Raw genomic sequence first — 56,498 nt, 5'->3', positions numbered from 1 at the left:
TCGACAGCCGCGTCGACGCCTCGCGCCCGGCCGCCGAGGCGGCCCTGGACAAGGCGGGCCTGCCGCACGAGAGCTTCGTCGCCGACAACGCCGACCACGCCTTCTTCAACGACACCGGCCCGCGCTACCAGCCCGCCGCGGCCGCCGAGGCGTGGCGGCGCGTAATCGACTGGTACGGGCGCTATCTCGCCTGAGGCGCGTCACGTCACTCGCCCGAGAGCAGCCCGGCGGCGACCACCGCCGCCACCCGCTCGCACAGCTCGTCCGCGATCGACTGCTGGAATCCGAACAGCGAGTAGAACATCGGGCCCGCCATCAGCAGGTGCACGGCGGCCGGGTCCGGTAGTTCGGCCAATTCGCCACGCGCGACGGCCCGTTCGAGAATGGCCCGCACGTAGTCGACCTCCACGCCGAGCGCGCCCTCCCGCAATCGCGTGGCCAGGGCCGGATCCTTGCCCACTTCGGCGATCAGGGCGGGCCCGGACTGCCGGGACAGTGGATTGCCCATCGAGGCCCTGATCTTGTAGGCCAGCGCGCGCAGGTCGCCGCGCAGCGAACCGGTGTCGATGGGCTCGGGCAATTCGTTGTCGTGCACCGCGGCCCGGAAGGCCATCTCGGCCTTGGAGCCGAAGCGGCGGTAGATGGCGGCCTTGCTGACCCCGGCGGCGGCCGCCACCGCGTCCACGGTCAGGGCGGCATATCCCTTGTGCGCGAGCAGCTTCCGGGTGGCGTCCAGCACGCTGTGATCTATCCGATCCTCTCGGGGACGGCCGGGGCCTTGTCGCGGGGTGCTCACGGTGTCACTATATCGATACTAGAGTTTCGAAACTCGAGTATCGATATTCATGCAGAGGAGCAGACCATGACCACGGTCGAACCCATCCCCGCCCTCCGCCGCGATCCGGCCCGCACCCGCACCCTCTGGGCCGGGCGCTCCGTCATCGCCATCGGCCTGCTGCACACCGCGTACTTCATCCCCGTCACCCGGCCGAGCTGGGCCGAATGGTTCTCCGGCGGGCTGTCGCGCAATACCGACGACTCGTCGCACGCCCAGCCCCTGGCCGACTTCTGGGCCCTGCCCGGCAGTTTCGTCGTCCCGCTCATCGCGCTCGGCCTGATGATCACGAAATCAGCCCGCGAGGATCGGGAAGTCCCACGCGCGGTGGGCATTTCGCTGGGCGTGTGGTCGGCCGCCAACTTCGCCGTGCTCTTCCCCTCCGGATTCGTGCTGGGCCTGATCCCCGCCGGACTCTTGATCTCCGCCCGCCGCGCCCGGCACTGATGTGCCGCGCGCGTGCCGCTGATGTTTGGATGACCCGGTGGAATTGCGCCAGTTGCGGTACTTCGTGACCGTCGCCGAGGAACTGCATTTCGGGCGGGCGGCCGAGCGGCTGCACATCGCCCAGCCGGCGGTCAGCCAGCAGGTGCAACGGCTGGAACGCGAACTGCGCGTGCAACTGCTGGATCGTTCACCCCGGCGGGTGCGGCTGACCGAGGCCGGGCTGCGCTTCCTGCCCGCGGCCCGGGCCGTGCTCGCCGCCGCGGACCGGGCGCGGGCCTCGATCGCGGACCTGGCCGACGGCCGCGCCGAGGTGTTCCGGCTGGGCACGGTGACCGGGCTCGGCGAGCGGCTGGACGCGGTGCTCGACGCCTTCGCCGAGCAGGCCCCGCAGGTCCAGGTGGAACTGCTGACCCTGCCCGTGCGGGATCGCCTGGCGCAGGTGGCCACCGGCGATCTGGACGCCGCGTTCGTGCGCGCCCCGGAGCCCGGCGAGAGCCCGGAGTTGGACTTCCTGCCCGCCTGGGACGATCCACTGGTGGTGGCGCTGCCCGCCAGACACCCGCTGGCGCGACGGGAGTCGGTGCGGCTGCCCGATCTGGCCGAGGTGCCGCTGCGCCTCACCGAGCGGCGCAATCACCCCGCGCTGGTGGATCTGGTGCTGAACGCCTGCGCGCGTGCGGGATTCGAGCCGTCGCCCGCCCCCACCTCCACCACCCTGCAGGACACCCTGGCCGCCATCGGCGCGGGTTCGCCCATGTGGACGGTGGTCTACGAATCCAATGCCCGCCAGACCCGCAATCCCCGGGTCGCGTTCCGCCCGTTCGCCGACGGTGGCCTGAGCCTGCCCATCGCGCTGGCGGTGCGCGCCGACGCCGCCTCACCCAATCTGCGCCTGCTCGGCGCGCTGCTCGCCGCCGTGTAGCCGGGACGCGATAAGGATTCCTTATCGCTGTGCGCACGACCTGCCCATCGATCGGGGCGCGGAATTCCGGTGAACTGTTCTCGGGCCGCCGAACGGCCTGCATCCCAGCAGTTTTCGTGAAGGAGAACAGTCATGCCCATCGTCACCGTGCAGCAGGGTCCGCGCACCGTCGAGCTCAAGCGCGACCTGGTCCGCCGCATTACCGACGCCTTCGTCGACGCCTACCAGATCCCGGCCGAAGCGGTGCAGGTCTGGATCCACGAGACCCCCGCCGACAGCTGGGGCACCGCCGGGCGCCTCACCGCCGACGGCAAGTAGCCGAGCGCAGGCTGCCGACACCTCTAAGCCCGGACCGACCATCCGGTACCGAGAGGTGTCGGGGTCGTTCCAACCTGGTTTCGAGTAGACATGCACCCAGGTAGGGACCCATTTTAGTGATAAAACGGCACTATGACCGAGGTAGTCGGCAGCGACGCCGCACCCACTGCGGCGGGACGTTCGCTGGAATTCTGGGGCTATTGCATGTGGGGCCTCGCGGGGCTGGCGATCGCCGTGTCCGAACTGGCGTCGGTCTTCGGGCTGGCGAGTTGGCCCACCATCTCGAATACCATCGGGCACTTGGAGACCCAGCACAGCTGGGTGCGGCTGGTCGTGGTGTCGGTGATCGTGCTGCTGGCGTATTACGCCGTCCCCCAACTGGCCACGCCTCCCGAGCCGGTCGTGCAATCGATCGTCGGGCGCACCCTCACCGCGAACGGCCGTATGACCAAAACCGATTCACCGATCACCCTGCTGGGCGCGGGCTATCTGCTGGGCGCGGTCGGCACCTATGTCTTCGGCGTGCTGTTCGCCGCCGCCGACCGCGGCATGCACCCGCACTCGTACCTCGGTGCGTACGTGCTCTACGGGCTGATCGCCCTCATGTGGGTGATCGTGCCCAGCATCCTGGCCATGTTCTTCAGCCGGGATGTCCCCTTCCCCACGCTTTTTCGCACCGTCGGGTATCTGGAGCGACGCGCCCACCCGGTCGCCGCCATCCTGCTCGCCGGACTCGTGGTCCTGCTGATCCACCTGGCCTTCTATCCCTGGCCCGTGGTGGCGAACTGACGAACCACCGCGAAAAGCCTTGCCCCCAGGTCTATTTACGCCCGCGTAGCAGCAGGAAGGCCGCATAGGCCGCCCCCGCGACGCCGACGACCGCGACTACACCGATAGTTGTCAGGATTGCGTCCACGCCGCCGATTTTAGGCTCTCCACCGGCGGCCCGGGGCGTGCTCGGCGTGCCGCGCATGCCCGGTCCCGCCATCAGGCGTATGCAGGAGTCATGGGTCGCCGTTCCCCGCTGGAGTTCCCTCCGGGCAATTCTCCGCATGCCCGTAGCGATCAGCCCGAATCGGACATGTCACAAATATTGCATACATAGCGATTCGTGCATATGGTGTTTCGGGCACTACCGAAGGAGGGTTATGGGCGAGCACGGGCATTCCCACGCGCATGGACACGACCACGCCGGGCACTCGCACGGCGCGACCGCCGACAGCGACAAGCGCTGGCTGGCGGGCGCGCTCGCGGTCATCGTCGCGTTCCTGCTCGGCGAGGTCGTGGTCGGCCTGATCGCCAGGTCGCTGGCGCTGCTGTCGGACGCCGCGCACATGCTCACCGACGCCGCCTCGATCGTGCTGGCGCTGTGGGCCATCCGGCTGGCGGCCCGGCCCGCCCAGGGCCGCATGACCTACGGCTGGAAACGCGCCGAGATCCTCTCCGCCCAGGCCAACGGCCTGACCCTGCTCGGGCTGGCGGCCTGGCTCACCTACGAGGCGATCCGCCGGCTCATCGATCCGCCGGACGTGACCGGTGGGCTGGTGCTGGTCACCGCGCTGGTCGGCATCGTGGTGAACCTGCTGGCCAGCTGGATGATCAGCCGCGCCAACCGGACCAGTCTCAATGTCGAGGGCGCGTATCAGCACATCCTCAACGACCTGTTCGCCTTCATCGCCACCGCGATCGCCGGTCTGATCATCATGCTCACCGGCTTCACCCGCGCCGACGGCATCGCCACCCTGATCGTGGTGGTGCTCATGGTCAAGGCGGGCGTCGGCCTGGTCCGGGCCTCGGGCCGGATCTTCCTCGAGGCCGCGCCCAGCTATCTGGACCCGGTCGAGATCGGCCGCGAGATGGCCGACGTCGACGCGGTGGTCGAGGTGCACGACCTGCACATCTGGGAGATCACCTCCGGCGTGCCTTCACTGTCGGCGCACATTCTGGTCGCACCCGGCGCGGACAGCCACGCCGTGCGCGCGGCGGTGGCCCACATGCTGGCCGAGCACCACCACATCGACCACGCCGTCCTCCAAGTCGACTACACCGACCACGACGAGTGCCCGCCCGACGCCGACCACGACCACGAGCCGCACTGCGCCGAGCCGCACGGCCCGGTGCACCGCAAAACCATCGCCAGCAACTGAGAAGGCATGGCCGGCAACTGATATCCGCCGTCACACGGTGACGGCGTGCAGCTCGGCGAGCCGGGCCAGCGCCGCCGCGGCCGGGGAATCCGGCGCGGCGGTGTAGACCACCAGCAGCTGATCGGGATCGCCCGGCAGCACCAGGGTCTCGTAGCCGAGGTCGATCGGACCCACCTCGGGGTGGTGAATGAGCTTGGCCCCGAACGTCTTCTCCTTGACCGGGTGCGCCGCCCAATGCCTGCGGAAGGCCGGGCTGCGGGCCGAGAGCTCCTCGACCAGGGCGGTGAGCTTGCCGTCATCGGGGTGCAGGCCCGCGTCGCGGCGCAGGTAGGCGACGGTCTCGCCCGCCACCGTCTCCCAGTCGGGGTACATGGTCGGCGCGTGCGGCTCGAGGAACAGGTAGCGGGCCTGATTGCGTTCGGCGTCCGGCACCCGTGAGAACCCGGAGACCAAGTCGCCCATGGCATTCCAGGCCAGCACGTCCATGCGGCGGCCCAGCACGAAGGCCGGAGCGGTCAGCGCGTCGACGACCAGGCGGGTGCCCGGGCGGATCGCGTCGCGGTAGACGCCGGTGGCCGTGGTCGGGTGGGCATCGACCGTGCCGCCCGGGCGGGCCAGCGCGTACAGGTGTAGCCGTTCGGGATCGCTCAGGCGCAGCGCGCGGGCGACCGCGTCGAGCACGGCGTCCGAAACATGTTTGCCGCGGCCCTGTTCCAGCCGGATGTAGTAGTCGACGCTGACCCCCGCCAGCTGCGCCACCTCCTCCCGGCGCAGCCCCGGGACGCGGCGGCGGCCGTACTCGCGCAGGCCCGCCTCGGCGGGCTGGATGCGGGAGCGGCGGGAGCGCAGGAATTCGCCCAGGTCGTTCTGCATGCCTCCCAGACTACGACCTCATCCTGGTACCGGCAGACCCAGGAAAACCGCAACCCTCGTTGCCCGGCTCGCGCGCTCGCAGGATGAGTGCACACCGCAAACGCGAAGGAGCACGGAAAATGAGCTACGAGAACCTGACCGGCCGCACCGCCGTCATCGCCGGAGCCGCCAGCGGCATGGGCGAGGCCACCGCACTGCTGCTGGCCCGCAGCGGGGCCCGGGTGGCGCTGCTGGCGCGGCGCGCGGACCGGCTGGCCACCCTGGCCGCCAAGATCGAGGCCGAGGGCGGGACCGCGCTGGCGGTCACCGTCGACGTCACCGACGCGGCGAGCGTGAGCGCGGCCGCCGCGGCCGTGCACGCGGGGTTCGGACCGGTCGATCTGGTGGTGAACTCGGCGGGCGTCATGCTGCCCAATCCGATCACCGACGGCCGCGAGGACGAGTGGACCCGCATGCTGGAAACCAATGTGGGCGGGCGGCTCCGGATGATCCGCGCCTTTCTGCCGGACCTGCTGGCCGCCGCCGACGCGGGCCGCCCCGCCGATCTGGTCAATATCTCCTCGATCGGCGCACACGTAGCCTTCCCCAGCTACGCGGTCTACGGGGCCACCCAGGCCGCCATCACCCAGCTGTCGGCGAGCCTGCGCACCGAACTGGGTTCCCGCAGGGTGCGGGTCACCAATATCGAGCCCGGTCTCACCGACACCGAACTCGGCAACCACATCGACAATGCCGAACTGAGCGGTCAACTCGACGGCATGTTCCAGTTCATCGAGTCGCTGCGCCCGGACGACATCGCCGACCTGATCGCCTACACCACCAGCCGCCCGGCGCACGTGAACCTGCGCCAGCTCATCGTCCTGCCCACCCAACAGGCGTGAAAACCGCTGGGAGACAGGACCCCCTGTCAGAGCCGCGCCGCCGCCTCGCCGAGGACGGCGGCGTTGCCGTGGCCGACGAGCGCTCCGATCGGCGTGGAGCCGAGGCGGCCGTGGTGCTCGAGTTCGCCGTCGCCGCGCCAGCAGCCGAGCTCACCGGTGCGGTACATGCGATCGCCCGGGGCCCCGTAGGGATCGGCCACGAAACGAGTGCCGGTGAGACCGGCGCGGCGGCGGTAACCGCGCGCCAATCCGGCACCGGCGACATAGATTTCACCGATCACGCCGGGCGGCAGCTCGTTCATCTTCTCGTCCAGCACGTAGCAGCGACCGCCGACCACCGGGCCGCCGATGGGTACCGCGGCCTGCGACCCGACCGTGCCCAGGGGACGGCTCAGGGTGGCGCACATGCCCGCCTCGGCCCAGCCGTAGCCGCTCACGAACGACCTTCCGGCCGAACAGATCCCGGTCAGCTTGGGCGGGCAGGGCGCGCCCGCGGTGGCGAGCAGGCGCAGGTGCGGCAGCGGTTCCGCGCCGGGCAGGGTGGCCAGGATGTGCGGGGTCAGCACGGCGTGGGTGACCCGGGCCGCCACCATGAGCTCGTAGAGGTCCGCGCCCGCGTAGGGCCCGGGCGGGGCCGGCACCAGCGTCGCCCCGGAGGCCAAGGCCAGCAACAACTCCCACACCGCGGCGTCGCGGCCCGGCGCGGCCGCGGCCAGCACCCGGGCGTCCGGGTCGGTGTCGCAGCGCTGGGCCTGGGTCACCACGAGATTGGCCAGCCCGGCGTGGGTGATGGTCGCGCCGCGCACGATGCCGCTGGACTCGTACGGGTAGACGACGTAGGCCCGATGCTGCAGGCGCAGCGGCCGCACCCGCTCGGCATCGGTGATCGGCGCCGCGATGGGAGCCGAGCCCGTCCCGACGGGATCCATCGCAAGCCACCCGCCTGCCATGGCGGGCAGGTGTTCGCGCCGGTAATCGGTCGTAATCCCCGCGGTCGCACCGGAATCCGCGAGGATCGGGGCGATGCGCGCGGGCGGTGAGTCCGGGTCGACGGCCAGGAAGGCGGCCCCGGCGTGCGCGACCGCGCACACCGCCACCACCCACTCCGGCGACCGGGGTAGCGCGACGGCCACCACGTCCTCCGGTCCGATGCCCGCGCCGATCAGCCTGCGCGCCAAGCCGTTCGAATGCGCGGCGAGTTCGCGGTAGGTGAGGGTGAGGGGCCCGCACACCACAGCCGGGGCCTCGGGGTCGTAGGAGGCGGCCCTGGTGAGCAGCTGGGGTAGCGTCAGCGCGATTGCCGAGCTGGTGTCGTTCCACTTCCGTAGCTGCCGTTGCCATTCGAAGGCCCAGTCACCGGACCGGGCGGACCCGGCGCTGCGGCCGGAGGATGCCGGTGCGGTTTCGCAAACATCCGGAGAATCGGCGAGCATTGTCCCTCCCGAAGTCGAGACCTGCGGATTGCGCCGGAGCGCGGCGGTCTCGCGCTCCGACTGCGGACAGTACAGCACCGAGGCAGCAAGTCCACTGCTATTCGATTCGTGCCGCAGATGGACGAATGCTCAGGCGTTATGTGGACATGCGATCAAGCCGCGGCCGCACCCGCGCGTTCGCTCGCCTGCCGACGGCCGGAATCCGTGCCGCCCACGGGGATGCAGGCCGCGATCACCGCCGCGACCGCCGCCACCCCGCAGCCGATGAAAAGGCCGGTGCGGAAACCGCTTTCGCTCGGAATCGCGTGCCCGCCGAGGCGCACGCTCAGCTGCGAGAGCACCGCGCCGATCACCGCCGCGGAGAACGAGGTGCCGATGGACCGCATGAGCGTGTTGAAACTGTTGGCCGCCGCGGTCTCCGACAGCGGCACCGCGCTCATGATCAGCGCGGGCATCGCGCCGTAGGCCAGCGCCACCCCGCAGTTGCAGACGCAGACCGACACCAGCAGGCCCCAGGTCGACCCCATGAGCACGGTCGAGATCGCGTACCCCGCCGACAGCACCAGCGCCCCGGCGGTCAGCGTCACCTTCGGCCCGCGCGCCGCGGACAGTTTCGCGCCCAGCGGCGAGACCACCATCATCATCAATCCGCCCGGGGCCATCCACAGGCCCATGGCCAGCATGGACTGCCCGAGCCCGTAGCCGGTGGCCTTCGGCAGCTGCAACAGCTGCGGCACGATCAGCGAGGCCGAGTACATGCCGAAGCCCAGCACCATCGAAGAGGCATTGGTGAGCAGCACTTTCGGCCGCGCGGCCACCCGGAGGTCGACCAGCGGGTCGGCGATCCGCAGCTCCCACCAACCCCACAGCGCCAGGCTCAACACCGCCGCCGCGAACAGTCCCAGGATGGTGCCGCTCCCCCAGCCCCAGGTCGAGCCCTTGGACACGGCCAGCAGCAGGCAGACCAGTCCCGCGCCCAGCCCCAGCGCCCCGATCGCGTCGAAGCGGCCGGTGGCGCTCACCGGCACGGCGGGCACCACCGCGTAGATGAGAATCGCGATGAGCAGACTCAACCCGGCCGCGCCCCAGAACAGCACCCGACAATCCGCGTGCTGCGCAACGGCTGCCGCGATGGGCAGGCCGAGCGCGCCGCCGATTCCCATGGAGGCGCTCACCATGGCGATGGACGGACCCAGCCGCTCCGCGGGCAGCAGGTCCCGCAGCGCCGAAATGCCCAGCGGCAGAATGCCCATCCCCATGCCCTGCAACCCGCGGCCGATGATCATGGGCGCGACCGAGTCGGCCAGCGCGCACAGCACCGAGCCCGCGATCAGCGGCACGGTGGAGACCAGCAGCATGAGCCGCTTGCCGTAGAGGTCGCCGAGCCGCCCGGCGACCGGGGTGGTGACGGCCGCGGCCAGCAGGGTCGCGGTCACCACCCAGGAGGCATTGGAGGCGGAGGTGTGCAGCAGTTGCGGCAGTTCGCCCAGCAGCGGCACCACCAGGGTCTGCATGACGGCGGCGATGATGCCGGCCAGGGCCAGCACGCCGACGATGCCGCCCGGGTGGACGGTCAAGTCCGGGTCTTCGGGTCGCGGGGACATGCGTTTCTCCTCATCGGTCGAGATCAACGCATGTGTACGATACATACTGTGTGCATGATGCACATAGACGATGTGACGCGGGTCACCTGTGGTAGACAGATTCCGCAGCGCTCGACGAGAGGACGGCATGGATCAGCCCGCGGATGCGTCCGGAAAGCCCACGGCCCGAGTCGAATTCGAAACCATGCTGCTCGGCCGCTACACCATCAACGCCCGCTACCGCCGCGACGGCACCCGCCTGGACCGCAGCGCCTACGTGCTGCTGAGCCGCCTGGCCGTCACCGGCCCGATGTCCATCGGCCAGCTCACCGAGGCCTTCGGCCTCGACACCTCCACCGTCAACCGGCAGACCGCGGCACTGCTGCGCGGCGGGCTCGTGGACCGCATTCCCGACCCGGTCGGCGGCATCGCCCGCAAATTCCACCTCACCGCCGCGGGCGAGGCGGCCCTGGACGCGGAACGCCGCGCCAATACCGAGGGCCTCGATCGCGTCATGGAAACCTGGTCGGCCGACGATGTCGCGGCCTTCGCCAACCTGCTCGCGCGCTTCAACACCGATATCGAACGCCTCGACGGACGGCCCTGGCCCCGCCCCTGAGGAAACCGCCTCGCCCCCCGCGAAACCGGCCCGGTACGCGCAGGCGCATCGGGCCGATTCCGTCCGTCGGACCGGGCAGTGGCCGACGGTCCCCGAGGCGAAGAGGGGCCTCGGGGCGCGGGGCCGGGTGGTGAAGCCGACCCCGTGCACCAACGATAGGCGCGTTGCCCGCCGAACGAAATCGGTTACTCGACCTAATTTGTTGACGCGACGGCGGAACATCACGCGTTGTGCATCGCGGCGTCATGCCGTGTGCACCGCGATCCGGCCCAGATTGCGCCGGGTTTCGATGAGCTCGACCGCGGCCGCCATCTCCGCCAGCGGAAACACGGTCAGGCGCGGGCGAATTCGCCCCTGGGCCAGCAGCTGCCACAGTTCGGCCCGCCAGGTGTCGAGCAGGCCGGTGGCGGTGCGGGCGAGCAGGCCCATCGAGAAGCCGGTGACGGTCTCGAGCTCACCGAGCAGGGTGTCGACATCGACGCTGCCGCCGTACGCGCTGAAAGCGATCAGTCGGCCCTGTGGGGCAAGGGTTTCCACGCCGCGCTGGACCAGCTCGCCGCCGACGCCGTCGAGGACGATATCGACCCGCTCGGTCCAGGTGTCGCCGTAGGTGAGGACCTCGTTCGCGCCGCATTCACGCAGGAATTCGGCCTTTCCGGGGTCGCCGACCGCCGCGACGACCCGCGCGGCTCCCAGGGCCCCGGCGAGTTGCACGGCCGGGTGACCGACTCCGCTGGCGGCCCCGGTGACCAGCACCGATGCGCCGGGGACGAAGCGGGCGGTCCGCAGCAGGCCGAGCGCGATGACGCCACCGCGGACCAGCGCCAGCGCGTCGGCGGCATCGACGCCCTCCGGGATCTCCGTCATCAATTGCGCAGTGGCCAGGGCGTATTCGGCGTAGGCGTCGAGAAACACCACGCCCCCGACCCGCTTGCCGACTCACTCGGACAGGCCCGGCCCGGCGGCCACCACCGTGCCGACGATCTCGCCGCCGCCGGGGCAGTCGTCGCGCTGCATCCCGCGCACCAGTCCGACGTGGACACCCGCCAATTCGGTGCGCACCAGCAGCTGCCCGGGGCCGGGCACGAGTTCGGTGGCGGTGGTGACCAGAGCCAGGCGGCGGCCGGAGAACTGAATCCTGCGCATCGCTAATGCCTTCCGACCGAACCCGACGTCGCCGTCGGCACTTATTATGTCGGACATAAATTTAGGCTTGAGAATTTTCATGTGTCAAACATAAATTTATTCGATGCGAGACACCGCAGGTCACGGCACAAAAAAGCGCGGCGGCCGTCCGAGGACGACCGCCGCGCGTGGCGTACGGGAGGAACTAGCTGTCGACCGTCTCGCGCTCGAGCACCTCGTGGTGCTTCGAACCCCAGCCCACGTGCGCCTCCGCCCGCATGCGCTCGATCATGTGCGGGTAGTGCAGCTCGAACGCCGGACGCTCCGAACGGATGCGGGGCAGCTCGTAGAAGTTGTGCCGCGGCGGCGGGCACGAGGTCGCCCACTCCAGGGAGTTGCCGTAGCCCCACGGATCGTCCACGGTCACCGGCTCGCCGTAGCGGAAGGACTTGAAGACGTTCCACACGAACGGCAGCATCGACGCGCCCAGGATGAACGAGCCGATGGTGGAAACGGTGTTCAGCGTGGTGAATCCGTCGCTCGGCAGGTAGTCCGCGTAGCGGCGCGGCATGCCCGAGGCGCCCAGCCAGTGCTGCACCAGGAACGTGGTGTGGAAACCGAGGAAGGTGGTCCAGAAGTGCCACTTGCCCAGTCGCTCGTCGAGCATGCGGCCGGTCATCTTCGGGAACCAGAAATAGATGCCGGAGAAGGTGGCGAAGGCGATGGTGCCGAAGAGCACGTAGTGGAAGTGCGCGACCACGAAATACGTGTCGGAGACGTGGAAGTCGAGCGGCGGGCTGGCCAGGATGACACCCGACAGACCGCCGAACAGGAAGGTCACGATGAAGCCCGCCGCGAACAGCATCGGCGTCTCGAAGGTCAGCTGGCCCTTCCACATGGTGCCGATCCAGTTGAAGAACTTCACGCCGGTCGGGACCGCGATCAGGAAGGTCATGAACGAGAAGTACGGCAGCAGCACGGCTCCGGTGGCGTACATGTGGTGCGCCCACACCGCGATCGAGAGCGCCGCGATGGCGAAGGTCGCGTAGACCAGCGTGGTGTAACCGAAGATCGGCTTGCGCGCGAACACCGGAATGACCTCGGAGATGATGCCGAAGAACGGCAGCGCGATGATGTATACCTCGGGATGACCGAAGTACCAGAACAGGTGCTGGTACAGGAGTGCCCCGCCGTTCGCCGGATCGTAGATGTGCCCGCCCAGGTGCCGGTCGTAGGCCAGCGCGAACAGCGCGGCGGTCAGGATCGGGAAGGCCACCAGGATAAGGAAACTCGTCACGAAGATGGTCCAGACGAAGACCGGCATCCGGAACAGCGTCATGCCCGGGCAGCGCATGCAGACCACCGTGGTGATCATATTGACGCCGCCGAGGATGGTGCCCAGACCGGAGACCGCCAGACCCAGGATCCACAGGTCACCCCCGACGCCCGGCGAGTGCACGTAGTCCGACAGCGGCGTGTACGCGGTCCAGCCGAAGTCGGCCGCGCCGCCCGGCGTGAGGAAGCCGCCGGTGGCGATGAGCGCGCCGAAGAAGTACAGCCAGTAGCTGAAGGCGTTCAGGCGCGGGAAGGCCACGTCCGGCGCGCCGATCTGGATCGGCAGGATCACGTTGGCGAAGCCGAACACGATCGCGGTCGCGGTCGCGGTCGCATAGAACAGCAGCATGATGGTGCCGTGCATGGTGAACAGCTGGTTGAACTGCTCGGGTGAGAGGAACTGCATGCCCGGGCGCGCCAGCTCGGCGCGCATGAGCAGCGCCATGATGCCGCCGATCAGGAAGTACGTGATGGCGGTGGTCAGGTACATCATCCCGAGCATCTTGGGATCGGTCGTGGTGATGGCCTTGTAGATGAACGAGCCCTTGAGACCGCGGCGCGCCGGGAACGGGCGGGCGAAATCGAGATTCTGTTCGGGCTTTGGAGCAACTGCTGTCACCACATCCTCCTCGGGAGGGGTTCCGTCCAGCTCTACCAATCGGGGCACATAGAACGGCGCACAGCGTACCTACAGCAAATCGATCATCGTCGAAAACACTCCGGGCGGAGAGAATCGGGATCGAACTGCAAGATACTTCAGGGCTATCGTCACTTCGCGTGCGGGGCGGGTTGCCGCTAGGGTGTGGGTCGAGGGGCGGCTTCATACGCGGCGAAACACACCGGCGGGAAACAATTTTGGCGCGTTATTCAACGGCAGTTCACCCTGTGACGTCACGAAAACCTCATAAGTCGCGATTCACTATCAACGTCATGGCTCGATCACTGCGCACTCGCATCGCTACCGTCGCCGTGGTCGGCACCCTCGGCACCCTGCTCGCCGCGGGGGCGGCCACCGCCACGGACGAACCCAAGGCCGTCATTCACGACCGCGCCGCGGTGACCGCGCGCGTCACCGGCGAGAAGCCGGGCAACCGGTGTCAGATCGCGGGCGCCGATGTGAGCGGGCCGTGGGGGACGGTCGGATCCGACGGGACGGTCACCCTCACGCTGGGCACGGCCCACGGAAACGGCAAGAAGCTGCGGGTCATCTGCGATGATCCCAAGCGCGGCGACGCCAGCCTGCACACCGTCCGCTCGGACCGGGTCAGCTACGACGGCATCCTCTCCCCCATCCGCCAGATCATGCACAACCGCTTTTTCGGAGCGCGGTAGCGCGTCAATGTCCGGCGCGGGCGGCGGCCACCGCTGCGCGGACGGCCGGGACGGCCTCGGTGGCGAAGTGATGGGTGGCGGCTTCGCCGTCGGGGTCGACCGGGAGCAGGAATTCGCTGATGCCGTGGGACAGGGCCAGTTCGGTGAGCTGGGCGGGGGTCATGGTGGGGTCGATGACGTAGGCGCGGCGGATGAGGGCGGGGACGCGGCCGGCGGCGCGGGCGCCGGTGTCGATGGCCGACATGAGGGTGGGCAGGCGGTCGGGTGGGGCGTAGGCGGAGCTGCCGAGCCAGCCGTCGGCGAGTTCACCGGTCAGGCCGAGGGCGCGGGGGCCGTAGACGCCCAGCCAGATGCCGATCGAATGGGCCGGGGGCGGAACGGGTTTCGCGCCGCGCAGCGGGTAGAACTCGCCGGGCAGGTGGGAGCGCTCGCCCTCGCCCCAGAGCGCGCGCAGCACCCCGATGGCCTCGCGCAGGGCGGCGAGGGCCTGGCCGGGCGTGCGGCGGGTGCCGCCCATGGCCTCGATGGCGTCCCAGAACGCGCCCGCGCCCAGGCCGAGTTCGACCCGGCCCGCACTGAGCAGGTCGAGGCTGGCCGCGCTGCGGGCCAGCACGGCGGGCGGGCGCAGCGGGAGGTTCGCCACGGCGGGCATGAGGGTCAGGTTGCGGGTGACGGCGGCCAGGTAGGACAGCAGCGTCCAGGCGTCGAGGAAGGCGGGCTGGTACGGATGGTCCTGCACCGCCAGCACTTCCAGCCCGGATTCGTCGGCGTGGCGCACCAGGCGCAGCAGCGCACGCCCGCGCGCCGCCTCGGGCGGAACGAAGATCCCGAACCTCAGCTCATGCCCGTAATCCGCCATAGCGAATATCAAGCTACCGGCGTGCCCGGGGCGGCCGCGCGAATCCGCGTCGGCTCGGCGAGTCCGGTTGACCGTTCGCGTTTCAGATCGTGATCAACCGGCAACCGGATTCCATAGTCGTTGCCGGGCAACGAATTACAATCGTGAGAAGGGTCGTCCGGGGGCGCGGCCCGGTCTTTTCGGCGGTGAGGCCGTTCGCGAGACGGCCGGGTGAAAGGGCGTGCGCGGTGCAGGTTCACAGCACGGTCGACGTGGCGCAGAAGCACTTGCGGAAGGTGGATCCCTCCGCCCTCGCGCACGCGCGGAACCGGTTGGCGGAGACCGGAATAGCGCGGCTGAGCTTCCTGCTCCCGCACCGGGTCAAACGCACGCTGGCGGCCGAGGCGCTGGCCCTGCTCGACCATCACCGCCAGTGGGGCGAACTGCTGCCCGAGGGCGAGGGCGGCGAGCGCGGGCAGGTGGACCTGACCGAGCAGGAGGTGGCGGCGCACGCGTCCTGCATCCCGGGGCTCTACGACTGTGAACCCTTGCGGCACAGCCTGTCCATGATCACCGCGGAACCCGTGCTGCCCTGTCCGGACGCCCGCCGCTACACCGTCAGCCGCCTGCACCACGACGACTCGGTCGGCCAATGGCATTGGGACGACTATGCTTTCGCTCTCGTCCTGGTGGTCGAGTGCCCGCCCCTGTCCGACGGCGGCTTCGTCCAGACGGTGGCCCACACCCGCCGCGACTGGGACCACGCCGACATCTATCGAACCCTGACGCGCAACCCGATTCGGTCCTGGGAGCTGTATCCGGGCGACCTCTACCTGATGCGCGCCGACACCACCCTGCACCGGGTGCACCCCTTCGTGAACGGCCGCCGCACCACCGTCGCCATGGCCTTCACCGCGCGCCCGCTGCATCGGGTGATGCCAGGAGTTTGCTTATCCGGTGGGAGTGAGCCGAATCATATACAGTGATAGCCTGATTCATCGTTACGCAACGGGGGCAGCGTCGCCATTCCGTGTCCGCCCCGGGCAGTCTTGCCCACACGTCTGAGGCGACCCCCATGGACCTGCTCAATCCACTCGACGCGATCTTCCTCGCCATCGAATCCCGCGAACACCCCATGCACGTGGGTGGTCTGCAACTGTTCGAGCCGCCCGCCGACGCGGGCCCCGACTACACCCACGAGCTCTTCACGGCCATGGCCGCCGAGACCGAGGTGCGCACCCGCTTCCGCCGCAAGCCCAGCCGCCTGCTCGGCGGGTTCTCCAGTCTCGCCTGGTCCCATGCCGAGACCGTGGACATGGGCTACCACCTGCGCCGATCCGCCCTGCCCGGCCCGGGCGGCATGGCCGATCTGCTGGATCTCACCGAGCGCCTGCACGGCATCCTGCTGGACCGGCACCGCCCGCTGTGGGAGGGCCGGCTCATCGAGGGCCTGTCCGACGGCCGCTTCGCGATCTACATGAAGATGCACCACGCCCTCATCGACGGCGTCTCGGCCATGCGGCTGCTGCAGCGCACCCTCACCGACGACCCCTTCGACTCGCGGTTGAACGTCCCGTGGGGCACGCCGCCGGTGCTCCGCGACGACAGCGCCCGACCCGAAAGCCCTTGGACGCAAATGCGCGCCGCCGTGCCGCGCCTGCTGCGCGGGGCCGGTTCGATCGCCGCGCCGTTGCGGGGCGCCATCGACGGGCGGCTCACCCTGCCCATGACCGCGCCGCGCACGCTGTTCAACACCTCCATCGGCGGGGCGCGGCGGATCGCGGTGCGGTCGTGGCCGCTGGAGCGCATCAATGCCGTGCGGCCGGCCACCGGCGCGACGGTCAATGACGTGGTGCTGGCCATGAGCGCGGCGGCCCTGCGCGCCTACCTGCTCGAACGCGACGCGCTGCCGGACGAGCCGCTGATCGCCATGGTGCCGGTCAATATTCGCAGCGCCGGCGAATCCGATACCTCCGAGGGCAATATGGTCGCGGCCTGCCTGGCGAATCTCGGGACCCACATCGCGGATCCGGCCGAACGGCTCGAGACCATCCGCACCTCCATGCGCGACGCCAAGCAGGTGTTCACGCAATTGCCGAAGCTGGAGGCCATGCTGCTGTCGGCCGCGCTCATGACGCCGCTCGGGGTGTCACTGCTACCGGGCTTCGAAGCCTTGCCGCGCATGCCGTTCAACCTGGTGATCTCGAATGTGCCGGGGCCGCGCAAGCCGGTCTACATGCAGGGCGCGCGGCTGGACGCCAACTACCCGCTCTCGATTCCGTTCGAATCGCAGGCCATGAACATCACGCTGACCACCAATGGCGACAATCTCGATTTCGGCCTGGTCGGCTGCCGCCGCACCGTGCCGGATCTGGATCGCATGATCGACCATCTGGAGAACGGCCTGGCCGAGCTCGAAAAGGCCACCGCCTGACCCTTGACTAGTCTGGGCGCGGTGGAGACATCGTGGCCCGAACTGCGCGAACAGTGCCTGATCCTCGAGGATGCGGCGGTCTTGGCATTGAACAAGCCCGCCGGCATCTCGGTGACGGGCGAGCGCCACGACACCGACATCGTGGAAATGGCGGCGGCACAGGGCGAGACGCTCTACCCGGTGCATCGGATCGACAAGGTCACCTCGGGTCTGGTGCTGCTGGCCAAGGAATTGCCCGCGCACGGCGTGCTGACCCGGCAGTTCAACAAGCGCACCGCGGGCAAGGCGTACCTGGCCGTCACCGCCTCGACCGGCCTGCCCGACCGCGGCGTCATCGACCTGCCGCTGAGCGTCGGCCGCAAGAACCGGGTCCGCATCGCCGCACCCCGCGAGAGCATCCGCCGCGAGGGCGACACCTGGCTCGTCGACGCGCGGGATGTGCTCGCGGGCAAGAACTATCTGTCGATCACCGAGTTCGCGACCGTCGCCCGTACCGACGCGCACACCGTGCTGGCGCTGCGCCCCCTGACCGGCCGCCGCCATCAGATCCGCGTGCACCTGGCCTGGATCGGCCACCCCATCGTCGGCGACCCCCTCTTCGACAAGTCCGGCGCGTTCGCCCGCACCCATCTGCATTCGTGGCGTTTGACCCTGGACGCCCCCTGGCGTCCGAATGGTCTACTGGAACTCGAGGCCGACCCGGGAGCGGATTTCTGGCAACCCGGTCCGACGCCGATCACCGACGACCCGCGGCAACTATTGAGCAGCGCAAGCGAACTCATGACCGGCATCACCCCGACCTCGCATTGATATTGGTTCGCTATATTGGGTGGCGGGTCTCACCGGGTGTACATCGGGGCAGGTCAATTAGCCTGTTGGGGGTGACCGCGGTGCGGCGGCACGCCCGGGCGCAAAGATGCGGCCCTTCACAGAAAGCGAACGCCGATGGTTCTGCTGGCTCAGCTCAGTGACACCCACTTCAACATGGGTACGCGCAATGTCGAACGCGCCGAACGGGTCATGGCCTTCCTCGCCGAGCTGCCGCAGCGACCGGACGTCATCCTCGTCACCGGTGACATCACCGACGAGGGCGAGGTCGACGAGTACCGGCAGGCGCGCGCGGCCTTCGCCGCCGACGTTCCCGTGCTGGTGCTGCCCGGCAATCACGACGACCGCGGCAATATGCGGCAGGTGCTCTTCGGCCAGGACCCGAGCTACGAGCCCATCAACAATGTGCACCGCGGCGACGGCGTGACCCTGGCCCTGCTCGACTCCAGCATTCCCGGCAAGCCCGAGGGCCACCTCGACGAGGTCACCTACGCCTTCCTCGGGGACGTCCTGGAACAGACGCCCGCCGATGACGTGGTGCTGATCGCCATGCACCATCCGCCGCGGGCCGTGCAGTCCACCGTCTGCGACCCCATCCGGCTCACCAATCCCGAGCGCCTGGCCGAGATCGTGGCGGGTGACGCGCGCATCGCCGCCGTCCTCACCGGGCACGTGCACGCGGGGATCATGACCATGTTCGCGGGCAAGCCGCTGATCGTCGCGCCCAGCGTGTCCTCCACCATCGGCTGCGAATGGGAAACGGCCGCACCGGGACACGTGCCGATCGACTTCGCGCCGGATCCGTCGCTGGTGTTCCACTCCATTACCGACGCCGGACTGCTGTCCATGTTCCGTCCCGTCGGCATGGGCGGCTGGCTCAGCGAACCGGCTGAGTGAGCGCGCCGCGCCGGTAGACCGACGGGGTGGTCCCGGTCCACCGCTTGAAGGCGTGGATGAAGGTGGACGCCTCCGCGTAACCCAGCCGGATCGCCACATCGCTCACCGAAAGCGGTGTGGCGGTGAGCATTTCCTCCGCGAGCGCGCGGCGCACCTCGTCCAGCAGCTGCCGGTAGCTGGTGCCCGCGGCGTCCAGGTGGCGGCGCAGGGTGCGGGTGCTCATATTGAGATCCCTTGCCACGGAATCGATTCCGGGTGGCGCGGCGAATCCGTCCAGGCCGCCGCGCGGGACCAGCAGCCCCCGCACCTCGGCCGCGATGCCGGTGCGGGCGCGGCGGCGCTCGACCAGGTCCCGGCACTGGGCCAGGCACATGGCCCAGGTGTGCTCGTTGGCCTGCGGCAGCGGCTGCTCGAGCATCGCCGGATCCAGCCTGAAGGCGGTGTAGGGCTGGCCGAAATGCGGTTCCAGACCGTAGATTTCGGTGTAGAGGCCGAGATCGGACGGGGCCGGGAAATCGAAGTCGGCGCGCAGCAGCTCGACGCGGTGGCCGAGCAGGTCCGACAGCACCTGGTGCATGGCCGTCACATCGCGCTCCACCAGGAAGCGCCGCACATCGACGGGCACCCGCTCGTCGTGGATGCGGGCCACGAATTCGCCCGGCTGCCAACGGGCGGCCGGAATACAGAAGGTGAAACTCAGCTCCAGGAAGCGCAGCGCGAAGGAGATGGCCTCGCCGAGGGTGGGGCTGGAGACGCAGGCGAATCCGAAGATGCCGAAGGTGGAGATCCGATACCGCCGCCCCACCTCCAACCCCAGGTTCGGCCGGACGCCCAGCTCCCGCACCAGGTTCCGGATCACCGCGAGCTCGGTGTGCGCGTCGATCTGCGCGTCCGGGTCCGCCAGCTGTTTCTCGGTGAGGCCGCTGCCGTGCAGCATGCGGGCCGTCGGGACCCCGTACTCGCGGGCGAACCCCACCATGAGAACGACGCTCGCCACGCCGCGCGGGAAGTCCCAATCCCGGATTCCCGCCTCCGCCACCGTGCTCATAGCCTGATTATGGCCGAAATTCTCGATCAGGTCGCCCACTACTCGCTCCTACCCTGAGAAGGGACTTCGATGTGAGGAGCACCACATGCCGTCGGTCATCATCATCGGTGCGGGATTCGGCGGGCTCGGCATCGCGATCGAGTTGCAGCGCAATGGCTTCCGCGAGTTCACCATCCTGGAGAAGGCCGCTGACCTGGGCGGAGTCTGGCGGGAGAACACCTATCCCGGCGCGGCCTGCGATGTGCCGTCACCGCTGTACTCTTTCGCACACGAACCCAAACCCAAGTGGCGGCAGCGGTACTCGACGCGCGAGGACATCTGGGAATACATGCGCGGGGTGGCGCGGCGGCACGGGCTGTTCGATTCCATCGTGTTCGGGGCCGAGGTGACCGAGGCGGAATTCGACACCGGGACCGGGCGGTGGACGGTGCGCACCGCCGACGGGGTGGCCCGCACTGCCGACGTGCTGGTGCCCGCGGTCGGGCAGCTGTCGCGCCCGGCCATGCCGTCGATTCCCGGGATCGGGCTCTTCGCCGGGGAATCCTTCCACTCCGCGCAGTGGAATCACGAGGTCGAGCTGACCGGGAAGCGGGTGGCCTGCATCGGGACCGGGGCCAGCGCCATCCAGTACGTGCCCGAGATCCAGCCGAAGGCCGGGCATCTGACGGTGTTCCAGCGCACCGCGCCGTGGGTGCTGCCCAAATTCGACACCGACTACAAGCCGATCCATCAGCGGATCCTCATCGAGATTCCGGGAATGCCGGTGGCCGAACGGTTCTCGTGGTGGATCCTCGGCGAATTCGTGGCGCTGGGGCTGGTCGAATTCCCCGGCATCGTGCGCATGGTGTCCCGGATGGCCGAGAAACATCTGGAGGAACAGGTCACCGATCCGGTCCTGCGCGCCAAGCTCACCCCCGACTACCCCATCGGATGCAAACGCGGCCTGTTCTCCAGCGACTTCTATCCCGCGCTGTGCGAGCCGAATGTCTCGGTCGAGACCACCCCGATCACCGAGATCGTCCCCGAGGGCATCCGCACCGCCGACGGCGTCCTGCACGAAGCCGATGTCATCATCTACGGCACCGGCTTCAAGGGCACCGAATTCCTGTGGCCCATGAAGATTCGCGGCCGCGGCGGCCACAACCTGGGCGACGTCTGGTCCGACGGCGCGCACGCCTACCTCGGCATCAGCGTCCCCGAGTTCCCCAATATGTTCATGATCTACGGCCCCAACACCAATCTGGGCGTCGGCTCCATCATCTACATGATCGAATCCCAGGCCCGCTACATCCGTCACGCGGTGCAACTTCTGGCCGAGCGGCCCGGCACCTGCCTGGAAGTCCGCCCCGACATCGAACGTGATTTCAACGACGCCCTTCAGAAGCGCCTGGCCCGAACCCCCTGGAACTTCTGCACCAGCTGGTACCGCACCGCCTCCGGCCGCATCACCAACAACTGGCCCGGCATCACCCGCAGCTACCGCCGCCGCACCCGCAAACTCCGTCTCTCCGACTACCTCCGCACACCGGCGGCGACCCCGTGACCTGCCGCGGCGGCCGACCCGATCAGGGGACGGCCGCCGCGGTTCCAGGGCACCGGTGTTCGATCAGGACTTGCCCGCCGGCTCGACCGGCTTGCTCTCCACGGCGGGCTTGCTCTCCGCCGCGGGCCCGGTGGCATGCTGCGTCTTCAGCTCGGTCTGCCACTTCTCGAAATCGGCCCGCACCAGCCCGATCTGACGCTCCAGCGCCTCCCGGGTGTCGGCCCACCAGCTCTGCGCGGCCTCCCGCAGCTCCGCCGCGGTCTTCTCGATCTCTTTCCCCTCGTGTCCGAAGGTGGCCGCGAGATCCTCCTTCTTGGCCTGCAGCGCCGCCACATTCTTCTCCCGGGTCGCAGCCGACGACTCCTCGAACTGCTGCACCCGCGCCGCGAGATCCCGCAACGATTCCGACAACGGTTTCATCTTCTGATCCTCCCGAATCATCCATCCCGGCAAGGGATTCGGCATCCGCCTACCTCCAACCCTGCCGTTCCCCACACCCCCACCCCAAGAGCACAACGTCACCACCTCCCCTCCCACGACCCCACCTCACCGGTGCCCTTGGTCACGCGCCGCGCCCGGCAGCGGGCCGATTCAGCCCTCCCCGAGGAACTCTTCGTTCAGTTTGATCGCCCACGAGCTGGACCGAGGTGAGACCCAACTACCCCGGTTCATGTCCGAGGCTCTTTCACAACTGGGGATTCCCGCGATCCTCCGGGTCCAGTCCGCACCGGCCATGGAAGGCGAAAACCCCCCAGGTCAGTTCGGACAGCCAAAGGCCCGAGCATCCGGTTATGCCTGCGATTCCAGTGTGTTGGTCGACACGGCTGTTCGGTCGTTGATGGGTTGGCGTGTGGTCGATCGCGTCGGGCATCCGCTGACAATTGTCCGACTCGCCGCAGCGAGCTCGACGATGGCGATGGTGGATAAGTGCAGGCTGCGGTGTGGATTAGCATCCGCCTGTGCTCCGTCAGCGGAAAGCAACGAGGGATCTGGCGCAAGGGGCGACCGGCATTGTCCTGGCAGTGTTGTTGGCTGTCGGCGGGTGTTCATCCCGACCCCAGGGTGCGGATTCGCGCTTGTCTGCCGCGCAGGCGGCCGCTGTCGCGGACACCGTGTCGAGCACCCAGTGCGCGAGGCTGCTGTCGTCGTTTGCGGCAGCGCAATTGGGGTCTGCCCAATGGGCGGCGCATCCAGATCCTTCGCGCACCGTGCCCGTGTACGTGATCGCTCCCGCGTTCCTCGCGGGTGATGACGCGGTCGAGCATCTCGGGCGATTCTCATATTTCGCGGTCCCGGTTCGTTTCGACGACCGGGATGTCCCCGACACCCTGGAGATCACCGTGGGCCCGGATGGATCGCAGATCCCCGACGCGGTCGCTTCGGGCAACCAGGAGGGCGAGATGGCGACTCACCTCGGGCCCGGGGATCGGCTACTGCTGGATCATCACACCAACACCTGGTTCGCCTGGACCGCGACCGGAGCGCAGGCGATCGCATCACAGCTGCGGCGCGACCTGGTCGGCAAGTCGTTGACCCCCAGCCAATTACGGGCCGCACTCGCCAGCTGACGACCTCTGCTACACCGACTACGGAAGGGACGCCCTTGATCATGACCAAAGCGTTCTGTGTGGCTGCCATTGCGGCGTTCTCGGCGGCGAGTGGCGCAGCGGCAGCGGCGCAACCCCCTGCCGCACCCGTACCGCCGTCGCAGTCCATCGGCCATCGCCCGCAGGGTGTGAGGCCGACACTCGGCATTCCGCAGCCGCCGGAGGCGGGCTCGGAAATCCCGGGTGCGAGGACGCTGCCCTTCGGACAGCAAGTGCAGCAGCGGGACGAGTGGTGCTGGGCCGCGACCGGGGCATTTCTCGGAAACCCCATCAGCCAGAACGGTTTCTGCCTGGCCGCGCACAATATGCTGCCGGTCGGCGAGTGCCCGAACAACCCGGCCGACCTGGCGATGGTGGCGCACGGATACGCCCAGACAGGATTCGACGCTCAGATCTCGCGAGCATTCACCCAGCTGTCGAGCGTGCAGCAACAGATCGACGCCAACCAGCCGATCGAGACGAACATCCAGTGGACCGATGGCAACGGTGGCCACAATCACGTGATCTTCGGCTACGACACCGAAGCGCAGACCATCACCTACGGCGATCCGTGGCCGACCAGCGAGCGTTACGTCACCCGATCGTTCTCCAGCTATCAGCACAACGCCGAATTCAACTGGTTCGGCCAGGTTTACAACATCAAAAAGACCGCGCCCGCCGGAACGGGTTCCTAAGGATAGGGTTTCGAGTGCGGCGTGTCAGGCCGCCATCGATTCCGCGGCGGGCTCGGCCGCCGCCGCGGGCTTGTCACCGTGGAAGCCCGGCAGGAAGCGATCGACGTACGGGATCATGAGCTGGATCAACGGCCCGATGCCGAAGGCGTAGACGAGCGTCCCCACGCCCACACTGCCGCCGAGGATCCAGCCGACTGACAACACCGTCGCCTCCAGACCGGTGCGAATCAGCCAGACCGGTTTCCCGGTCCGGCGGACCAGGCCAGTCATCAGGCCATCGCGCGGCCCCGGACCCATGCCCGCGCCGATGTAGAGCACCGTCGCCACCGCGTTCAGCACCACCGCCGCGGCCATGGCCGCGATCCGCACCGGCACCGCCTGCAACTCCGGCAGCAGCCACAACCCGGCATCCACCGAGACGCCGATAACGATGACATTGCTGACCGTGCCCAGGCCGGGCCACTGCCGCAAGGGAATCCAGGCCAGCAACACCGCCGCACCGGTGATCGCGGTGATCGTGCCGAAGCTCAGCGGCACGTGGTCAGCCACGCCCTGATAAAACACATCCCACGGATCCAGGCCGAGCGCGGCGCGAATCATGACGGCCATGGAGAAGCCGTACAACCACAGTCCGACATACAGGGCGATGAGGCGGCGCAACAACATTGATCGAGCATCGAAGCAACTGGCATGCCATCGGTAGAGCCAGTTGCCAATTGCTGGACCTGTATCTGGATATATTGTTCGGTGCTAGAAACCGCGCAACGCCGTGCTTGCGACGCGCGCAGCATCGTTGACCGGCGGACACGCCCGCGGTTACCTTGGATCTCCGATGCGCCGGAGTTTCTTATCGGCGCGAAGTGCGAGTCCGTGGTCTGGAGCGTCGGGTGATACGACGCTGGAGGGCGTTATGCGGCGGGATGGCGCATGGTTCGGGGCACGCGCGCGGGCGACGGGGGAACACTCACAAGGATTTCGGCCCTGGCGGCGAGCCGGGCTGATCGGTGCCGTCACCCTGCTGGCGGCGGTGGTCGCGGTGCCCGGCACCCACGCCGACATTCCCTATCCCGACGATGATCCGTTCTACACGGCCCCGATCTCGTTGGGGGAGTTCGAGAATGGCGCGATCCTGAACTCCAGGCCGATCGCCGTGTTCGGACTCCCGCTGCCGGTCGCGGGCTGGCAGTTGCAATACCGGACCACCGACTCCGCCGGGGAGGCCGCAGCCGATGTGGCCACGGTGCTGGAGCCGCCCACCCCCTGGATCGGCCCCGGCGACCGGCCGCTGCTGTCGTATCAGATCGCCGAGGACAGCCTCGGAACCCGTTGCGCGCCATCGTTCGCGCTGCGCGGCGGGCGCGACTTCTCCATTGCCACCACTCTGCTCGACGTCCCGTTCCTGGCCGAGGCGATTCATCGCGGCTGGGCCGTGGTGGTGTCGGACTACGAGGGGGCGCAATCGCGCTTCTTCGACGGCGTGAACTCGGGCCGCGGCGTCCTGGACGGGGTGCGCGCCGCCAAATCCTTTGCGCCGCTCGGCATCACCGACGCCAGTCCGCTCGGCGCGTGGGGCTATTCGGGCGGGGCGTTCGCGACCCTGTGGGCCATGCAGCTGCGGGCAAGCTACGCGCCCGAGCTCTGGTTCGCGGGCGTGACCTCCGGCGGGGTGCCGACCGACCTGCCCGCCGTCGCGCGCGGCGTGGACGGCAGCTATCAGGCGGGTCTCGCCGTCCTGATCCTGATCACCTTGGCGCGCAACGATTCCGGCTCGGGCCTCGCGGACACCCTCAATGCCGCGGGACACGCGCTACTGGCCCGGGAAGCCGATTCCTGCGGCGGCGACCTGGTGGTGCATCACCTCTTCCGGCACCTGGACGACTACTCGACCGTCCCGGATCTGCTCGGCAGCCCGGCCTTCCGGACCGCCACCGGCCATCAGGAGCTGGGCGGCTGGGGACCCGACGTGCCGCTGTACCTGTACCACAGCAATTCCGACGACGTGATCCCGTCGGCGGGCTTCAGCGCCCTCGTCGACCGCTACTGCGAGCTGGGCACGACCCTCACCGCCGTGCACTCCACGATCCCCGGCCACAATCCCGCCGCGCTCGGAGAAGCGCTGGGCGCCATGAACTTTCTGTCCGACCGCTTCGCGGGCGTGCCGGTGGTTGCCGGGTGCACCGTGCGCTGAGTCAGCACGGTGCACCCGACGTCTGTGATCAGTGGTCGCCGGGCTCGGCCCACTTGGTGGTGCCGGGCGCGCCGACCAGGGTGCTGATCAGATCGACACCGGCGATGAGCAGCGTCGGGCCGCCGACCACCAGGGTGCCGATGATCGCGCCGACGGCCGCCGCGACCGGTACGGTCGCCAAACCGAAGGCGCCGCCGAAGAATCCGATGGCGCCGACCGCGGCGCCGATCGCCAGACCGACGAAACTGCCGATGGCGGTGGCGATTCCGAACTGGCTACTGAAAGCCTGCATGGCGCGGGTGTTCTCGTTCAACGAGGCCACCGGGTGCAGCACCGGCGTGGCCGCCGCGATGTCCTTGACCGCGGTCAGGCTCAGCGTGGCCCCGTCCTCGCTGACACCGGTGGGCAACCGGTAGCTCAGGCCGTCCTGTTCGAAGGACAGCGGCAGGCTGAGCACGGTGGCGCCCGAGGCGTCCTTGATATTCGCCGTCCCACCGGCCAGCTCGAAGCGGCCGTTGGTGAGGGTGGTGACGACGGTATTGCCGAGCAGCTGGGTCTGGTAGCCGATATCCGGCACCGCCGAATCGGCATGTGCCACACCGGCTCCGGCGATGGCGACGGCGGTGACGACCGGAGCGGCGACAGCCGTGATCTTGCGCAGCTTCATGAGAAGTCCAATCTTCATCAGGTGTTCGTGGCAACACGCGGCTCGTGAGCGGAATTCCCCCTTTGACATGTGCGAGCCCGGTTGCGGTCAGCAACGCGTTCTATCGGCTTCACGGTAGCGCGCGACACCGACACTCCGAATAATTTTCGGCTCGAGTGCCGTTAAAACAGCAGTTCGACACCGATCCCGATGGCGCACATCAAAGCCATCACCAGCAGTGCCGCCACATCTCCGCGGCCCGGTGCGCCCGGGCGGGCGGTGAGCTCGCCGGTGCCGCCGCGGGTGGTGATGGCCTCACCGAGTTCGCCCGCGCGGCGGCTGGATACGGCCATGCTCGCGGTCAGAATATCGACCAGCGGATTCTCCGAGGCGCGATGCAGCAGCGAATCCTTGGGCCGCAGTCTGCGGGCCGCGCGCAGCACCCGCATCTCCTCCAGCAACAGCGGCAGGCCGCGCAGGGTCAGCGCCACCACCACCGCCCACTCGTCGACCGGGACGCGGTGGCGTACACCGCGCCGGGCCCAGCCGATCCTCTTCAGCGGCGCACCGAGTTTGGCCAGCGCGGGCGCGATCTCACCCATCGGGGTGGTCCAGGCGACCAGGAAGGTCGCGCCGAGCAGCAGGAATCCGAACACGATGACCTGCGCATAGCGCACCATCGCGGCGCCGCCGACCGGCACGTTGATGGCCGCGCCGATCGCGATGCCGATCCAGATCCACCACGGGAACCGCGGCAGCGTGCCCAGCGGCAGCCTGGCCAGCACGAAGACCGCCACCAGGAACACCGCGGCGACACCGAGCAGCGCCCACGACGGAATGAACATCAGCAGCAGGCTGAAGACGAAGACGCCGATCATCTTGGTACCGGCCCAGAGCCGGTGCACCGGGCTGTCGACCGGCACCTCGCGCAGGACGACGCTGCTCATCGGACGCCTCCGCTGAAATCGTGGGACGGGAATCGCGCCGGGGCGGCATCGCCCTCGACGATGCGGCCGTCGCGGAGCTGGACGATGCGGTCGCAGACGGTGGCGGTGTCGGCCACGTCGTGCGAGATGACGATCAGGGTGAGTCCCGAATCCCGTAGTCGGGCAAGCAGATCCACCACGCCCGCGCGACCCTCGGGGTCCAGGCCGGCCAGCGGCTCGTCGAGCACCACCACCTGCGGGTGGCTCGCCACGATCGCGGCCAGCACCACGCGTTTGGCCTGGCCGCCACTGAGTTCCTCGACGGAGCGGGAGGCCAGCGCGCGGTCCAGGCCGACGGCGTCCAGGGCCTTGGCCACCGCGTAGGTGCCGCGGCCGCCCCAGTCCTCGATCTCCTCGCCGACGGTCTGGCGTTGCAGTTGCAGGCGGGAATGCTGAAAGGCCAGCTGCACCGCCCCGATTCGCTTGTGCACGGGGCGGGTCTTGGTGAATTCGCGCAGGTCGCAGCTGCCCGCGGTGGGCATGGTGAGCCCGGCCAGGATCCAGGCCAGGGTCGACTTGCCAGAACCGTTGCCGCCCACGATGAGCAGGGCCTCGCCGCGGCGGACAGTCAGGTCCACGTCGTGCAGCGCGGGGGCTTCCCACGGGGTGCCGCGGTTGTAGGTGTGCCCGACACCGCGCAATTCGAGAATGGGATCGCCCATCGGCCGCCGTCTCGGGTCGCCGACCGGACGCGGCCAGGCGGGGAGATGGTCGACCGAACGGCCGCCCGCCAGGTGGACGACGCGGTCGGCGGCGGCCGCGTCGGCCTCGTGATGGGTGACCAGGATAACCGCCATGGGATGGCGTCTGGGCAGTGCGGCCAGCAGGGCCACCAGATCACGGCGGCCCTCGGGGTCGATCATGGAGGTGGCCTCGTCGGCGATGAGCAGCGTGGGCTGCCGGGCCAGGGCGGCGGCCACGGCGAGCCGCTGCTGCTGGCCGCCGGACAGGGTCGCGGTCTCGCGGCCGCCCATGCCCGCCAATCCGACCTCGGCCAGCAGGGATTCGATATCCACGGTGGCGGCGTAGGCGGTGGGCAGGCCCCACACCACGTCGTCGGCGACGAGCACGCCGAGGGTCTGGCTTTCCGGGCGTTGCAGCACCATGGCGGTGCCGCCGCGCACGCCGAGGCCCGCCGCGCCGGGGCGGGTCACCGTTCCGCCGGTAGCTGGGCGGCCCGCGAGAAGCCTGGTGAGCGTGGACTTTCCGGATCCGTTGTGGCCGACGATGGCCACGAACTCGCCGACCGCGACCGTGAGATCGATGCCGGACAGCGCGTCGGTGCGCGCCCCTGGATAGCGGAAGGCGACGCCGCGCAGGGTGACCGGTAGCGGAGCAACCGGTCGGTCGTCGATGGGTGCGTCCAGCAGATCATTGCGCCCCGGCAGCCAGGTCAGCCGATCCAGCACCGAGCCCAGCACGAACCACGACACGATGCCGCTGACCACCATTGCCGCGATGATGCCGCCGCCGATGAACGCCCACCACCAGTGCAGCACCGTCTCGGTGAAGCTCGCGATCCAGCGGCCCACCGGCTCCAGCGAGGATTGCCGCGCCGCAAGGTTTTCCAGCCCCTCGGCGGTATTGCGGAGATTGTCGAACAGCAGATGCCGCGACCGCGACAGGGCCTGCAACATCCCCACCGCCATGGCCGCCATCACGAATCCGGCCAGCCCCGACAGCACCACCACCACGGGCAGCCCACCCCGCCGGCGCTTGACCGTCCCGATGATCCCGCCGATCACCGCCACCCCGACCAGGTTCTCCGCGGACAACAACCCCGCCGCCACGAACGTCACCAATGTCGCGGCGACCGTCGTAGCGAACTGCACCCGAAACCGATTCCGATGCGCCAGCAACCCCATCGGCACCGCCGCCACCAGTTGCAGCGCCGCCGCGAACGGCACCAGCGACCCCACGGTCACCAATGCCACGGTCGCCCCGCCCAACACGGCCCCGGCCGCCAGCTCAATCGGCCGCAAAGCCCCCGAGGGCAGCTCTACCTCGGATTTCCCGCCGCGAGCCGCGCCCACCTGCTCAGCCAGCCCACCGCGAATCCGGTACGAATCGGTCACGCCTACCAGTCTGCCGTGTCCCACCCCCACCCCACCGCGACCTCTCAACATCTCCACAGACTCCGGGCAATACCCCCACACCCGAGTCACCCCCATCTCCATACCGCGCCGACCGATTCGGTCAGCGCGATATGCAGCCATGTGCGGGTGCCAGGACCGTTCGGCCCCTGGCCACTCGTGCCGCGAGTATCCCCTTGCCGCAAGGATTTTCAAGGCTTACGGTTGGCAGCGGTCGCGAAGTAGCTCAGTTGGTAGAGCACCATTCGCTCAGACGGGAAGGCACGGGTTCGATTCCCGTCTTCGCGGCCGAATATTCAGCCGGGGGTGTCGGCCGATCGTCGGGAGTAGTTGTGCCGCACGGATTCGGCTGAGGGAGTTGGCGCGGGACCGATGAGTTCGGCGGGTGCCGCCGGTCATATCGAGTGCAACGGGCCTACGGAAGGGTGATCTCATGACCGAGCCGAACAGCGAACGCACCCGGCGGGCGATCGTCGAACACACTCGGCGTCTCGCGGAGTCCGCCGCCGCGGCCGGGCCGGACGCAACCGTGCCGACCGCGCCGAAATGGACGATCACCGATCTGGTCGAACACGTGGGCCAAAGCCAGCACTGGGTTGCGCAGATCATCGAGCAGCGCATCACCGAACCCGCGCAGCTGCCCATGGAGATGGCCGAGGTCCCCGCCGATCCCGGCGCATGGCAAGCGTGGCTGGCGGAGTCCGCGCGGCGGGTCGCGAACGCGTGTTCCGATGACGCGCTCGACGCGCCGGTGTTCAACCCCGCCGCCGACGGGCGGTCCGGGACTCGGTTCTGGCTGTCCAGCATGCTCAACGAGGCCGTGATCCACGGCTTCGACGCCGCCAACGCCGCGGACCGGCCTGCTGCCATCGATGCCGAGATCGCCGCCGCGCTCATCACCAACCACCTCGCGATGCTCACCTCCCCCACCTGGGAGATGCGGCGGCCGGAGTCCGCCCACGCTCTCCGGGGCAGCGGGCAGCGGCTGCAGTGGCTGGCCACCGACATCGCCGACGACACGGGCGCGTGGTTCGTCGAACGGCGGCCCGACGCGGCGACGTGGCGGCCCGGAACCCAGCCCGCCGACGTGACGGTGAGTGGCCCGGCGGAATCGCTGCTGCTGACCTTGACCCGACGACTCCCCCTTGCCGACCACACGGCCACCGGCATCAGCGTCGACGGCGACATCGCTCTCGCCCGGCAGTGGCTCGACAACACCGCCCACGTCAGCGGCTGATCGGCGCCGCGGGGACACGCTCGCCGACGACCCCGGATTTCGATGTGCGCGGGCGGCCCTAGTCGGTCGCTCCCCGGCCGTCGATGAGGTCGGCGAAGATTCGGGTGATGCGGGTGGCGAGGGCCTGGGGCGTGGTGCCGGATTGGGTTGCGCGGAGGGCGAATTTGCCGTCGACGGTGAGCGAGGCCATGCCGTGGGCGAGGGACCACCAGGCCAGGGCCATGGTTTCGGCGTCGGCGGCGGGGAGGAAGCCGGAGGCGACGGCATCGGCGACGGTGGCTTCGAGGACGGCGAAGGCGGCATCGCCTGCGGCCTCGGTGTCGGGGTGCTTGTCGGGCTGGGAAAGCTCGGGGCGGAACATGATTCGGAAGTAGGCGGAGTGGTCGCGGGCGAAGTCGACGTAGCCGGTGGCCATGGCGATCAGGGCGGCGCGGGGGTCGGGGGCGGTTTCACGGGCGGAAGTCATTGCCGCGCCGAGGATTTCGAAGCCACGGGCGGCGAGCGCGGACATCAGGGCGGCCCGGTCGGCGAAGTGGTGGTACGGCGCGCCGGGGCTGACGCCGGCCTCGCGGGCGACCTTGCGCAGGCTCACCGCGGCCAGACCCTCGGACTCGATCAGCTGCAGGGAGGCGCGCAGTAGTTCCTCGCGGAGGTCTCCGTGGTGATAGCGGTCCTTGGTCGGCGGCATGGGATGAGCGTAAGGGCTTGACGCTCTGCGGCCTCGCAATCTATACATTGTTTAGATTCTAAACACTGCTCAGATTGGGGTTCGACCATGTCCGATCTCGTTCTCGTCACCGGCGCGTCCGGCTACGTCGCGGGCCATGTCATCCAGGAACTACTCGGCCGCGGGTACCGGGTGCGCGGTACCGTGCGGTCCGTCCAACGCGCCGCGGCGGTGGCCGGAATCCTGCCCGGCGTCGAACTGGTCGAGGCCGACCTGGGCTCGGACACCGGCTGGGCGGAGGCGGTCGCGGGCTGCCGCTACGTCGTGCACACCGCCTCACCGTTCCCCTCGGCCGAGCCGCAGCACGAGGACGAGCTGGTGCGCCCGGCAGTGGACGGCACCCGGCGCGTGCTGCGCGCCGCCGCCGCGAGCGGGGTCGAGCGCGTGGTCCTCACCTCCTCGGTCGCGGCGATCCACGCCGGCCATCAGGGCCGCGTGCTCACCGAGGCCGACTGGTCCGACCTTGCGGCGTGCGACGCCTACCAGAAGAGCAAGACCCTGGCCGAGCGCGCCGCCTGGGATTTCGTCGCCGAACACCCGGAAATCGAACTGGCCGTGATCAATCCGGCCATGATCATCGGGCCGATCCTGCGCCCCGAGATCGGCACCTCCGTCGACGGCATCCGCGCGCTGCTGGCCGGTGGCATGCCGGGGGTGCCGCGCCTCAACTTCGCGACCGTGGACGTCCGCGACCTGGCCGTCGCCCACCGCCTCGCCATGGAATCCCCGAAGGCCGCGGGCAACCGCTACATCTGCGCGGGCGACCAGATCTCGTTCCCGGACATGGCGCACATCCTCGCCCGCCGCTACCGCGTCTCGACCCGCGTCCTACCCGATTGGCTCGTCCGCCTGAGCGCCCCCTTCAATGCCGACGCCCGCACCGCGCTGCGCTACCTGGGCCGCGAGGAACACCTGAGCGCCGCGAGGATCGAATCCGAACTCGGCTGGCGTCAGCGCCCCGTCGCCGACTCCCTGCTCGACACCGCCGCCTCCCTCATCGAATTCGGCCTCGTCACCGACCCCGGCACCGCCAAGCGCGCCGTCGCGTGAGGCTCGGGATCAGGGAGCTCCGGGCGCGGCGGATCGTCCGATTTCCCGCGCTGAGAGCTCCCTGATCATGCTCGGGTGAGGCGTAGGGTGGCGAAAGAGGGTGGGACAGAGGGAGATTGCGGAGGGCTTATGCGGCGCGGGAACGGGCTGGAGATTCCGGAGACACTCGAGGATGTGTGCTCGCCGGAGAAGATGGCGCTGATCGTTTATGACATGCAGGTCGGGGTGCTCGGGCAGCTGGAGGATGGGGCGCGGATCACCGAGCGGGTCGCGAAGGTGGTCGAGGCGGCTCGGCGCGGCGGGTATCCGGTGATCTTTCTGCGGCACTTCTTCCTGCCCAAGCGGCTGATGGGCACGTTCGCGCTGCGGATGGCGATGAGCTGGCAGGGGGTGGGCTCGGTCGACGAGATCGTGCCGATCCTGCAACGGGATACGCCGGGGTTCCAGCTGGTTCCGGAGTTGGCGCCGCAGCCCGGCGAGGTGGTGTTCGACAAGACGACGATGTCGGCCTTCGAGGGCACGCCGCTGGCCTCCACCCTGCGTGACCTCGGCATCGGCGCGTACGCCATTGTCGGCGTGGCCCTCGAGATCGGGATCGCGCCGACCGTCACCCATTCCACCGATCTGGGCTTCCTGCCGATCGTCGTCAACGACGCGGTCGGCGGGCGCGACGAACCCGGAAAACGGCGCGCCTGGGAGGAATTCGAGTTCCAGGGGCACGCCATCGTCACCGACGTGGACACCGTCGTGCCGCTGCTGGAGAAGACGAGCTAGCCGAAAACGTCAGTCGGAGCTGGGAATCCAGGCCGGATGCCACAGGCGTCCGGTCTCGGTCCAGTTCATGAAGCGGACCGTGCCGGTGAGTCTCGGGGTCACCCAGACCGCGTCCTTGCGCTCATCGGCGGTGAGCTCGTTGCCGAAGGGGCTGGTCTTGCGTTCGGTGCGCCGCATGCGGTCGGCGAGCTCGCTCATCTCCTGCTCGCTGAATCCGGTGCCGACCCGGCCCAGGTAGTACAGCTCCCCCTCGTGCGGCACCCCCACCAGCAGCGAGGCGAACTGCCGCACCTCCGAACGCCGATACCCGCCGACCACCACCGACAGCGTGCGCCAGTTCCGGGTCTTGATCCAGGACTGGCCGCGCCGCCCGGGTAGGTAGACGGAGTCGCGCCGCTTGGCGACCACCCCCTCCATCCCGTGATCCTGGCTGTAGCGCAGGGCCTCCGCGCCGGAACCCTTCAGCTGCTGCGGCACGATCAGCGAACGCGCCTGCGCGGCAAGCGCTTCCAGCACACTTCGCCGGTCGTCGTAGCGCTTGCGGACCAGCGAGGTGCCGTCCAGGTACAGCAGATCGAAGGCCAGGAAGACCGCCCGCTTCGAATCCTCGCGTAGCAGGCCGAGATTCGCGCCGCCGTGATCGTCGAAAACCACCGCCTCACCGTCGAGAACCGCACTGTGCCCGGCCAATTCGGAGCCCAGCGCCGCGACCCCGGGATATCTGCCGGTGACCACGTGCCCGGCGCGGCTGCGCAAGGTGACAGCGCCGTCCTCGATCTCGGCGATCAACCGGAACCCGTCCCACTTGGTCTCGAACGCCCAGTGCTCGGCATCGAGCGTCGTCACATCACCCGGTGTGGCCAGCATGGGCGTCAATCCGTGCGGCATGGGCGCGGGCGACCGCTTGGATGTAACCTGCTGCGCCCCATTGCCTTCCGGCAGTGGCTGATCCTTCATCAGGTGCATGAGCCACTGATTCGCATTGGTCTGGATCAGCGCGTAGCGCCCGTCGAGCCGTTCCCCGCGCAGCCGCACGATGACCTCGTCGTCGCGCCACTTCTCGGTCTCGTAGGTGCCGGTATCCCAGATGGTCATCTCCCCGCCGCCGTACTCACCCTTGGGAATCGACCCGTGAAAGGTGAGGTACTCCATCGGATGGTCCTCGGTGTGCACGGCCAGCCGGTTCTCGCCGGTATCGGTGGGCGGCCCCTTGGGCACGGCCCACGAAACCAGCACCCCGTCACGTTCCAATCGCAGATCCCAGTGCAGCCGCCGCGCGTGATGCTCCTGCACCACGAACCGGTTTCCCGGCCCGGCCGTGGGCGGATCCGGCGGCACCGGCTCGGGCGTACGCGCCGGGTCGCGCATGGATCGATAGGTGTCGAGGCGGTCCGGAACCGGTTCCGCCAGCGGCTCGTCCAACCCCGCGAGCAGGTCCCCCTGCTCCTCCCAGCGCCGCAGCACCTGCTCGAACAGCAAGTGCCGCAACCTCTTCGGCTGCTCGATCTCCTCCCACGTGCGCGGTGCGGCCACCCACGGCTCGGCCCGTCCGCGCAGCGAATACGGTGCGATGGTGGTCTTGGCCGGATTGTTCTGACTCCAGTCCAGGAACACCTTGCGATCCCGCATCGCCTTGGACATATTCGCCGTCACCAGTTCCGGTCGCAGCTGTTGCAGGTTGGTTGCCACCTGCTTGGCCACCGCCGACGCCCCGTTCGGCCCGAGCCGGCGATCCAGCGGCACGTACACGTGAATCCCCTTGGAGCCGCTGGTCACCGGATACGCCTTCAGCCCCACCTCGCGCACCACGTCCCGCAGCATCAAGGCCACCTCGGCGCACTGCGCCAGCCCCGCCCCCGGCCCGGGATCCAGATCGAACACCAGCCGCGTGATGTCCCCGACCTCGGCCCCGTCGAAACGCCACTGCGGCACATGCAGTTCCAGCGCCGCCTGCTGCCCCAGCCACGCCATCCCCGCCACATTGTCGATGAGCGGATAAGTCACCGGCCGATCGGAATGCTGAACGGTCCTGCGCTCCAACCACTTCGGCGCGTGCTCGGCCAGATTCTTCTCGAAGAACGACTGCTCCTCGACCCCATTGGGCCACCGCTTGCGCGTCACCGGGCGCTCCGCGATATGCGGCAGCAATGCGGGCGCGATCGCGGTGAAATAGTCGATGACCTCCCCCTTGGTGGTCCCGGTGGCCGGGTACAGCACCTTATCGAGGTTGGTCAGCCCAACCTCGATACCCCCGAAATCCCTGCGGGACCCCATAAAAGCAGTTTATGTCCCACCACCGACAACGGCTCCATAGACCTGCGCCTTCTGCGGAACCCGATGGGGCCGCACCGGAATCGGGACACGAAACGCCAACGGGCCGTTCGGGTCAGCGACGCCTGTGCGCCACTTCCGAACGGCCCGTGGAACGACCGGTACGACTACTCCGCGGGCTTGTCGCCCTCGGGAGCGGGTTCCGCCGCCGGGGCCGGTTCGGCCGCCGCCTCGGCGGGCGCGGGCTCGGCGGCCGGTTCGGCGGGAGCTTCCGCCGGAGCCTCGGCTGCCGCCTCGGTCGGAATGGCGTTCTTGACCGCCTCCGCGCCCTTGTCGATCTGGGACGAGAACTTGCCACCGGTCTTCTCATCGATGGCGTGCCCGGCCTTGTCGACGCCTTCCTTGATCTTTTCGGCGTTCTTGCCGACCAGTCCCTTGAGCGTATCCACAAAACCCACAGCCCTGCTCCTTCACTCTCGGTCTTCGGTCACTGGCGAACATCTTCCCACCACGTATCCCGTGGTGGGACGCCAATCGGGTCGATCCGCTGTCCCGGCTTCGGCACGGCGATTCGTGTCTGCGCGGACTGCGCCGCGGCCACCAGCCGGCGCACCGGCTCGGACCAGCCGTGGAAGGCCAGATTGAAGGTGGCCCAGTGAATCGGCACCAGTAACCCGTGACCTGCGTCACCGACACACAGATCGGCGTGGGCGCGCACCGCCTCCTCGGGGTTCATGTGCACGTCCGGCCAGTGCCGGTCGTAGGCCCCGATGGGCAGCAGCGTCAGATCGAACGGGCCCAGCCGGGCACCCGCCTCCGCGAACGCCTTGGTGTAGCCGGTGTCGCCGCCGAAGTAGACCCGCCGGGTCGGGCCGGAGATGGACCAGGACGCCCACAGCGTGGTGTTGCGGACCAGACCCCGCCCGGAGAAGTGCCGCGCCTCCGAGCAGGTGATCACCAGATCGGTGCCGTCACCGCGATCGCGCTCCAGCTCCGACAGCGAAACCGAAGCGGCCCAATCCAATTCGACGATGCGCTGCTCGGGCACGTCCCAGTGCCGCAGGTGCGCGCCGATGCCGATCGGCACGATGAACACGCAGTCCTGGCTGTCCACCAGGCCCATCACCGTCTCGCGATCGAGGTGGTCGTAGTGGTCGTGCGAGATGCGCACCGCGTCCAGCGGCGGCAGCGCCGACAGCGGCGAGGGCACCGGATGCAGGCGGGCCGGACCCACCAGCGGCGACGGCGACACCCGTTCGCTCCACACCGGATCGGCCAGCACCCGGTACCCGTCCACCTCCACCAGGCAGGTGGCGTGCCCGTACCAGGTGACCGCCAGATCCCCGGCCTGCTGCGGCAACTCCGGCGTCACCAGCGGGATCTCACCCGGTGGGCGGCCGTTATTGCGTTGAGTGACCAGCTGATACATCAGCTCGACCGGCGACCCGGTGAGCTGACTGCTCGGCTCGGTGTTGTGAAACTGCCTATCGCGATACGCGCTCGTCCCGTGCGCGGTCGGCGCGATCGCGGAAATGGACGCGCCCATGGCGGTGGGGATTCCCCACGCCGCCCGGAACAACCAGGAAATACCGAAAGCACCCGCAGCCATACCCACCAGTTTCCGCGTATTCGCGGCCGCGCGCTGCCCGTTCATCGGCCCTCGAACTTCGCGGGCCGTTTCTCCTGGCGTGCCGTACGCGCCTCCCGCGCGTCGCCGCTCTGCCAGGCCGCGTCCAGGGCCGCGCTCTGCTCGGCGGTGTCGGGCCCGCGGGTGTCGTCGTCATTGAAGACCAGCTTCAGGTGCCGCAGCGACAGCGGCGCGAGCTCGGCGATCTGCTTGGCCCAGGCCTGGGCGTCGGCCAGCGTGCCGATCTTGTTGGCGAAGCCGAAGTTGTAGGCGTCCGCGGCCTGGACCCGCTCCGCGCCCAGCAGGATGGTGCGCGCCGGACCGGGGCCGATCAGGTTCGATAGTCGACGCACCGTCCAACGGTCAACGGAGATACCGAGTTTCGCGGCGGGCACGGCGATGAACGAGTCCGGCGTCATGACCCGCAGGTCCGACGCCAGCGCCAGCTGCACGCCCGCGCCCAGCGCGCCACCGTTGATGGCGGCGATGACCGGCACCGGAATCGTCTCGATGGTGCGCAGCATGCCGAGCAGTTCCCCGAGGAAGCTGTCCGAATACACCCCGTCCAGATCCGCGCCCGCGCTGAAGATCGGCCCCTGACCGGTCAACACGATCACCCGCGCCGACTTCGCGGCCTCCTCGAGCGCCGCGCGCAGGCGGGCGATGAGCTCCCCGTTCAGGGCGTTCCGGCGTTCCGGACGCTGCAGTTCGATGGTCACAACCTCGCCATCGCGGCTGACTCCGAGCATCTGTCCCTTCCCCACTGTCCAACTCACCTGCGCTACCTAGCCATGATCGGCTTTCACTCTAAGTGGGCGTACCGTCGGGTCCGTGACCGCAACACCCGATGTCGACATCCTTGTGATCGGTGCCGGACAGGCCGGATTGTCGGTCGGCTACCACCTGCACCGCCTCGGCTTGCGGCCGGAACGGGACTTCCTCATTGTCGACCATTCCCCCGCGCCGGGCGGGGCGTGGCAATTCCGATGGCCCTCACTGACATTGGGCAACGTCAATCGGGTCCACGATCTTCCCGGGATGTCGTTCGACGAGACGCTGCCGCCGGGATCGGAGCAGGTGCAGGCCGCCACGGCCGTGCCGCGCTACTTCGACCTGTACGAGCAGCGCTTCGATCTGCGGGTGCACCGGCCGGTGTCGGTGACCGTGGTGTGCGACCGCGCCACCGCCGCGACCTGCCCGAACCAGGAGGTCGACGGGCTGCTGCACGCGGAGCTGAAGCCAGCGCGGACGCTCAAGGTGCGCGGGCTGGTCAATGCCACCGGCACCTGGGACAAGCCGTTCATTCCCTATTACCGGGGTGCGGAGACCGTCGCGGGCCGCCAGCTGCACGCCCACGATTACCGCACCGCAGGCGAATTCGAGGGCAGGCACGTGGTCGTGGTGGGCGGCGGGATCACCGCCATCCAACTGCTGGACGAGATTTCGCAGGTGACCACCACCACCTGGGTGACCCGGCGCGAACCAATCTTCCGCCGTGGGCAATTCGCGCCCGAGGACGGGCGCGCGGCCGTGGCCATGGTGGAAGACCGGGTGCGGCGCGGACTTCCGCCCGGCTCGGTGGTGTCGGTGACCGGGCTGCGTGAGGACGCGCGGGTCAAGGCCATGGAGGCGCGCGGCGTACTCGCGCGCAAGCCCATGTTCGACCACCTCGAGCCGGACGGAATCCGTTGGGCCGACGGCGATTTCCAGCGCGCCGATGTCATCCTGTGGGCCACCGGATTCCGCAGCGCACTCGACCATCTGGCCCCGCTGCGACTACGCGGGCCGGGCGGCGGCATCAAGATGGCCGGTCGTCTGGCCACCCAGGTCGACGCCGATCCGCGCATCCATCTGATCGGGTACGGCCCGTCGGCCAGCACCATCGGCGCGAATCGCGCGGGCCGGGCGGCCGCCGTCGAATTGACTTCCTACCTGGGCATTCCCGCCCGCACCGCGGCCTGATCTCAGACCGGCGCGTCCATATCCATGGTTTCGGGGTCCGCGCCTTGGCGCGCGCCCTTGTCGATCCCGGCGATCTGGGTCATCTCGCGCCCGGTCAGCTCGAAATCGAAGACGGCCAGGTTCTCGGCCATCCGCGCGGGCGTCATGGACTTCGGGATCGCCACATTCCCGAGCTGCATGTGCCAGCGCAGGATGATCTGCGCCGGGGTCCGGCCGAGCCGGTCCGCCAGCGCGATGACCACCGAATCGTTGAACTCCGCGCCACGGCCCAGCGGGCTCCACGCCTCGGTCACGATGCCGTGCGCGGCGTGGAAGGCCCGCAGCTCGGACTGCGCGTAATACGGGTGCAGCTCAACCTGATTGATGGCCGGGACCTCGCCGGTCTCGGCGATCACCCGCTCCAGCTGCGCCCGGGTGAAGTTGGAGACACCGATCGAGACCACCCGGCCCTGCCGCTTGAGCGCCTGCAGCGCGCGGAAGGTGTCGACGTAGAGATCGGCCGACGGCAGCGGCCAGTGGATCAGGTAGAGATCGATGGTGTCCAGGCCCAGTCGCTCCAGGCTGGCGTCGAAGGCGCGCATGGCGGCGTCGTAGCCGTGGTCGGCGTTCCACAGCTTGGTGGTGACGAAGACCTCATCGCGGGGCAGGCCCGATTCCCGGACCGCGCGGCCCACGGCGTCCTCGTTGCCGTAGAAGGAAGCGGTGTCGATACTGCGGTAGCCGAGTTCCAGGGCGGTCGAGATGGTCCCGGCGGCCTCGTCCCCGGCAACCTTGTACACGCCGAACCCGAGCTTCGGCATGACCTGGCCGTCACCCAGGACGATCGCGGGGATTGCGCTGGTCTCACTGCGGTACGTCACCATTCCGACCGTAGCAAATGGGACAGGTCAGTTAACTCTCAGCGTGCAATGTTTTTCGGCTGATCAGGATGGGAGACCCAGTCGGCGGTAACGCCGGTGTCGCTGCGCGGCTAGCTTCGCCATGGGCTGAGCGGTCAACCCCGCCAGCTCCTCGGCGATCGCCTCGACCATGCGCAGCGCGAAGTCCACCGGTTCCTCGGCGGCATCCGGGAATTCGTGGACGATGCGGTCGACGATGCCGTCGGCCTCCAAGTCCACCGCGCGAATGCGCTGGGCCGCGGCCAATCTCGGGGCATGGCCGGTGTCGCGATGAACGATGGCGCTGGCGCCCTCCGGCGGCAGCGGAGCCAGCCAGCCATTGGCCGCCGCCAGCACCCGGTCGGCGGGCAGCAGAGCCAGCGCGCCGCCGCCGCTGCCCTGCCCGAGCAACACCGATACGGTCGGCGTGTCCAGGGTGACGAGATCGGACAGGCAGCGGGCGATCTCGGGAGCCAGGCCGCGTTCCTCCGCCTCGCGGGACAGCGACGCACCCGCGGTATCGATCACCAGCACCAGCGGGACCCGGAGTTCCGCGGCCAGATGCATGCTGCGGCGCGCTTCCCGCAGGGCCGCCGGGCCCATGGTGTGTTCGGGCGACGCACCGGCCCGATCGTGCCCGAAGACCACGCAGGGCTGACCGCGGAAGCGAGCCAGCGCGTGCACGACCGTGCGATCCAGCTCGCCCTGTCCAGTGCCGGACAACGGAACTCGGTCGCTGACGTGGCGCAGCAATTCGCGAATGCCCGGGCGGTCCCCACGCCGGGAGATCAGCACCGTCTGCCAGGCAATCACCTCGGTGGTGTCACGCACGGCCGGGCCGCCGCGTTCCTGGGGACCCGCCAGGAACGAACCCCGGCCGGACGCGGGAGGCGTTGGGCCACCGCGGTTCTCGGGTAGCGGCACCGGGTTGTCACAGAACACGGTCAGCGCCCGGTGCACGATGCGGCGGAAGACCGGCACCGGCACCACGCCGTCGATAACACCATTGCGGTAAAGGTTTTCGGCGGTCTGCACGCCCTCGGGGAATCGTTTTCCATAGAGCGCCTTGTACACTCGCGGCCCCAAGAAACCGACCAGTGCGCCCGGTTCGGCGAAAGTCATGTGCCCCAACGACCCCCACGACGCGAACACCCCGCCCATGGTCGGATCGCGCAGATACACCAGATAGGGATGCCCCGCCGCCTTGTGCGCCGCGATCGCCCCGGCAACCTTCACCATCTGCACGAAAGCGACTGTGCCCTCTTGCATTCGGGTGCCACCGGAGGTCGGCGAGGCGAGCAGCGGCAACCCCAGCTCGGTCGCCCGCTCCACCGCCGTCACAATGCGCTCGGCCGCGGCCACACCGATCGACCCCGCGAGAAACGCGAATTCGCACGCGATCACGGCAACCCGCCGTCCGCGCAGCAACCCCTCCCCGGTGAGCACCGCTTCATCGGTGCCCGCCGTTGCCGCAGCAGTCAGCAACTCACGTTGATACTCGAGCGATGCCGCCACCACGACCGGTGGCCGATCCCAGCTCACAAAGGAACCGGGATCCAGCAATTCGCCGAGCAATTCCCGCGCTGTGCCCAATTTGCCCTCCGCTTCGCTCCGGGCGGGTTCGCGGCGCTGGAGGTCTCGTTCTTCCCTCCCTCCGCTCCCCCGCTCCGCTCAGTCCAGAACGAGACGCGCCGCGAACCAGAGGGTGGGTCTGGGCCGAGCATATCGATAGTCGGCGTCGCTACAGTCGACGCCGATTACCGCGTGTGTCAGTAGCCTTGTACGACCTTGCGGAGTGCGTACTCGGTGACCGCGACCAGCGCGCCCTTCACCGGCTCCCGGCGGCGGGCGTCGATCGAGAGGATCGGCACGTCCGCGGGCACCGCCAGGGCCTGGCGGATGTCCTCGACCGGATACCGTGGCGCATCATCGAATTCGTTGATGGCCACCAGGAAGGGTAGGTTGCGCGCCTCGAAGTAGTCGACGGCGGCGAAACTGTCCTCCAGCCGGCGGGTGTCGACCAGCACCACCGCGCCGATGGCGCCCTTGATCAGGTCGTCCCACATGAACCAGAAGCGGTACTGGCCCGGCGTGCCGAACAGGTACAGCACCAGGTCGTCGGCCAGGCTGATGCGGCCGAAGTCCATGGCCACCGTGGTGGTGGCCTTCGACGGGACCCCGGTCAGGGAGTCCACGCCCACACTGGCATTGGTCACCAAAGCCTCGGTGCGCAGCGGAACGATCTCCGACACGGCACCGACCAGGGTGGTCTTGCCGACACCGAAACCACCGGCCACGACGATCTTGGCCGACGTAGGCTTGCTGGTGCGCGTGTCGACCTGTGTCGTCGAATCAAATACGCCGGAGTCCACTGAGAACCCTTTCGATCAGCTCGCGACGTTCATCGTCGCTGGAATCGTCTTTCAATGTCGCCGATACCCGCACATGGCCTGCATCGATGAGGTCGGCAACCAGCACCCGCGCCACCCCGAGCGGAATGCCCAGGCGCGCGGCTACTTCGGCAACCGACGGCGATTCTCTGCACAACTCCACGATTGACGTCTCGATATTGGTGAGTTCGAACTGCCGCTCTAGGGCGACCGGATGCGATGCGACGAGCGCCTCCAGGGCAAGCTCCACCTTCGGCCGGGTGCGACCGGCCGTCAGTGAATAGGGGCGAACCAGGCTCGGCTCGGCGCTCCCAACGCGTTCGTTGTCTATGTCCATCCCGCCATCAGGAACCCATCGTGACGCGAGGTGTGGCCTGAACTGTCTGGCCCACGCGCTCGACCAACAACGCCATTTCGTAGCCCACCTGGCCGATGTCGCACGACGTATTCGTCAGTACCGCCAGGTAAGAGCCGTCACCGACCGCCATGAGCAGCAGGTAGCCGTGTTCCATCTCGACCACCGACTGCAACACGGTGCCGCCCTCGAACAAGTTCGACACACCCACCGAGAGGCTCGCGAGCCCCGCGGTCACCGCGGACAGCTGTTCGGCACGGTCCACGGGCAGCTGCGCACTCGCGGCCATCAGCAGGCCGTCAGCGGATACCAGGACCGCGTGCGCAACGCCGGGAACCTCATTGGCGAAGTTCGAAACCAGCCAATCCAGCTGACGCTTCGTACCACCTAGATCGGGGTTCATCGGTCTCCTTTATCTCCGGTTAGGTTCATAGCTTTCATAGCGCGGCCATCCCGGACGCCCTGCTGGTGACGACTCAGACTTGACCTGATGGATTCTGGGTCCCGATGGGCCGCCTTGTCAGCGTTTCCGTTGACACCGCCCGGCACCAGACGGTTACCCGGATCGCGTTGCGGCAGACCGGCTGCCGTGCGCTTGTCCGGCGTGGACTCGATGGCGCGCCGTGCGGCCTGCCAGCCCTCGTCGCCCGGGGATTCGAAGGAAGCGGCGACCTGGGACCGATCCGCGTTCGGATCCGAAAGCCACGCCGACATCATCTCAGCGAAAATCGGCGTGCCGCCCATGATGGCGTCGCCGGGCGCATCGGCCGGCTGCAACCGCGTCTGGAAGAACGAAGCCGCCTTCTGCGGGTTGGAACGGAAGCTGTGGCGTCCTGGCTCCTTGACGTCATCGACGCCATTCTGCGTCGCTCCACCACCCTGCGCCAGACCGACACCCGGAATCGGCGACGGACGCTGCGGGAGCACCGAACCAGGATCGCGCTGCGGCAGACCGGTCGAGCCGCGCTGCGGCAACACCGGCGCACCACCCAGCGGATCGCGCTGCGAGAGCGGGCCACTCAGCGGATCCCGCTGCGGCAAGCCACCTCCCAGCGGTATCGGATCCGACAGCGGATCCGGCTTGGGCGCACCGCGCTGCGGCAAGCCACCGGCGGAGTCCCGCTGCGGCAGACCGATACCCGCGTCACGCTGCGGCAGACCACTACCCGCATCACGCTGGGGCAGGCCACCGGCGGCACCGCGCTGGGGCAGACCTCCGGCCAGCGGGTCACGCTGGGTCAGGCCACCCGACAACGGATCCGCGCCCGTGGAACCCGCTGCGCCTCCCCGCGCTTGCTGCGTCAGTCCATTACTCGCGTCCCGGTGCGCCCCTCCGCCACCCAGCGCGTGACCGCCCGCGGCGGCACCACGCTGCGTCGCTCCGCCACTCCGCGCTTGGCCGTCGCGCGGCGGAATCGCGTCCCGCTGCGGCAGACCCGGCTTGTCCGAATCCTGCGGCCCGGCGGCACCACGCTGCGCCGCTCCGCCACCCCGCGCCGACTGCTGCGGAGCGCCATTGGTTCCCGGCTGACGGGTCGGCAGCCCACCGGCACCCGGCTCCGCTCCGCCTCCCCGCACCTGCGGCGGCAAACCACCCGCGGCCGAATCCCGCTGCGGCAAACCACCGGCCGCGGGCTCCCGACGAGTCGCGCCCGAGTCCCGCTGCGGTGCACCGTTGGTGCCCGGGGCGGGCCGCTGCGGCTGCCCCAGGCCGGACTCCCGGCCCGGTGCGCCATTGGTTCCCGGCTGACGGGTCGGCAGACCACCGGCACCCGGCTCACGCAGAGCACCCGGCGGCAGACCACCGGCGGCCGAATCCCACTGCGTCGCTCCACCACCCAGCGCTTGACCACCGGCCGCGCCATCCGCTCCGCCTCCCCGCGCCTGCGGGGGCAAACCGACCGAGGGGTTGCGCTGCGGCATCGCACCGGACTGACCCGGCTGCGGCAATCCCCCCTGCGCTCCGCCTCCCCGCGCTTCCGGACCGCGCTGCGCGGCCCCCGGCTCCCCCGGGGCGCCCGGTCGCGGCGGCATGCCGCCCGGAGCACCCTGTCGCTTGAGCATATTGGCGGCGAGGCCACCTCGCGGCTGTGCCGGAGCCTCGCCCGGACCGCGCTGCGGGAGATTCGCACCCGGCTGGGCCGAGGGCGCGGCCGGACCGTGCGCGCCCGGATCCCGCTGGGGTAGTCCGCCGGGTCTCGCCCCACCCGGGGCGGACACGGTGTGCTTGATGGTCGGGCCGTTCACGCCCGGCTGGCGGGTCGGCAGCCCACCGGGCACCGGCGCACCCGGCTGCCTGGTGGGCAGACCGGTGGCAGCACTGGCCGCGGCCGGGGTCGGGGCGGCACCGCCTGTCGTGCCCGCCGGAATCGGCCCGCTCACACCGGGATCCACGGTGACCATGACATTGCCGGTCGCCGTGCGGGTGACCGCGCGCATCTGCATGGAGGACGGCGTACCGGCCTGGTTGCCAGCACCCTGCGCGGCCGGAGCCGGCTGCGGGCGCTGCGGCGCGTCCTGCGGCTGCGGCGGCACCGAGATGGCCCCGCCCGCCGACACGATCAGCGGCTTGGGCACGTGCACGGTGACGGTCACGCCCGGATCCCGGGCGGTGTCGACGGTCGGGCGCAGGCGCACGGTCAGGCCGTGGCGCTCGGCCAGGCGGCCGACCACGAACAGACCCATGTGGCGCGCGGTGTCCGGGCCGACCTCGGCCACGGCCTCCAGTCGCCGGTTGATCTCGGCCATTTCGGCCGGGGGCATACCGATGCCGCGGTCGGCGACCTCGATCAGCAGACCCTGATCGTGGGCCTGGGCGAAGGTGAACTTGACGTCGGTCTCCGGCGGAGAGGCGCGCAGCGCGTTGTCGAGGAGCTCGGCGAACAGGTGCGCGAGGTCGGAGGCGGCCGGTTCCACGAGCGAACCACGCGGGGTGGCACCCAGTTTGACGCGTTCGTAGTCCTCCACCTCGGAGATGGCGGCGCGCAGCACGTCGGCGATCTCGACCGGCGCGGACTTGGTCCGGCGCTGCTTGGTGCCGGCCAGAATCAGCAGGTTGTCGCCGTTTCGCCGCATACGGGCGGCGAGGTGGTCGAGGCGGAAGAGGTTCTCGAGCAGGCGCGGGTCCTTCTCGTCGTACTCCATCGCCTCGATGAGCGAGAGCTGATGGTCGACAAGGGACTTGGAGCGCCGGGCCAGGGTCTCGAACATGTCGTTGACCTGGGTACGCATGGCAGCCTGGTCGGCGGCCAGGCGCAGCGCCTGACCGTGGATGTCGTCGACGGCGCGGGCCAGCTGGCCGATCTCCTCGTCGGTGTGCACCGGCATCGGTTCCAGCGGAACGTCTTCGGGGTCGGCGCCCTCACGCAGCGAGGAAACTTCCTGGCCGAGGTCGTATTCGGCGACGCGCAGGGCGGCCAGGCGCAGACGGCGCAGCGGGACAATCATCGCGCGCGCGATCAGCACGGCCAGCGCCATGGCGCCGAGGATGGTGGCGATGACGATGATCGAGTACTGGATGGCGTCCTTGCGGGCGGTGGCAGCCAGATCATCGACTCGGGACACGATGTCCTTGGTCGCGTTGGTGGCGATGGTCTGATAGCTGTTGATGCTCGCGACCAGCGAGTCCTTCAGCTCCGCGATCGGCAGCTGACCGGCCTGCGCCTGCGGTCCGTTGACCAGCTGCACCCGGGTGTCGGCGCCGCGTTGTAGGTCGGCGATGATCGGGTCGCCGTCGGCGAAGCGATGCGCGAGCACGGCCAGCATCTGCCGCTCGGTATTGACGCCGATCTGGATGTCCTTGAGGCCCTCCTTGGGATTGTTGCGTAGGGCCTCGGCCATGCCGGCGACCTCGTTGAACAGCATCCAGCGCGAGTTCAGCGAGTCGACCAGGCGCAGCTTGGACTGGTCCACGTTCTTGTCCGCGATCGTCGAGACGATGTTCTCGACGGTCTTGACGCTGTTGCCACGGATCCGCTCGACCTGAGCGACGCTGTCGGGAATCGACTTGGACGGGGCCAGGCCCTGCGACCGGATGGCCTTGGCGCCCACGATCATCTCGTCCAGCGCCTGGCGGGCGCTGGGGATGTCACTGAGCCGCGAGGCGGCCCGCTCGGCGAAGGAGATCGCCGTATCCAACTGCGCGAGTTCGGGGTCGGAGGTCAGCGACTGGGTCGGGCCCAGCATGACCATCTGTCCACCCGCGACCTGCGCCGCGTCAGCACTGAGACCGGTGATGGCCGGGATCACCCCGACGTGGTCGGTCGCCGTCGAGAGTCGGCTCGAATCGGCGAATTCCGCCGAGATCCTGGACGCTCCCAGCACAACGGCGACCAACAGCGGCACGGCGAGGACCGCCGTAACCTTCCATCGCAGGTCCCAGTTGCTCAGCGCCCAGCGCTTATTGCTGCCGGACCTAGCGGCGTCACGCATCTCCCACTCACTTTCCAAACTGGCCCCAGCCACGCGCCATCAGCGAGCCTCCGCGATCGCACGCTGGGCTCGACAGGCAGAGCTGACCGAGAACTGCGGCTGGCCGAGAAATTGCGTCCATGACGGCCGAAATATGTGACATGCGATTCTAACGGATCAATAACTTCTTGTGTGACCTCTTGGCAACCACCGGTCCCTGACCTGCCGTTTGCAGGCAAAATCAAAGGTCGCGGCGTCCGCCCGGACGTCGCGTGAAGTCTGCCACAATCAGGTCGATCTATCGAGGCGGGCATCTCAGCGCATCTCAAGGACACATGGCGGAGCTAGGGAGTCACCGGGTTGAACGCGAAGCAGGAGTACCGACCGGCTTATCAACTGAGCCTGGTCGACCCCTCGGAGTTCTGGCGTAGCGCGGCCGAATCCATCAGCTGGGATGTGCCTCCCACCCAGATTCTCGATACCGCGGCCCGTCCGACGGCGCGCTGGTTTCCCGACGCTCGCCTCAACACCTCCTACAACGCGCTGGATCGTCATGTGCGCGAGATCACAACCCCGGACGGCTCTTCCGGCGGTCAGGAGGGGGGTCGCGCCGATCAACCGGCCCTAATATACGACTCCGCTATGACCGGGTCCAGGCGGATCTACACATATCGGGAGTTGCTGGATGAAGTAGCCCGATTTGCCGGATCCATGCTGCGATTGGGCGTCAAGACCGGTGATCGAGTCGTCATTTATATGCCGATGATCCCGGAAGCCGTTGTGGCCATGCTCGCCTGCGCCCGCATCGGCGCTGTGCACTCGGTGGTCTTCGGCGGGTTCGCCGCGCACGAACTGGCCGCGCGCATCGACGATGCCGAACCTGTGCTGATCATCACGGCCTCGGGCGGACTGGAACCCGGCCGCCGCATCGAATACCCGCCGATCGTGCTGGCCGCCCTCGATATCGCGCAGACCACCGCGCCCCGCACGGTGCTGGTCAAGCAGCGCGACGGCTTCCCCACCATCCGCTTTCCCGCCGAGCAGGCCGCCACCGAGCACCTGCCCGCCTCCGCCGAGACCGTCGCCGCCCACTGGGTCGACTGGGACGAGGCCATGGCCGGAGCGCAACCGGCCGAACCGGTTTCGCTGGCCGCGACCGATCCGCTCTACATCCTCTATACGTCCGGCACCACCGGGAAGCCCAAGGGCGTGGTGCGCGACAACGGCGGGCACGCGGTCGCGCTGGCCTGGTCCATGCGCAATATCTACGAGGTCGGCCCGGGCCAGACCATGCTCACCACCTCCGATATCGGCTGGGTGGTGGGGCATTCGTACATCGTTTACGCGCCGCTGCTGGTCGGGGCGACCACCATCCTCTACGAGGGCAAGCCGATCGGGACCCCGGACGCCGGGACCTTCTGGCGCCTGGTGGACGACTACAAGGTGGACGTGATGTTCACCGCACCAACCGCTTTGCGGGCCATCCGCCGCGCCGATCCGGACGCCGCCGCCGCGCACCGCCACGACCTGTCCACGCTGCGGGCGCTGTTCTGCGCGGGCGAGCGGCTGGACCCGGCCACCTACGAGTGGGCGGTGGACACCCTGCTCGCCGATCGGCCCGACTGCCCGGTGGTGGATCACTGGTGGCAGACCGAGACCGGCTGGCCGATCTGTGCCAATCCGCTCGGGCTCCAGCAGCTTCCGATCAAGCCCGGTTCCGCCTCGGTGCCGGTGCCCGGCTTCCGGCTGCGGGTGCTGGACTCCGAAGGCAATGCGGTCGCCCCCAATACAGAAGGAAACATCGTCATCGGGCTGCCGCTGCCGCCCGGGACGCTGACCACGCTGTGGCGCGACGACGCCCGCTTCGAGCGCTCCTATCTGTCCGCCTATCCCGGCCACTCTCTGACCGGGGACTCCGGCTTTTTCGACGAGGACGGCTATCTCTTCGTCCTGGGCCGCAGCGACGATGTCATCAATATGGCGGGTCACCGGCTTTCGGCGGGCGGCATCGAGGCGGCCATCGCCGGGCATCCGGTGGTGGCCGAGACCGCGGTGGTCGGCATCCCCGACGAGCTGAAGGGCCAGCGTCCCATCGGCTACGTGGTGCTCAAGACCGGCGTCGACATCGAGCCGGAACGGTTGCGGGCCGAGGTCATCGAGCGGGTGCGCGAACGGGTCGGCGCCATCGCCACCCTCTACGACGTGGTCGCGGTCACCAGCCTGCCCAAGACCCGCTCGGGGAAGATCCTGCGCCGCACCATGCGTCAGATCGCGGCGGGCGACGCCTACGAGGTGCCGCCCACCATCGACGACGCCGCCATGCTCCCCACCCTGGAGAAGCAGATCCGCGACGCGGTCACCCTGATGGAGGACAAGGAGCGAATCGCCGCCGCCGAGGCTGCCACCGCGGCCACCATGCCGATCCAGCGCATCGACCCGGCCCTGCTGGACCGGGGTGCGGATCCGGCCGCGCCGAGCGGGGATTCGGCCGTTTCGAGCTAGCCTCAGAGTCTTTTCAGAAAGCGCTCATCGCGGTCCCAACCGGGTGGTTTAGCGTCGAGCGGGCGCGGGCCGATCAGGCCCGCCGCCGAACTCCGGAAGGCTGATGAATGAGCTTCGTCCGTAATCGCCGCGCTGGTGTGCTCTTCGGGGCCGGCGCGGTCGCCGCGGTGGCCCTGGCCCTCGCACCCGCCACCGCCTCCGCCGCCCCGGCGGATCTGGTTGCGCCGCTGCTGAACTCGACCTGCAGCTTCGCCCAGGTCGACGCCGCCCTGCACGACAAGGCCCCGGCCCTGGCCTCGTTCCTGGACGCGAACCCCGACACCAAGGCCGAACTGAAGGCCAAGTTCGACCTCTCCCCCGCCCAGCGCCAGGCCGAACTCGACCAGTACCTGAAGGACAATCCGGACGCCGCCAACCAGGCCGCCGCCGACCCGCGCGCCGGTGGAATCGCCGCCGCGATCCAGCAGGTCGCCGACTCCTGCCACAACTACTGAGCTCAGAGCCGCGATACTGGGAGAGCAACACTCCCCGGTTCGCGGCCCGTCTCGTTCTGGACTGACGGAGCGGGGGGAGCGAAGCGGAGGAGCGGAGGAGGGAAGAACGAGACCTTCAGGGCCGCGAACCCGCCCGGAGCGAAGCGGAGGGCAAATTGGACACAGCGGTACCTACAGTCCTGGTCGTCGACGACGACGAGGACGTGCTCGCATCGGTTGAGCGCGGGCTCCGGCTGTCGGGTTTCCGGGTGGTGATCGCCCGGGACGGCGCTGCGGCGCTGCGCAGCGTCAATGAATCCGCGCCCGACGCGGTGGTGCTCGATATGAACATGCCCGTGCTGGACGGCGCGGGCGTGGTCACGGCGCTGCGCGCGATGGGCAACGAGGTGCCGATCTGCGTGCTGTCGGCGCGCAGTTCGGTCGACGACCGGATCGCGGGCCTGGAATCGGGGGCCGACGACTATCTGGTGAAGCCGTTCGTGCTGGCCGAACTGGTGGCCCGCATCAAGGCGCTGCTACGGCGGCGCACCGACCACCCGGCCTCGGCCATCCCGGGCGCGATCACGGTGGGCCCCTTGGAAGTCGACGTGGCCGGGTATCGCGCCCTGTTGAACGGCACCGAAATCGAGCTCACCAAGCGGGAATTCGAGCTGCTGTCCACGCTGGCCCGCAGCGCCGGGGTGGTGCTGAGCCGCGAACGCCTGCTGGAACTGGTGTGGGGCTACGATTTCGCGGCCGACACCAATGTGGTCGACGTCTTCGTCGGCTATCTGCGACGCAAACTCGAGGTCGACGGCACCCCGCGCCTGCTGCACACGATTCGCGGCGTGGGATTCATCCTGCGCGCACCCAAATAGCCGTGCGCCCGGTGATTCCCGAGCCCGCGCCCGGGCTGCGTCCGCGCCGCTGGTCCTACACGCTGCGCCTGCGCGTCGCCGCCGCGGCCGCGTTGGGCGCGACCATCATCGTGGCGATTCTGAGCTGGATCACCATCTACGCGATCGGCCGCAGCAATCTGGCGCAGGCCGATCAGCAGCTGTCGATGGTGTCGCGGCTGGTGCTCATCCAGCCGATCTTCGCCGTCGACGTGGTCGATCTGCTCGCGCCCAACAAGGAAATGGCGCTGACGGTCCGCAATGCGGACGGCTCCCTGGCCAGCACCCCGGTGCGACTGCCGCCGCTGCCGGTCGGCAATGCCACCGTCATCGTGGACGGCAATACCTACCGGGTGCTCACCACCACCGAAGCACAGCCGACGGGACGCGTTGTGTCCCTCGGCATTCCGACCAACCAGACCGAGAAGACCATCAACGAGCAGCGGCGCTGGGTGTACCTGGCCGCGGGGCTGGCGGTGACGGCCTCGGCCGGACTGGGCTGGCTGCTCGGCGGGCGTGCGGTGCGACCCATCGTGAAACTCCCCCGGGCCCTCGACGAGCGCGGTCCCAATGGCGAGACCGGCACGCTGACGGTGGACGGTTCGGGCGTGAAGGAGGCCGACAAGCTCGCCGAGGCGGTCAATACCCTGCTGGAGCGGGTGGATCGGGCGCAGATCGAGACGGCCGCCGCCCTGGAGACCGCCCGCGACTTCGCCGCGGTCTCCGCGCACGAGCTGCGCACCCCGCTCACCGCCATGCGCACCGATCTCGAGGTGCTCAGCACCCTCGATCTGAGCGAGCAACAGCGCCGGGAGATCCTCACCGATCTGCAGCGCGGGCAGAACCGGGTGGAGACCACCCTCGCGGCGCTGGAGCGGCTGGCCGCGGGCGACCTCACCAATGAACGCGATCACGTGAGCACCGATGTGGCCGAGCTCTGCGACGCCGCCGCCCACGACGCCATGCGGCACTTCCCGCAGCTGAAGGTGCACATCGACTCCGACACCGAACTGGTCACCCGGGGCCTGCCCACCGGGCTGCGGCTGGCGATCGACAATGCGCTCACCAATTCGGTCAAACACGGCGGGGCCACCGAGGCCGTCCTGTCCGCGCACCGCCGCGGCGACGGGTTCATCGTGATCGCCGTGGACGACAATGGCCGCGGACTGCCCGCCGACGAGCGCGAGGCGGTGTTCGAGCGCTTCGTCCGGGGTAGCAGGGCGGCCAAGGGCGGATCCGGTCTGGGCCTGGCACTGGTCGCGCAGCAGGCCCAATTGCACGGCGGACGCGCCTATTTCGAGGACAGCGGGCTGGGTGGCGTGCGGCTGGTGCTGGAGCTTCCGGATCGACCGGTCTTTACCGCACTCTCAGACAACCATCAGAGGTAGCGCCAATCAGGGCCTCTACGGTCTTTATGGTGTTCGGAAAACGCACCCGCTGGGTCCTGATCGTCCTGCTGCTCGCCGCCGCGGTCACCGCGGGCACCCTCAGTGTCCTGCGGCTGCGCTCCGCGCCCACCGCGGTGGCCCTGGTCAACGACGACAGCGGGCCGCTCGGGGCGCGCATCGCGAAGGAGCTGCAGGACAGCGGAACCCGGCGCTGGGACGTGGTGGCCGAGGCCGACACCAAGGACTACGCCGCCGTCGTCACCCTGCCCGCCGACCTCACCGCCGACATCAAGTCGCTGGCCACCGCCAAGCCGGTCAAGGCGCAGGTCACCGTGGACACCCACCGGCGCGCCGACGCGAACCTGGTCAATGACGCGGTGAACGAGGTGACCAAGAAGATCAGCGCCGCCGGGCTGGACACCATGTTCGCGACCATGAACACCGCACGCCTGCAGGTCTCCCAGATCGCGGGCACCTCGCAGCTGCTCAGCGCGGGCGTGCAGGCCGCCGCGGACGGCGCGTCGCAGTTCTCCGGCGGCGCGGATCAGATGATGGGCTTCCTGAACCAGGCCAAAGCCGGTGCGGGACAGCTGACCTCCGGCATCGACGCGTTGAATTCGACGCTGTCCGCGGCCACCACGCAGGCGAATCAGCTTGCCACGGCGCTGGATTCGACCGGCGTCACCATGGGACAGGTGACGCAGTCGGCGGACACGCTGGCGGGCGGGCTCAATCTCGTCGTTCCGCTGCTGCAAGCGCTACCGTTCGCGAATGATCCGCAGCTGGCCAGCGTTATCACCCAGCTGCGGGCGCTACAGAACATCGCCAACCAGGCCGATGCCCAGCTGAGCGGCTTCGCCAATCTGACCGGAACGCAAGTCACTCCGGATGCCAAGGTCGGGCAGCTGCTGCGCGACGCCGCCACCAAGCTGAATGACGCCAGCGCGCAGTTGAATCAGGGCGCGTCGCTGGCGCAGCAGATTCCGGCCATCGCCGATCAGGCCGGCACCCAGCTGACCGCGGCCCTGCAGGCTCTCACCGGTGGTGTCACGCAGTTGCAGGCGGTCACCAAAACCCTGGGCAATCAGACAAATCAGGCATTGGGGTCGCTGCCGCAGTTCGGAGTTCCACAGCAAGTGACCATTTCGGCGGCCCTGACCGACCCCGTCGACATCATTCGCAAATAACGTTCGCAAACAATCAGCAACGATCGGCGATTCACCCGGTTAGACTGTGCCCGAATTGCTCTAATCGACCCGTTTCGAAAGCTCGTCCGCTCTAACCGCTCCCTGGCTCCACCCAGCGCCCCGGTACCGGAGAGGAAACGATCGTGAGCATGCTGATGGCCGCGCACGACATGTACGGCACGGTTCTCGCCCAGATTGGCAATCCCACCGCGGAAACCCCGCCCATGGCGGACAAGATGATGAAGATGTTCCACTACTTCACCTGGTTCGTGCAGATGTCCGGCATCGCGGCCATCACCTACGGCGGCGGACGCTTCGCCTGGGAGAAGTGGGGCGGCGGCTCGGCCTCACCCAAGATGATCGCCAACGCCATGATGGGCGGCGCCACCGCGACCAGCGCGGGAACCATCATGAATGCCGTCGTGGGTTCGTAATTCAGGAGACAATGCGGGGGCAATACCCCCGCATCCCCCAGGGGAGGATCCGATGACGTACGGCAACGATCCCTACTCGCAGCAACCGCAACAGCCCGGCTACGGTCAGCAGCCACCCCCCGGCTACGGACAGCCGCCCCCGCCCGGCGGCTATCCCGGACAGCCGGTCGACTACGGCTATCAGCCCGCACCCGGTTACGGGGCGTATCCCCAACCGCCCTATGCCAGTTGGGGCGCCCGGGTCGGGGCCTACATCGTCGACTTCCTGATCGCGAGCCTGCCCGTGCTCATCCTCTACGGCATCGGCTTCGCCATCGGCTTCAAGGACGCGGACTGCGTCACCGAACATACCGACACCTCCTACAGCACCTCGTGTTCGGGCGGCCTGTCCGGCGCGGGCATCGCGCTCATCGCGCTGGGCGTGCTCTACGGCCTGGTCGTGGGGTTCTACCTCATCTATCTGGAGGGCAAGACCGGCCAGACCCCGGGCAAGAAGATGCTGGGCATCAGGCTGGTTCGCGAGGCCGACGGACAGCCGCTGGGCTTCGGCATGGCCTTCGTCCGCCGCATCTGCCACGTCGTCGACGCCCTGCCCTGCTACATCGGATTCCTCTGGCCGCTCTGGGACGCCAAACGCCAGACCTTCGCCGACAAGATCCTGAGCACCATCGTCGTCAAGGTCTGACCCCACCGCGAAAAAACGTGCCCGCCAGCGCTTTTCAGCGCGGGCGGGCACGTTGCTCGCAACCGACTCGGCGTCGGTCAGTTCAGGACGTCCAGCAGGTCGATGACGAAGACCAGGGTCTTGCCCGACAGGTGGTGGCCGCCGGACTCGCCGTAGGCCAGCTTCGGCGGGATGGTGAGCTGGCGGCGGCCGCCGACCTTCATGCCGGGAATGCCGTCCTGCCAGCCCTGGATCAGGCCGCGCAGCGGGAAGGTGATGGACTCGCCGCGGTCCCAGGAGGCGTCGAACTGCTCGCCGCTGTCGAACTCGACACCCACGTAGTGGACATCGACGGTGTCGCCCGGCTTGGCCTCGGCGCCATCGCCCACGACGAGGTCCTTGATCACGAGCTCGACGGGGGCGGGGCCATCCTGGAACTCGATTTCCGGCTTGCTGCTCATGGGCTGTCCTCTTCGATTATCGGGATCGGGTCCCGATCACCCTATGCCCCGCGCCACATCGAATTGCCACCAGCCCGAGCCCCGACATTCGAATCCAATACCGTGAAGGTTCGCGGCCCGTCTCGTTCTGGACTGAGCGGAGCGGGGGAGCGAAGCGGAGGAGCGGAGGGAGGGAAGAACGAGACCCCCAGGGCCGCGAACCCGCCCGGAGCGAAGCGGAGGGCAAATTGAGCACAGTAATCCTGATCGATGACCCGGAGGACCCGCGGGTCGCCGATTTCCGCGACCTCAATAATGCCGACCGGCGGCCCGACCTGCCCGGAGGCAAGGGTTTGGTGATCGCCGAGGGGGTCGTGGTCGTCCAGCGGATGCTGGCTTCGCGATTCACGCCGTTCGCACTTCTGGGGGTGGAACGCCGATATGAACAGCTCGCCGAAGATCTGGCCGGGGTCGATATTCCGTATTACCAGGCCAGCGCGGAGGTAATGGCGCGAGTCGTCGGATTCCATTTGAATCGCGGCGTACTCGCGGGGGCTTATCGGCCGCGGGAACTCACCGCCGACGAGGTGCTCGCCGACGCGCGTACGGTGGCCGTGCTCGAGGGCGTGAACGACCACGAGAACATCGGGTCGATCTTCCGCAATGCCGCCGGGCTGGGCGCGGACGCGGTGCTGTTCGGCGACCGCTGCTCGGATCCGCTCTACCGGCGTGCGGTGCGCGTCTCCATGGGGCACGTGCTGCGGGTGCCGTTCGCCCAGCTGCCGCCGTTCCCGGAGGGGCTGGACGTGCTGCGCGACAGCGGCTTCCAGATCATCGCCCTGACCCCGAACCCGAAGGCCGACACCCTGGCCACCGCCATGACCGGCGACAGGGTGGCGCTGCTGCTGGGCGCGGAGGGCCCCGGCCTCACCGAGGAGACCATGCGGGCCAGCGATATTCGCGCCCGCATCCCCATGACGCCGGGCACGGATTCGCTTAATGTTGCCACCGCCGCCGCTATGGCCTTCTACGAGAGAGTGCGAGCCCAGTGACCCATCCGCCCGACGGACCGTACGGATACGGGATTTCCGAGCCGACCCCGTGGGCGGCAGGCATCACCGCGGCGGCGCTGGTGGCCGCGCTGACGGCCGTCGGCGTCTACGCCTTCGGAGCGGCGCTGGCCCAGATCCATCCGCTGGTG

At 68.8% G+C, this 56,498-nt stretch carries 56 protein-coding genes and 1 tRNA gene (2 of these 57 cut by a window edge); 31 read left to right on the top strand and 26 right to left on the bottom strand.

Annotated features, from left to right (window positions below; translation table 11 throughout):
- Positions 1-194 carry the end of a dienelactone hydrolase family protein gene (locus NS2_RS03350; RefSeq protein WP_033085569.1) on the top strand. Its footprint begins 730 nt before the window's first position, so the window shows 194 of its 924 coding nt (coding positions 731-924); its start codon lies off the left edge, out of view; it ends in the stop codon at positions 192-194.
- A gap of 11 nt (positions 195-205) precedes the next feature.
- On the opposite strand, the gene NS2_RS35785 is transcribed toward NS2_RS03350, so the two are convergent.
- Positions 206-796, bottom strand: a complete 591-nt coding sequence (locus NS2_RS35785; protein WP_045435842.1) for a TetR-like C-terminal domain-containing protein — start codon at positions 794-796, stop codon at positions 206-208.
- A gap of 66 nt (positions 797-862) precedes the next feature.
- On the opposite strand from NS2_RS35785, the gene NS2_RS03340 reads away from it, so the two are divergent.
- From NS2_RS03340 to NS2_RS03320, 5 genes are all read left to right on the top strand, one after another.
- Positions 863-1,282, top strand: a complete 420-nt coding sequence (locus NS2_RS03340) for a DUF6463 family protein (protein ID WP_052085966.1) — start codon at positions 863-865, stop codon at positions 1,280-1,282.
- Between the two features lie 37 nt (positions 1,283-1,319).
- A complete protein-coding gene (locus NS2_RS03335; protein ID WP_033085566.1) occupies positions 1,320-2,204 on the top strand; it encodes a LysR family transcriptional regulator in 885 nt (294 codons plus the stop codon).
- A 132-nt stretch (positions 2,205-2,336) separates the two neighbouring features.
- Complete coding sequence (dmpI, locus tag NS2_RS03330; RefSeq protein ID WP_036545806.1) at positions 2,337-2,522, top strand: 4-oxalocrotonate tautomerase DmpI; 186 nt, start codon at positions 2,337-2,339, stop codon at positions 2,520-2,522.
- 132 nt (positions 2,523-2,654) lie between these two features.
- On the top strand, positions 2,655-3,311 hold the full coding sequence (locus NS2_RS03325) for a hypothetical protein (RefSeq protein ID WP_033085530.1): 657 nt from the start codon (positions 2,655-2,657) through the stop codon (positions 3,309-3,311).
- A gap of 359 nt (positions 3,312-3,670) precedes the next feature.
- Positions 3,671-4,669, top strand: coding sequence for a cation diffusion facilitator family transporter (locus NS2_RS03320; RefSeq protein WP_033085528.1), 999 nt, complete (start codon positions 3,671-3,673; stop codon positions 4,667-4,669).
- A gap of 30 nt (positions 4,670-4,699) precedes the next feature.
- Here the strand turns inward: NS2_RS03320 and NS2_RS03315 are convergent, their stop codons facing one another.
- Positions 4,700-5,542: a helix-turn-helix transcriptional regulator gene (locus NS2_RS03315; protein ID WP_033085527.1), complete on the bottom strand. Its 843-nt coding sequence runs from the start codon at positions 5,540-5,542 to the stop codon at positions 4,700-4,702.
- Positions 5,543-5,661: 119 nt separating this feature from the next.
- Between NS2_RS03315 and NS2_RS03310 the strand changes: the two genes are divergently transcribed.
- A complete protein-coding gene (locus NS2_RS03310; RefSeq protein WP_033085526.1) occupies positions 5,662-6,423 on the top strand; it encodes an SDR family oxidoreductase in 762 nt (253 codons plus the stop codon).
- A gap of 26 nt (positions 6,424-6,449) precedes the next feature.
- On the opposite strand, the gene NS2_RS03305 is transcribed toward NS2_RS03310, so the two are convergent.
- Both NS2_RS03305 and NS2_RS03300 read right to left on the bottom strand, forming a co-directional pair.
- Complete coding sequence (locus tag NS2_RS03305; protein WP_143161471.1) at positions 6,450-7,856, bottom strand: AMP-binding protein; 1,407 nt, start codon at positions 7,854-7,856, stop codon at positions 6,450-6,452.
- A gap of 152 nt (positions 7,857-8,008) precedes the next feature.
- Complete coding sequence (locus NS2_RS03300; protein ID WP_147207072.1) at positions 8,009-9,460, bottom strand: MFS transporter; 1,452 nt, start codon at positions 9,458-9,460, stop codon at positions 8,009-8,011.
- A gap of 127 nt (positions 9,461-9,587) precedes the next feature.
- Between NS2_RS03300 and NS2_RS03295 the strand changes: the two genes are divergently transcribed.
- Entirely contained in the window at positions 9,588-10,058 is a 471-nt protein-coding gene (locus NS2_RS03295) for a MarR family winged helix-turn-helix transcriptional regulator (protein ID WP_033085524.1), read from the top strand.
- A gap of 243 nt (positions 10,059-10,301) precedes the next feature.
- Here the strand turns inward: NS2_RS03295 and NS2_RS03290 are convergent, their stop codons facing one another.
- The 3 genes from NS2_RS03290 to ctaD all read right to left on the bottom strand — a co-directional run bounded on the left by NS2_RS03290 (position 10,302) and on the right by ctaD (position 13,137).
- The gene (locus NS2_RS03290) at positions 10,302-10,976 is read right to left on the bottom strand and encodes a quinone oxidoreductase family protein (RefSeq protein WP_052085965.1); all 675 of its coding nucleotides are present in this window, start codon (positions 10,974-10,976) and stop codon (positions 10,302-10,304) included.
- A gap of 21 nt (positions 10,977-10,997) precedes the next feature.
- The gene (locus NS2_RS03285) at positions 10,998-11,204 is read right to left on the bottom strand and encodes a hypothetical protein (protein WP_052085964.1); all 207 of its coding nucleotides are present in this window, start codon (positions 11,202-11,204) and stop codon (positions 10,998-11,000) included.
- 184 nt (positions 11,205-11,388) lie between these two features.
- A complete protein-coding gene (gene ctaD / locus NS2_RS03280; RefSeq protein ID WP_033085564.1) occupies positions 11,389-13,137 on the bottom strand; it encodes an aa3-type cytochrome oxidase subunit I in 1,749 nt (582 codons plus the stop codon).
- A 311-nt stretch (positions 13,138-13,448) separates the two neighbouring features.
- Here ctaD and NS2_RS03275 point away from each other — a divergent pair, with 311 nt between their 5' ends.
- Positions 13,449-13,850 carry a hypothetical protein gene (locus tag NS2_RS03275; protein ID WP_033085523.1) on the top strand — a complete coding sequence of 134 codons (402 nt, stop codon included), beginning with the start codon at positions 13,449-13,451 and terminating at the stop codon, positions 13,848-13,850.
- A gap of 4 nt (positions 13,851-13,854) precedes the next feature.
- On the opposite strand, the gene NS2_RS03270 is transcribed toward NS2_RS03275, so the two are convergent.
- The gene (locus NS2_RS03270) at positions 13,855-14,709 is read right to left on the bottom strand and encodes an LLM class flavin-dependent oxidoreductase (protein WP_033085522.1); all 855 of its coding nucleotides are present in this window, start codon (positions 14,707-14,709) and stop codon (positions 13,855-13,857) included.
- A 227-nt stretch (positions 14,710-14,936) separates the two neighbouring features.
- Between NS2_RS03270 and NS2_RS03265 the strand changes: the two genes are divergently transcribed.
- The 4 genes from NS2_RS03265 to NS2_RS03250 all read left to right on the top strand — a co-directional run bounded on the left by NS2_RS03265 (position 14,937) and on the right by NS2_RS03250 (position 18,847).
- Complete coding sequence (locus NS2_RS03265; protein ID WP_052085963.1) at positions 14,937-15,674, top strand: HalD/BesD family halogenase; 738 nt, start codon at positions 14,937-14,939, stop codon at positions 15,672-15,674.
- Positions 15,675-15,763: 89 nt separating this feature from the next.
- Positions 15,764-17,122, top strand: a complete 1,359-nt coding sequence (locus tag NS2_RS03260) for a WS/DGAT/MGAT family O-acyltransferase (protein WP_033085521.1) — start codon at positions 15,764-15,766, stop codon at positions 17,120-17,122.
- Positions 17,123-17,143: 21 nt separating this feature from the next.
- Positions 17,144-17,932: an RluA family pseudouridine synthase gene (locus NS2_RS03255; protein WP_033085520.1), complete on the top strand. Its 789-nt coding sequence runs from the start codon at positions 17,144-17,146 to the stop codon at positions 17,930-17,932.
- A 135-nt stretch (positions 17,933-18,067) separates the two neighbouring features.
- Positions 18,068-18,847, top strand: coding sequence for a metallophosphoesterase (locus tag NS2_RS03250; RefSeq protein WP_033085519.1), 780 nt, complete (start codon positions 18,068-18,070; stop codon positions 18,845-18,847).
- On the opposite strand, the gene NS2_RS03245 is transcribed toward NS2_RS03250, so the two are convergent.
- A complete protein-coding gene (locus tag NS2_RS03245; protein WP_033085562.1) occupies positions 18,828-19,895 on the bottom strand; it encodes an AraC family transcriptional regulator in 1,068 nt (355 codons plus the stop codon). The genes NS2_RS03250 and NS2_RS03245 overlap by 20 nt on opposite strands.
- A gap of 85 nt (positions 19,896-19,980) precedes the next feature.
- Between NS2_RS03245 and NS2_RS03240 the strand changes: the two genes are divergently transcribed.
- Positions 19,981-21,438, top strand: coding sequence for a flavin-containing monooxygenase (locus NS2_RS03240; RefSeq protein WP_033085518.1), 1,458 nt, complete (start codon positions 19,981-19,983; stop codon positions 21,436-21,438).
- A 63-nt stretch (positions 21,439-21,501) separates the two neighbouring features.
- Here the strand turns inward: NS2_RS03240 and NS2_RS03235 are convergent, their stop codons facing one another.
- Positions 21,502-21,858: a hypothetical protein gene (locus NS2_RS03235; protein ID WP_143161473.1), complete on the bottom strand. Its 357-nt coding sequence runs from the start codon at positions 21,856-21,858 to the stop codon at positions 21,502-21,504.
- 800 nt (positions 21,859-22,658) lie between these two features.
- Between NS2_RS03235 and NS2_RS03230 the strand changes: the two genes are divergently transcribed.
- On the top strand, positions 22,659-23,006 hold the full coding sequence (locus tag NS2_RS03230; RefSeq protein ID WP_155241544.1) for a hypothetical protein: 348 nt from the start codon (positions 22,659-22,661) through the stop codon (positions 23,004-23,006).
- Positions 23,007-23,047: 41 nt separating this feature from the next.
- Complete coding sequence (locus NS2_RS03225) at positions 23,048-23,719, top strand: papain-like cysteine protease family protein (RefSeq protein WP_096490379.1); 672 nt, start codon at positions 23,048-23,050, stop codon at positions 23,717-23,719.
- 24 nt (positions 23,720-23,743) lie between these two features.
- Here NS2_RS03225 and yczE read toward each other — a convergent pair whose 3' ends face one another.
- Positions 23,744-24,385: a membrane protein YczE gene (yczE, locus tag NS2_RS03220; RefSeq protein WP_147207071.1), complete on the bottom strand. Its 642-nt coding sequence runs from the start codon at positions 24,383-24,385 to the stop codon at positions 23,744-23,746.
- Between the two features lie 244 nt (positions 24,386-24,629).
- On the opposite strand from yczE, the gene NS2_RS03215 reads away from it, so the two are divergent.
- Complete coding sequence (locus tag NS2_RS03215) at positions 24,630-25,907, top strand: lipase family protein (RefSeq protein ID WP_158543933.1); 1,278 nt, start codon at positions 24,630-24,632, stop codon at positions 25,905-25,907.
- Positions 25,908-25,935: 28 nt separating this feature from the next.
- On the opposite strand, the gene NS2_RS03210 is transcribed toward NS2_RS03215, so the two are convergent.
- From NS2_RS03210 to NS2_RS03200, 3 genes are all read right to left on the bottom strand, one after another.
- Positions 25,936-26,592: a DUF8020 domain-containing protein gene (locus NS2_RS03210; RefSeq protein WP_306455111.1), complete on the bottom strand. Its 657-nt coding sequence runs from the start codon at positions 26,590-26,592 to the stop codon at positions 25,936-25,938.
- Between the two features lie 143 nt (positions 26,593-26,735).
- Positions 26,736-27,500 (bottom strand): energy-coupling factor transporter transmembrane component T family protein, encoded by a 765-nt coding sequence (locus tag NS2_RS03205; protein ID WP_033085514.1) that lies wholly within the window; start codon positions 27,498-27,500, stop codon positions 26,736-26,738.
- Positions 27,497-29,614 carry an ATP-binding cassette domain-containing protein gene (locus tag NS2_RS03200; RefSeq protein ID WP_373456124.1) on the bottom strand — a complete coding sequence of 706 codons (2,118 nt, stop codon included), beginning with the start codon at positions 29,612-29,614 and terminating at the stop codon, positions 27,497-27,499. Before NS2_RS03200 ends, NS2_RS03205 begins: the two co-directional genes overlap by 4 nt.
- 233 nt (positions 29,615-29,847) lie before the next feature.
- On the opposite strand from NS2_RS03200, the gene NS2_RS03195 reads away from it, so the two are divergent.
- Positions 29,848-29,920 (top strand) — tRNA-Glu (locus NS2_RS03195).
- Positions 29,921-30,065: 145 nt separating this feature from the next.
- Positions 30,066-30,869, top strand: a complete 804-nt coding sequence (locus NS2_RS03190) for a maleylpyruvate isomerase family mycothiol-dependent enzyme (protein ID WP_036545820.1) — start codon at positions 30,066-30,068, stop codon at positions 30,867-30,869.
- A 58-nt stretch (positions 30,870-30,927) separates the two neighbouring features.
- On the opposite strand, the gene NS2_RS03185 is transcribed toward NS2_RS03190, so the two are convergent.
- Positions 30,928-31,557, bottom strand: coding sequence for a TetR/AcrR family transcriptional regulator (locus NS2_RS03185; protein WP_033085512.1), 630 nt, complete (start codon positions 31,555-31,557; stop codon positions 30,928-30,930).
- Positions 31,558-31,644: 87 nt separating this feature from the next.
- Between NS2_RS03185 and NS2_RS03180 the strand changes: the two genes are divergently transcribed.
- Positions 31,645-32,646: an SDR family oxidoreductase gene (locus NS2_RS03180; RefSeq protein ID WP_147207070.1), complete on the top strand. Its 1,002-nt coding sequence runs from the start codon at positions 31,645-31,647 to the stop codon at positions 32,644-32,646.
- A 129-nt stretch (positions 32,647-32,775) separates the two neighbouring features.
- A complete protein-coding gene (locus NS2_RS03175; protein WP_033085510.1) occupies positions 32,776-33,420 on the top strand; it encodes a cysteine hydrolase family protein in 645 nt (214 codons plus the stop codon).
- A 9-nt stretch (positions 33,421-33,429) separates the two neighbouring features.
- On the opposite strand, the gene NS2_RS03170 is transcribed toward NS2_RS03175, so the two are convergent.
- The 4 genes from NS2_RS03170 to NS2_RS03155 form a co-directional block, all read right to left on the bottom strand.
- A complete protein-coding gene (locus tag NS2_RS03170; RefSeq protein ID WP_147207069.1) occupies positions 33,430-35,694 on the bottom strand; it encodes an ATP-dependent DNA ligase in 2,265 nt (754 codons plus the stop codon).
- A 164-nt stretch (positions 35,695-35,858) separates the two neighbouring features.
- Positions 35,859-36,149 carry an antitoxin gene (locus NS2_RS03165; protein WP_033085508.1) on the bottom strand — a complete coding sequence of 97 codons (291 nt, stop codon included), beginning with the start codon at positions 36,147-36,149 and terminating at the stop codon, positions 35,859-35,861.
- Between the two features lie 29 nt (positions 36,150-36,178).
- Positions 36,179-37,300, bottom strand: coding sequence for an MBL fold metallo-hydrolase (locus NS2_RS03160; RefSeq protein ID WP_036545836.1), 1,122 nt, complete (start codon positions 37,298-37,300; stop codon positions 36,179-36,181).
- Between the two features lie 41 nt (positions 37,301-37,341).
- The gene (locus NS2_RS03155; protein ID WP_033085556.1) at positions 37,342-38,067 is read right to left on the bottom strand and encodes an enoyl-CoA hydratase; all 726 of its coding nucleotides are present in this window, start codon (positions 38,065-38,067) and stop codon (positions 37,342-37,344) included.
- 82 nt (positions 38,068-38,149) lie between these two features.
- Between NS2_RS03155 and NS2_RS03150 the strand changes: the two genes are divergently transcribed.
- Positions 38,150-39,280, top strand: coding sequence for an NAD(P)-binding domain-containing protein (locus NS2_RS03150; RefSeq protein ID WP_033085507.1), 1,131 nt, complete (start codon positions 38,150-38,152; stop codon positions 39,278-39,280).
- A 2-nt stretch (positions 39,281-39,282) separates the two neighbouring features.
- Here the strand turns inward: NS2_RS03150 and NS2_RS03145 are convergent, their stop codons facing one another.
- The 6 genes from NS2_RS03145 to NS2_RS03120 all read right to left on the bottom strand — a co-directional run bounded on the left by NS2_RS03145 (position 39,283) and on the right by NS2_RS03120 (position 47,334).
- Positions 39,283-40,140, bottom strand: coding sequence for an aldo/keto reductase (locus NS2_RS03145; RefSeq protein WP_228102616.1), 858 nt, complete (start codon positions 40,138-40,140; stop codon positions 39,283-39,285).
- 63 nt (positions 40,141-40,203) lie between these two features.
- Positions 40,204-41,751, bottom strand: a complete 1,548-nt coding sequence (locus NS2_RS03140) for a carboxyl transferase domain-containing protein (RefSeq protein WP_033085505.1) — start codon at positions 41,749-41,751, stop codon at positions 40,204-40,206.
- A 176-nt stretch (positions 41,752-41,927) separates the two neighbouring features.
- A complete protein-coding gene (locus tag NS2_RS03135; RefSeq protein WP_172416781.1) occupies positions 41,928-42,530 on the bottom strand; it encodes a GTP-binding protein in 603 nt (200 codons plus the stop codon).
- The gene (locus NS2_RS03130; RefSeq protein WP_033085504.1) at positions 42,511-42,885 is read right to left on the bottom strand and encodes a DUF742 domain-containing protein; all 375 of its coding nucleotides are present in this window, start codon (positions 42,883-42,885) and stop codon (positions 42,511-42,513) included. Before NS2_RS03130 ends, NS2_RS03135 begins: the two co-directional genes overlap by 20 nt.
- 7 nt (positions 42,886-42,892) lie before the next feature.
- Positions 42,893-43,306: a roadblock/LC7 domain-containing protein gene (locus NS2_RS03125; RefSeq protein ID WP_029930951.1), complete on the bottom strand. Its 414-nt coding sequence runs from the start codon at positions 43,304-43,306 to the stop codon at positions 42,893-42,895.
- Entirely contained in the window at positions 43,303-47,334 is a 4,032-nt protein-coding gene (locus NS2_RS03120; protein ID WP_082062523.1) for a HAMP domain-containing sensor histidine kinase, read from the bottom strand. Before NS2_RS03120 ends, NS2_RS03125 begins: the two co-directional genes overlap by 4 nt.
- 339 nt (positions 47,335-47,673) lie before the next feature.
- On the opposite strand from NS2_RS03120, the gene NS2_RS03115 reads away from it, so the two are divergent.
- The 7 genes from NS2_RS03115 to NS2_RS03085 all read left to right on the top strand — a co-directional run bounded on the left by NS2_RS03115 (position 47,674) and on the right by NS2_RS03085 (position 54,878).
- A complete protein-coding gene (locus NS2_RS03115; RefSeq protein WP_081985603.1) occupies positions 47,674-49,815 on the top strand; it encodes an AMP-binding protein in 2,142 nt (713 codons plus the stop codon).
- A gap of 107 nt (positions 49,816-49,922) precedes the next feature.
- Positions 49,923-50,309 (top strand): hemophore-related protein, encoded by a 387-nt coding sequence (locus tag NS2_RS03110; protein ID WP_033085503.1) that lies wholly within the window; start codon positions 49,923-49,925, stop codon positions 50,307-50,309.
- 155 nt (positions 50,310-50,464) lie between these two features.
- On the top strand, positions 50,465-51,166 hold the full coding sequence (locus tag NS2_RS03105; RefSeq protein ID WP_033085502.1) for a response regulator transcription factor: 702 nt from the start codon (positions 50,465-50,467) through the stop codon (positions 51,164-51,166).
- Between the two features lie 2 nt (positions 51,167-51,168).
- On the top strand, positions 51,169-52,572 hold the full coding sequence (locus NS2_RS03100) for a sensor histidine kinase (protein ID WP_228102615.1): 1,404 nt from the start codon (positions 51,169-51,171) through the stop codon (positions 52,570-52,572).
- Between the two features lie 29 nt (positions 52,573-52,601).
- Positions 52,602-53,759: a YhgE/Pip domain-containing protein gene (locus tag NS2_RS03095; protein WP_096490787.1), complete on the top strand. Its 1,158-nt coding sequence runs from the start codon at positions 52,602-52,604 to the stop codon at positions 53,757-53,759.
- A 149-nt stretch (positions 53,760-53,908) separates the two neighbouring features.
- Entirely contained in the window at positions 53,909-54,193 is a 285-nt protein-coding gene (locus tag NS2_RS03090) for a hypothetical protein (RefSeq protein WP_155240026.1), read from the top strand.
- A gap of 52 nt (positions 54,194-54,245) precedes the next feature.
- Entirely contained in the window at positions 54,246-54,878 is a 633-nt protein-coding gene (locus tag NS2_RS03085; protein ID WP_036547348.1) for an RDD family protein, read from the top strand.
- A gap of 77 nt (positions 54,879-54,955) precedes the next feature.
- Here NS2_RS03085 and NS2_RS03080 read toward each other — a convergent pair whose 3' ends face one another.
- Positions 54,956-55,318 carry an FKBP-type peptidyl-prolyl cis-trans isomerase gene (locus NS2_RS03080; protein WP_033085498.1) on the bottom strand — a complete coding sequence of 121 codons (363 nt, stop codon included), beginning with the start codon at positions 55,316-55,318 and terminating at the stop codon, positions 54,956-54,958.
- A 227-nt stretch (positions 55,319-55,545) separates the two neighbouring features.
- Here NS2_RS03080 and NS2_RS03075 point away from each other — a divergent pair, with 227 nt between their 5' ends.
- Together NS2_RS03075 and NS2_RS03070 are read left to right on the top strand one after the other, a co-directional pair.
- Positions 55,546-56,349, top strand: a complete 804-nt coding sequence (locus tag NS2_RS03075; protein WP_033085497.1) for a TrmH family RNA methyltransferase — start codon at positions 55,546-55,548, stop codon at positions 56,347-56,349.
- Positions 56,346-56,498, top strand: the 5' portion of a protein-coding gene (locus NS2_RS03070; RefSeq protein ID WP_228102614.1) for a DUF2537 domain-containing protein. It continues 141 nt past the right edge of the window; only the first 153 of its 294 coding nucleotides appear in the window; it begins with the start codon at positions 56,346-56,348; its stop codon lies off the right edge, out of view. Before NS2_RS03075 ends, NS2_RS03070 begins: the two co-directional genes overlap by 4 nt.

Source organism: Nocardia seriolae NBRC 15557, assembly GCF_007990715.1.
Classification (GTDB): domain Bacteria; phylum Actinomycetota; class Actinomycetes; order Mycobacteriales; family Mycobacteriaceae; genus Nocardia; species Nocardia seriolae.
This window is presented reverse-complemented; position numbering and strand designations above follow the sequence as displayed.

Bases quoted from the DNA above. Each gene is read 5' to 3' on its own strand.
- NS2_RS03315 (WP_033085527.1), bottom strand. From the start codon at position 5,542: ATGCAGAACGACCTGGGCGAATTCCTGCGCTCCCGCCGCTCCCGCATC.
- NS2_RS03320 (WP_033085528.1), top strand. From the start codon at position 3,671: ATGGGCGAGCACGGGCATTCCCACGCGCATGGACACGACCACGCCGGG.
- NS2_RS03080 (WP_033085498.1), bottom strand. From the start codon at position 55,318: ATGAGCAGCAAGCCGGAAATCGAGTTCCAGGATGGCCCCGCCCCCGTC.
- NS2_RS03270 (WP_033085522.1), bottom strand. From the start codon at position 14,709: ATGGCGGATTACGGGCATGAGCTGAGGTTCGGGATCTTCGTTCCGCCC.
- NS2_RS03090 (WP_155240026.1), top strand. From the start codon at position 53,909: ATGCTGATGGCCGCGCACGACATGTACGGCACGGTTCTCGCCCAGATT.
- NS2_RS03300 (WP_147207072.1), bottom strand. From the start codon at position 9,460: ATGTCCCCGCGACCCGAAGACCCGGACTTGACCGTCCACCCGGGCGGC.
- NS2_RS03160 (WP_036545836.1), bottom strand. From the start codon at position 37,300: ATGGCTGCGGGTGCTTTCGGTATTTCCTGGTTGTTCCGGGCGGCGTGG.
- NS2_RS03340 (WP_052085966.1), top strand. From the start codon at position 863: ATGACCACGGTCGAACCCATCCCCGCCCTCCGCCGCGATCCGGCCCGC.
- NS2_RS03110 (WP_033085503.1), top strand. From the start codon at position 49,923: ATGAGCTTCGTCCGTAATCGCCGCGCTGGTGTGCTCTTCGGGGCCGGC.
- NS2_RS03245 (WP_033085562.1), bottom strand. From the start codon at position 19,895: ATGAGCACGGTGGCGGAGGCGGGAATCCGGGATTGGGACTTCCCGCGC.
- NS2_RS03225 (WP_096490379.1), top strand. From the start codon at position 23,048: ATGACCAAAGCGTTCTGTGTGGCTGCCATTGCGGCGTTCTCGGCGGCG.
- NS2_RS03175 (WP_033085510.1), top strand. From the start codon at position 32,776: ATGCGGCGCGGGAACGGGCTGGAGATTCCGGAGACACTCGAGGATGTG.
- NS2_RS03240 (WP_033085518.1), top strand. From the start codon at position 19,981: ATGCCGTCGGTCATCATCATCGGTGCGGGATTCGGCGGGCTCGGCATC.
- NS2_RS03130 (WP_033085504.1), bottom strand. From the start codon at position 42,885: ATGGACATAGACAACGAACGCGTTGGGAGCGCCGAGCCGAGCCTGGTT.
- NS2_RS03260 (WP_033085521.1), top strand. From the start codon at position 15,764: ATGGACCTGCTCAATCCACTCGACGCGATCTTCCTCGCCATCGAATCC.
- NS2_RS03305 (WP_143161471.1), bottom strand. From the start codon at position 7,856: ATGCTCGCCGATTCTCCGGATGTTTGCGAAACCGCACCGGCATCCTCC.
- NS2_RS03210 (WP_306455111.1), bottom strand. From the start codon at position 26,592: ATGAAGATTGGACTTCTCATGAAGCTGCGCAAGATCACGGCTGTCGCC.
- NS2_RS03275 (WP_033085523.1), top strand. From the start codon at position 13,449: ATGGCTCGATCACTGCGCACTCGCATCGCTACCGTCGCCGTGGTCGGC.
- NS2_RS03285 (WP_052085964.1), bottom strand. From the start codon at position 11,204: ATGCGCAGGATTCAGTTCTCCGGCCGCCGCCTGGCTCTGGTCACCACC.
- yczE (WP_147207071.1), bottom strand. From the start codon at position 24,385: ATGTTGTTGCGCCGCCTCATCGCCCTGTATGTCGGACTGTGGTTGTAC.
- NS2_RS03120 (WP_082062523.1), bottom strand. From the start codon at position 47,334: ATGCGTGACGCCGCTAGGTCCGGCAGCAATAAGCGCTGGGCGCTGAGC.
- NS2_RS03215 (WP_158543933.1), top strand. From the start codon at position 24,630: ATGCGGCGGGATGGCGCATGGTTCGGGGCACGCGCGCGGGCGACGGGG.
- NS2_RS03125 (WP_029930951.1), bottom strand. From the start codon at position 43,306: ATGAACCCCGATCTAGGTGGTACGAAGCGTCAGCTGGATTGGCTGGTT.
- NS2_RS03180 (WP_147207070.1), top strand. From the start codon at position 31,645: ATGTCCGATCTCGTTCTCGTCACCGGCGCGTCCGGCTACGTCGCGGGC.
- dmpI (WP_036545806.1), top strand. From the start codon at position 2,337: ATGCCCATCGTCACCGTGCAGCAGGGTCCGCGCACCGTCGAGCTCAAG.
- NS2_RS03325 (WP_033085530.1), top strand. From the start codon at position 2,655: ATGACCGAGGTAGTCGGCAGCGACGCCGCACCCACTGCGGCGGGACGT.
- NS2_RS03310 (WP_033085526.1), top strand. From the start codon at position 5,662: ATGAGCTACGAGAACCTGACCGGCCGCACCGCCGTCATCGCCGGAGCC.
- NS2_RS03170 (WP_147207069.1), bottom strand. From the start codon at position 35,694: ATGGGGTCCCGCAGGGATTTCGGGGGTATCGAGGTTGGGCTGACCAAC.
- NS2_RS03295 (WP_033085524.1), top strand. From the start codon at position 9,588: ATGGATCAGCCCGCGGATGCGTCCGGAAAGCCCACGGCCCGAGTCGAA.
- NS2_RS03190 (WP_036545820.1), top strand. From the start codon at position 30,066: ATGACCGAGCCGAACAGCGAACGCACCCGGCGGGCGATCGTCGAACAC.
- NS2_RS03185 (WP_033085512.1), bottom strand. From the start codon at position 31,557: ATGCCGCCGACCAAGGACCGCTATCACCACGGAGACCTCCGCGAGGAA.
- NS2_RS03205 (WP_033085514.1), bottom strand. From the start codon at position 27,500: ATGAGCAGCGTCGTCCTGCGCGAGGTGCCGGTCGACAGCCCGGTGCAC.
- NS2_RS03155 (WP_033085556.1), bottom strand. From the start codon at position 38,067: ATGCTCGGAGTCAGCCGCGATGGCGAGGTTGTGACCATCGAACTGCAG.
- NS2_RS03085 (WP_036547348.1), top strand. From the start codon at position 54,246: ATGACGTACGGCAACGATCCCTACTCGCAGCAACCGCAACAGCCCGGC.
- NS2_RS03250 (WP_033085519.1), top strand. From the start codon at position 18,068: ATGGTTCTGCTGGCTCAGCTCAGTGACACCCACTTCAACATGGGTACG.
- NS2_RS03235 (WP_143161473.1), bottom strand. From the start codon at position 21,858: ATGAAACCGTTGTCGGAATCGTTGCGGGATCTCGCGGCGCGGGTGCAG.